Source organism: Ancylobacter tetraedralis, from assembly GCF_014195655.1.
Taxonomy (GTDB): Bacteria; Pseudomonadota; Alphaproteobacteria; order Rhizobiales; family Xanthobacteraceae; genus Ancylobacter; species Ancylobacter tetraedralis.
Genome location: NZ_JACICD010000010.1, coordinates 1 through 57,671, shown reverse-complemented (window position 1 = coordinate 57,671; position 57,671 = coordinate 1). Strand labels below are relative to the sequence as shown.

Below are 57,671 nucleotides of genomic sequence, written 5' to 3'. Positions count from 1 at the left end.
CAGCTATCTCTCATCCCGGATCGTACGGGATCGCGTCTTCCGACGCATCGTGCTGCGCGCCTATGACGAGCGCTGCGCCATCAGCGGCTTGAAGCTCATCAATGGCGGCGGGCGGGCCGAGGTCGCGGCGGTGCATATTCAGCCCGTTCAGGCGAACGGTCCGGATATCGTCGGCAATGGATTGGCTTTGTCAGGTACGGCGCACTGGATGTTTGACCGCGGGCTGATCAGCCTGTCGGATGATCTCGACGTGCTGATCTCCCGGCACGCCAACGATCCCGATGGCGTGCGCGCCTTCATCAATCGGAGCGGACGCGCCATTGCCCCGCAACGGGCGTTCGAGCGTCCGCATCCGCACTTCCTGCGTTGGCATCGGGAGCACGGCTTCAAGCAGTGAGGCCGATAGCATCGGGCCGCTGCGACTGCATGAAGCGTGCAACATCCCGTCGCATGCGCCGCAGTTCGGGCCATGGGAAATGCCGCCCCTCGGCGCCGTCGGCCCCGACGGCGATCAGCACGTCGAGTTTCGCTGAAAGACCACGCAGAGACGCGGCGTCTGCCGCGAAGAGTATCGCGATCAGCCGCTCTTCCTCGCTGGATGCCGCCGCCTCTTGCTGTCGGGTGGCGGAATAGTGATCTCGGGAACGACCGACTATCGGCGCTTCCAGGCCGCTGCCATGAAGCAGCGCTATTCGATCCGCTTTCCCGGCCTGCTCGATCAGTCCTCCAGGCCGCGCGGGCTGTACCGGTTTTGCCGGGAAGAGGATGATCGCTGCCCGATCCGGACCTCGCGAGTGCGGCGCTCGATGCGCCGCCTCGGCTGGCCGAGGAGATGGCCGATCTCGTCCGGTTCAAGACGGCGACGCTGACGGCCTTCGGCTATCAGCGCAATGGTGTCTGGAGCGAGGAGACGGCATCCCAGAAGGTCGAGCATCTCGGCCTGATGTTCGGTGCGCTGGCAGCTTCACCCAGCGGCGCGGTCCACGGTTTCGGCGTGCCGCTGGAAAACCTGAGCTTTGGCCTTCTGGTCTTCCCGATCGTGTGGGACTGGTACATCCAATGGCGCGAGCGTCGGCGCGGCTTCTACACCGCGTGGGAAGTCGACATGCTGCGCATCGCTGCCGCGCTCACCCGCGCCGAGACAGGCTGGCTGCGCCAAAACCCGCAGTTGGCGGAACGCATCCGTCCTATCCCCAATCTGATCACCGAGCGCGACGTTGCCGCTGCCCGTGCTGACTGGGACGCAGCCTGCGAGCAGATGCATCGCCATGGCCTCGCCCGCGCACGGGAGGTGCAGCGCGTAGCGCGCATCCACCGTGATCCCTTCGAGCCGATCATCGCGGTGCTGGAGGCGGACAGCCCCGTCGCCGAGTATCGCAAGATCACCGAGGAAATCCTGCGCTTGATGCCGGACGAGAAGCGCTACCCGCGCGCTGCGGCCGAGGCGGTGCGGGCCTTCCTCATGCTGCGGCTCGGCCTGCATCTCGGGCTTCGGCAGAAGAACCTGCGTCAGCTCCTCGTCTGTCCCCGCGGCCGGCTGCCAACCTCGGAGCGCCGCCTTGCGGAGCTCAAGCGCGGTGAGTTGCGCTGGAGCGAGCGCGACCAGGGATGGGAGGTTCTTATCCCCTCCGTCGCCTTCAAGAACGCGAACTCGTCCTTCTTCGGCAGCAAGCCATTCCGGCTGATCCTACCCGACCTCGGCGGCCTCTATCACTATCTCGAGGCCTATATCGACCGGCACCGTAGGGTGCTGCTCAAGCACGCGGCCGATCCGGGCACGCTGTTCGTCAAGACGGTGAAGCTGACCAGCAAGGATGCCGCCTACTGCCAAAACACCTTCTACGAGGCCTGGCGTCTGGCAATCCAGCGCTATGGCATCCACAACCCCTATACCGGTCGTGGTGCCATCAAGGGCCTGCTGCCCCACGGCCCGCACAATGTCCGGGACGTGCTCGCGACCCACATCCTCAAGAAGACCGGCTCCTATGAGCAGGCGAGCTACGCCATCCAGGACACCCCGGAGATGGTCGCCAAGCACTATGGGCGCTTTCTACCGCAGGACAAGGCCGCCCTCGCGGCACGGATCCTCAACAAGGTGTGGGAAGCGGCATGAGGGTAGAGGGAACGATGCGCGAGTCTCTTCGCAGCCCACGCGACGCGATGGCGCGCTGCCGCATGCGCGACCCGCTTCCGCAGCAGGACAGAGGCGGACAGCACCGTAAGGGGAGTTTGACGAGCCGCTCATTCGGGACAGGAATGGCGCATTCGACGCCCTTGCCTTGACCGGGGCGCTTGTAACGCCTCAGTCAAGGCATCCCATTTGCACGTGATGGTGTCCTTTTCGCCGCACGACCATCGTTTGGGGCTTTCCCGTGCGCTCGGGAAGGTCTTCGGTCGTTCCTGGGCCTTTCCGGCTCGGGATTTTCGGACGCAATGACGTTCAAGCGGCACAGGAACAACCCTAAGGCACTCGGACCGTTAGCCGGACCGGAGACGGCGCTGGCCCGCTCCAAACGTGCCGAAGAGGCGGTTCTGGGTCTTGCCCGGATCATCGGTCGCCAGATCGCCCGCGAGCAGTTTGATCGGCACATCGCGTTGGAGCGGAAGGTCCGGAGGAAACGTTCGACGGGCGAGGAGGTGTAATTCCAGCTTTGCTCATAAACAAATTATACGTATAATTCTGGCATGCGATCTGAAAGGATGCCCGCCATGGCGAGAGTCGGTTCCCTCGAATTCCAGCGCAAGTTCGGCGAGTTCCAGCATCAGGCCCAGCGCGAGCCGGTGGAGATCACACGGCACGGACGTCGCGAGTTCGTACTGATGTCCGCTGACCATTATGATTGGCTTCGGGCCGCCGCGCAGCGGACCCACCGCACGGCCGACGCCATCGATGTGGTGATCGACGCGGTGGAGCGTGCGGAGATGGGCGCCGAGCACGCACACCTGAACGACCTGTTGAAGTAAGGCGTTCGCCGTGGCGTTTCCCGAACCAAAGCCCGGCCTCATTCTCCGCTATGACTACCTCTGGACGCACGAGGCAGCTGCTGGCCGCGATCAAGGCAAGGATCGCCCGACGTGCCTCGTCGCCGCGACCGATTCCCCTGTGCGCCCTCGCTATGTAGTGTTGCTGCCGATCACCCATACGCCGCCGTCCGGCGATACGGTGGGGATCGAGATTCCGGCGAAGGTGAAAGAGGCTATCGGCCTCGACAGCGAGCCGAGTTGGGTGATCGTATCGGAGCACAATATCGACGAATGGCCGAATGGCGGGCTGTCGCCGGTTCCTGGCAAACCGGGTGAGTTCAGCTACGGATTCATCCCGCCAGGGCTGTTCGCGAAAATCAAGGCCAGCTTCCTCGAACTGGCACGAGCGAAGAAAAGTGGTGCCGTCCGCCGCTGACCATGGAGACACGAAAGGAAGGTCTATGACCCGCGTCGCGCTCTATGCCCGCTATTCCTCAGATCATCAGCGGGAAGCCTCAATCGAAGACCAGCTTCGCCTCTGCCGTGAGCAGGCGAGGCGCGACACGTGGAACGTGGTCGCCACTTACAAGGACGCAGGGATTTCCGGTTCCAGCATGATCCTGCGACCTGGCATCCAGATGTTGCTGCAGGACGCGCAGGCGGGACAATTCGATGTGGTGATGGCGGAGGCGCTGGACCGCATCAGCCGCGACCAGGCCGACATTGCGACGCTGTTCAAGCATCTAAAGTTCGCCGGCGTGCCGATCGTCACATTGGCCGAGGGCGAAATCAGCGAATTGCACGTCGGCCTGAAGGGCACGATGAACGCGCTTTTCCTCAAGGACCTTGCCGCCAAGACGCATCGCGGACTTCGTGGTCGGATCGAGGACGGCAAGTCGGGCGGTGGGCTTTGCTACGGCTACAAGGTGGTGAAAAGGCTCGACACATACGGCAATCCCGTTCGAGGAGACCGTGAGATCGACGAGCTCGAAGCCAACATTGTTCGACGTGTGTTTCGCGAGTTCGCGGAGGGTGTCGGTCCGCGCACAATTGCGCGCCGACTGAACGAGGAGGGCATTCCCGGCCCGAGCGGCAAACTGTGGAGCGATACAACGATCCGCGGTCACGTCAAACGCGGAACCGGTCTCGTGAACAATGAGCTCTATATCGGCCGCTTGCTCTGGAACCGGCTTCGATATGTCAAAGACCCGTCAACCGGGAAGCGGGTCTCGCGGATGAATCCGCAGTCGGAATGGATCGCCAAGGACGTCCCTGAACTGCGAATCGTCGACGACGAGCTGTGGCAAGCCGTGCGCGAGCGGCAAGGCGAGATCACCGAGAAGTACGTGAATGTCGCCGAGGCCATCCGTGATCACCATACCAAGAATCGATTGAACGGCGGCCGCCGGCCGAAGTCGCTGCTCTCGGGGCTGATATTCTGCGGCTGCTGTGGTGGCCCGTACTCCATGCGCGGATCCGACCGCTTCGCTTGCTCAAACCACATCAGCAAGGGTAGCTGCTCCAACAGCCGGACGATCCCGCGCGAGGACTTGGAGCGCCGCGTGCTGGCCGGTCTCAAGGGCCGGATGATGGCACCTGAGGTCGCGGCAGAGGCGATGCGCGCTTATGCCGATGAGACGAACCGGCTCAATCGGGAACGCCGCTCGAATGGCGACGCCTGGAAAGCCGAGCTGGTCAAGGTGGAGAAGCAGATCAGGGGCATCATCGAGGCCATCAAGGCTGGGATGTTCCATGAGAGCATGAAGGCCGAAATGGACACATTGGAGGCCCGAAAGAAGGAGCTTTCGGAGTTACTGGTCGATGTCCCCAACGACGTGCCGGACATGCTGGCAAGGGCCGCGGTCATCTATGCGAGCAAGGTCGCGACTCTGACCCACGCGCTGAACAGGCCGGAAGAAAGGCCTCAGGCGGCGGAAGCTTTGCGGATGCTGATCGAGCGGATCGTGCTCACGCCCGGCAATGAACGAGGCGAGATGTTCGCGGCATTGCACGGCGAACTGCGCACCATCCTCGAATGGACCGAGCGCCAGGCCATCGGAAAGACCGGTAAAACAACAAAACCCGCAGCCGAGGCTGCGGGTTTGTCGGTATCAGTGGTTGCGGGGGCAGGATTTGAACCTGCGGCCTTCAGGTTATGAGCCTGACGAGCTACCGGGCTGCTCCACCCCGCGTCAGAGCCGGAAGGCGTTGGGCGCCGCCGACGAGGGGTATCTAGCAATCCGGATGGCCAAAGGAAAGGGGCATGGGGTACTTTTTGTCATGGGAACGTCGCGCCTGGCCGGCAAGTTGCCTGCAAGCCGTTAAAATAACAAAGGAAATGCCGATGTCGGATCTTGTGCATGGCGGCTCCGCGTCATCGACGCCCGAGAGCGCGGCGGAGCTTGAGGCCGCGATGTCGGCGCTGGCGCGGGCGCTGGGCGACGCGGCGGGGCAGGCGCGGGGAGCGCTCGACATCACCGAGCCGGTGCAGGCGGTGCATGAAATGCGCAAGGCGTTCAAGCGGTTGCGGGCGCTGCTGCGCCTTGTCCGCCATGCCGGCGGACGCGAGGAGCGCGCCGCCGCCCGCGGGCTCGGCCGGGCGCTCGGCACCGCCGCCGGCCGGCTGTCGGTGACGCGTGATGCCGCCGCGCGGCGCGAGGCGCTCGACGATCTGGTCGAGCAGGAACTCATCGCCCCGGCGGTGCGCGGGGCCGCCAGCCGCGCGCTGGCGCCGCGTGGCGCGGACGGACAGGAGGCGGGCCTCGGCCGGCACCGCGCGGAACTGTCCGCGCTGATCGAGGCATGCGCCACCGGCGCCCGGGATCTGGCAGGCCCGCTTGGCCTGCGGCGCATGCTGGACGCGATGACGGTGGAATATGCCCGTGCCCGGCGGCTGGGCGGCAGGGTCGATGCCGCCGACCCGGAGAGCCTGCACGCGTTGCGCAAGGCCGTCGTCGCCCATCGCTACCAGATGGAGCTGGCAAGCGAGGCCTGGCCGGCGATGGGCACATTCTGGGTGAACGAGTTGCAGAAGCTGCGCGACCGGCTCGGCACGCATCACGATCACGCGGTTCTGCTGCACGATCTGCAGGCGCTGCCCCCGCGCCGTGCCTCCCGCGCCGAATCCAGCGAGTCCCAGCCGACGACCCAGCCGGCCTGGCGCGCCGCGCTCGCCGCTTCGATCGAGATTCGTCAGGCGAAGTTGGTGCGCACCGGGATGCGCCAGCACGCCCGGCTGTTCGCCGAAACGCCGAAAGCCTTCCGCCGGCGCCTCGCGGCCTATTTCGATCCTGTATAGGATCGGGAATAGATACGGCCGCCCGCGCCACCCGGCGCGCGTCACAGGAGGGGCGGATGTTCGTCCGGCAGATGAATTATCTGGTCGCGCTGGCCCGCGAGAAGCATTTCGGCCGGGCGGCGGCGGCGTGCCATGTCTCGCAGCCGACGCTTTCCGCCGGCATCCGCAAGCTGGAGGAGGAACTCGGCCTACCCATCGTGGTGCGCGGCCACCGCTTTCTCGGCTTCACCGCCGAGGGGGAGCGAGTGCTCGCCTGGGCGCGGCAGATCGCGGCGGATTACGCGAGCCTGCGGCAGGAGCGGGCGGACCCCTCGGGCCGCCTGAGCGGCACGCTCCGGGTGGGCGCCATTCCCGCCGCGACGGCCGCCGCGCCGGCCCTGCTCGCGCCCTTCCGCGACCGGCATCCGGAGGTGACGGTGCAGATGCTCACGCTGAACTCGGCGGCGATCCAGCGCGGGCTCGACGAACTCGATCTCGATGCGGGCATCACCTATCTGGACAACGAGCCGCTCAACCGGGTGCGCCGCGTGCCGCTCTATACCGAGCGCTACGTGTTCGTGACGCGGGCCGGTGACCCGCTGGCGCGCCGGCGCACGCTGCGCTGGGCGGAAGCTGCGGCGCAGCCGCTGTGCCTGCTCACCCCCGACATGCAGAACCGGCGCATCATCGATCAGGTGATGGCCGAGGCGGGGCTTGCCTCGCAGCCGGCGATCGAGACCAATTCCTTCATGGGGGTGTGGAGCTTCGTGCGGCGCGGGCCGTGGACCAGCATCGTGCCCGAGGCGAGCTTCAAGGGCCTCGGCAATGCCAGCGACCTCATCGCCATCGAACTGGTCGAGCCGGTGCGCACCCAGCCGATCGGCCTGGTTCTGTCGGAGCGCGATCCCCTGAGCCCGGTGGCCGGCGCGCTGCTGAAACTGGTGCGGGCGATGACGCGCGAGGCTCGGGACGAAGCGCGGGACGGGTCAGGTTCGATTGAGAATATCTTTTAAGTGATGGGGTGTTGATCGGTTCTGTCTATTGATTCTTCGCCCCTTTCAATTTGAGCCGGGCGCCCTAATTCCTCATTGTATGACGGTCGACGGCGAAGCGGCAGGGATCACGCCGCACGCCGGCCGATGTGGAGGACGCCCGTCGCGCTGTGCGCGGGGTATCAGGCGGCGCGCCGCAAGGGCGGCCGTTCTGAAGGATCCGGCTTTGCAAGCTGAGCCATCTGCCGCCACCCGCGGCGGAAGCGTCCCCGCTCACCCTGACGAGAGGAGATGTTCCATGGCCAAGGTTGTCTGCGTTCTCTACGACGATCCGGTTGACGGCTACCCCACGACCTATGCCCGCGACGACCTGCCGAAGATCGATCATTATCCCGGCGGCCAGACCCTGCCGACTCCGAAGGCGATCGATTTCGTGCCCGGCACGCTGCTCGGCTCGGTGTCGGGCGAGCTCGGCCTGCGCACCTATCTCGAAGCCAACGGCCACACGCTGGTGGTGACCTCCGACAAGGATGGCCCGGATTCGGTGTTCGAGAAGGAACTGGTGGATGCCGACGTGGTGATCTCCCAGCCGTTCTGGCCGGCCTACCTGACGCCCGAGCGCATCGCCAAGGCCAGGAACCTCAAGCTCGCGCTCACCGCCGGCATCGGCTCGGACCATGTCGATCTCCAGTCGGCGATCGACCGCAACATCACGGTGGCGGAAGTCACCTACTGCAACTCGATCAGCGTCGCCGAGCATGTGGTGATGATGATCCTCGGTCTGGTGCGAAATTACCTCCCGGCGCATGACTGGGCGCGCAAGGGCGGCTGGAACATCGCCGATTGCGTAAAGCACTCCTACGATCTCGAAGCCATGAGCGTGGGTACCGTCGCCGCCGGGCGCATCGGCCTCGCCGTGCTGCGCCGCCTCGCGCCGTTCGACGTGAAGCTCCACTACACCGATCGTCACCGCCTGCCCGAAGCGGTGGAGAAGGAGCTGAACCTCACCTGGCACGACACCCCGCAGGACATGTATCCGCATTGCGATGTGGTGACGCTCAACTGTCCGCTGCATCCCGAAACCGAGCATATGGTGAATGAGGAGACGCTGAAGCTGTTCAAGCGCGGCGCCTATATCGTCAACACCGCTCGCGGCAAGCTGTGCGACCGCGATGCGATCGCCCGCGCTCTCGAGAACGGCCAGCTCGCTGGCTACGCCGGCGACGTGTGGTTCCCGCAGCCCGCGCCCGCCGATCACCCCTGGCGGACCATGGCGTGGAACGGCATGACCCCGCACATGTCCGGGACGTCGCTGACCGCCCAGACCCGCTATGCCGCCGGCACGCGCGAAATCCTGGAGGCCTTCTTCGAGGGGCGGCCGATCCGCGACGAATACCTCATCGTGCAGGGCGGCGCGCTCGCCGGCACCGGCGCGCATTCCTATTCCAAGGGCAACGCGACCGGCGGCTCGGAAGAGGCGGCCAAATTCAAGAAGGCGGGCTGACCGTCATCCCCGCGGTGCGCGTCCTTCGGACGGCGCGCACCGTGCCTTCCCAACGCGCTCGGCTGCCAGTCTGGCTGGCGAGCGTCTGGCAAACTGCGCGCCGGTCCCGCGAAGGCCGGCGCGTTTTTCTTTGGCGATGACGCGGCCTCACACCGCCCGCAGATGGCGGATCGGTCGGCCGGGGGCGATGGCCTGCGCGGCGCGGGCGATGCCCTCGGCGTCGATGCCGTAATGGCGATAGAGATCCTGCAGCGTGCCGGTCTGGCCGAAATGCTCGACGCCGAGCGCGCGGGTGCGGTGGCCCCACACCGCGCCGAGCCAGCCGAGCGTGGCGGGATGGCCGTCGATCACGGTGATCAGCGTGCAATCGTGCGGCACCGCGGCGAGCAGCGTCTCGACATGGCTGTGCGCCGACGGGTCGCCCTCCTCGCGCGCCCGCTGCGCGCCGGTCCAGCCGCCATGAAGACGATCGGCCGAGGTGATGGCGAGCAGGCCGACATCGCGCCGGTCCTCGGCCATGAGCCCGACCGCCGCGATCGCCTCGGGCGCCAGCGCCCCGGTATAGGCGACCACGACCTGCGCGTTCGGGCCGGGCGGGCGCATCCAGTAGCCGCCCTTGACGATGTCGCCGGCGAGGCCGGCATTGATTGTCCGCTTGGGCTGCTCGATGGTGCGGGTGGACAGGCGCAGATAGGTGGAGCCGCCGTCCTCCTCTTGCATGTGCGCGAAGGCGAAGCGCAGGATCACCGCGAGTTCGTCGACGAAGGCCGGCTCGAAGCTGGCGAGCCCGTCCTGCGCCATGCCGATCAGCGGCGTGGCGATGGACTGGTGAGCCCCGCCTTCCGGCGCCAGCGTCACCCCGGAGGGGGTGGCGGCGAGGATGAAGCGCGCATCCTGGTAGCAGGCATAGTTCAGCGCATCGAGCCCGCGCTCGATGAACGGATCGTACAGCGTGCCCACCGGCAGCAGCCGCTCGCCGAACAGCGAATGCGACAGGCCGAGCGCCGAGAGCATGATGAACAGGTTCATCTCGGCAATGCCGAGCTCCATGTGCTGGCCCTTGGGCGAGAATTCCCAATTATAGGTCGAGGGAATGCGCTCGCGCTTGAACGTGTCGGCCAGTTCCTCACGCGCGAACAGGCCGCGCCGGTTCACGAAGGCGCCGAGATTGGTCGAGACGGTGACATCGGGCGAGGTCGTGACGATGCGGCTGGCGAACGCGGTGTCCTGCTTGGCGATCTCATGTAGCAGCAGGCCGAAGCCCTGCTGGGTCGACATCGCGGCCTGCAGCGGCACGTGCAGCGTGGCCGGCACCGCGATGGCGGGCGCCTGGTAGCGCCGTGCGCCGCGCGCGTTGAACGGGGCGGCCTTGAGGAAGGCGTCCAGCGTCTCGGGCGGTGTCGAGAGGCCCTCGAAGCGGTCCCATTCATGGCCCGTGCGCACCTGATGCTCGGCGCGCAGCTTCTCCACCTGGGTCGCGGTCATCAGCCCGGCATGGTTGTCCTTGTGCCCGGCGAGCGGCAGGCCGAAGCCCTTGATGGTGTAGGCGATGAAGCAGACCGGCCGGTCATGCGCGCGCGCCTCCTCAAAGGCGGCGAGCAGCGAGGGCAAATCGTGGCCGCCCAGATTGGCCATCAGCGCCGCGAGTTCCTCGTCCGAGCGGGCCTCGATCAGCGCCGCGACCGGACCCTGGTCGCCGATCTCGTCCATCAGGCGTTTGCGCCAGGCCTTGCCGCCCTGGAAGGTCAGCGCCGAATAGAGCTGGTTGGGGCAGGTATCGATCCACTGGCGCAGAGCCTGCCCGCCGGGCTCGGCGAAGGCGGCCTGCTGCAGCCGGCCATATTTCAGGATGACGACATCCCAGCCGAAATTGCGGAAGATCGATTCGAACCGCTCCCACAGCCCCTCGCGCACCACCGCGTCGAGGCTCTGGCGATTATAGTCGACGATCCACCAGGTGTTGCGCAGGCCGTGCTTCCAGCCCTCCAGCAGCGCCTCGAAGATGTTGCCCTCGTCCATCTCGGCATCGCCGACCAGCGCGACCATCTTGCCCTCGGGCCGAGCCGGACCGAGATCTGCCCCCAGAAGCTCCTTGGCGCGCAGATAGTCCTGCACCAGCGCGGCGAACAGCGTCTGCGCGACGCCGAGCCCCACCGAGCCGGTGGAGAAGTCGACATCATCGACGTCCTTGGTCCGGGAGGGGTAGGACTGCGCGCCCTTGTAGCCGCGGAAATTCTCCAGCTTGGCGCGGGTCTGGTTGCCGAACAGGTACTGGATGGCGTGGAACACCGGGCTCGCATGCGGCTTCACCGCCACCCGGTCCTCGGGCCGGAGCGCCGCGAAATAGAGCGCGGTCATGATCGTGGCGAGCGAGGCGGAGGAGGCCTGATGGCCGCCCACCTTCAGCCCGTCGCTGTTGGTTCGCACATGGTTGGCGTTATGGATCGTCCAGGTCGCCAGCCAGCGCACCTTGCGTTCCAGTTCCTCGAGGATTTCCACCCGTCCCGCGGACATTTATGTCTCTCCCGCTTGCAGTTGGACGAAAATACCTTGGCGGCGCGGGCGAATGCAGCTGTTATGGGCTGTCGGCACGGCCAGCATTGGCTGGAAACACCAGAATATGTGCCCAAGATGGCTCGACATGGCAGAACACACGCTGGATGCGATTGACCGCCGAATTCTCGCCGCGCTGCAGGAAAACGCGCATGCGACCATGGAGGAGATCAGCACGCGGGTCGGCCTGTCGCCCTCGCCCTGCGCACGGCGGGTGCGGCAGATGGAGGCGTCGGGCGTCATCAAGGGCTATGTCGCGGTGGTGGACCAGCAGAAGGTCGGGCTGCCGATCAGCGTGTTCGCCTCCATCCGGCTGGAGCGCCAGCGCGAGGACGAATTGGACCGCTTCTCGCGGGCGATCCTGCGCTGGCCGGAGATCGTGGAATGCTACCTGATGACCGGCCAGCGCGATTATCTCCTGCGCATCGTGGTGAAGGACCTGCCGGCCTATGAGGCCTTCCTCAAGCGCACGCTGACCCGGCTGGAAGGCGTCGCTTCCATCGAATCGAGCTTCGCGCTGAGCCAGGTGAAGCACGCGCAGGCGCTGCCGATCGAGTAGTCGGGCAGGGGGCGGGATCGGGTTGCCGGGTGGCGGAGGCGCTCCTATCCTGCCGCCCCTCACACCGGCGAGCGAGGCCGTCATGGCACAGCATGGGCAGGCACGGCACGGGCAGATCCGCATCGGCGTCGGCGGCTGGACCTTCGAGCCGTGGCGCGGCGCTTTCTACCCCGAGGGCCTCGCCCAGAAGCGCGAGCTGGAACATGCGAGCTCGAAGCTCACGGCCATCGAGATCAACGGCACCTATTACGGCTCGCAGAAGCCCGAGAGCTTCGCCAAATGGTTCGCGGAGACGCCGGACGATTTCGTCTTCACGCTCAAGGGCCCGCGCTTCACCACCAATCGCCGGGTGCTGAGCGAGGCGGGTGAATCGATCGAGCGCTTCTTCCGCAGCGGGGTGAGCGAACTGAAGCACAAGCTCGGCCCGGTGAACTGGCAGTTCATGGCCACCAAGAAGTTCGATCCCGCCGATTTCGAGGGCTTCCTGAAGCTGCTGCCGACAAGCATCGAGGGCATCGCGCTTCGCCACGCGGTGGAGGTGCGGCACGAGAGCTTCGCGTCGGCGGAGTTCGTGGCGCTGGCGCGGGCCTACGGCGTCGCCATCATATTCGCCGGCGACAGCGAGCATCCGTGCATCGCCGATGTCACGGCGCCCTTCGTCTATGCGCGGATCATGGGCACGCGCGAGGAGGAGGCGCTCGGCTATGGCCCGCAGGCGCTGGACGGCTGGGCGGCCGCGGCGAAGGCCTGGGCCACGGGCGAAACGCCGGCCGCGCTCGCCGACCGGCTCCTCGCGCCGCCGGCACCGGTGACGCCGCGCGACGTGTTCCTGTTCGTCATCAGCGGGCACAAAGTCCGCAATCCCGCCGCCGCCATGGCGCTTATCGAGCGGGTGTGAGCGGGTCGGCCGGCGGCAGCGCGATGCGCACGCGTGCGCCGTGCGGGGCATTGCCCGATATCGCGACGCTGCCGCCATGCAGCAGGGCGATGCGGCGGACGATCTCCAGCCCGATGCCGAGCCCGCCGGCCCGCTTGTAGTGTCCCGGCGCGTCGCCGCCGGCGGCCGGATCGGCGGGCGTGAAGCCGATGCCGTCATCGCTGACGGTGAGGCCCGGCCCCGCATCGGTGGACACGACGATGGCGATTCCGGCCCCGCCCCCGCCCGTGCTTGGCCCGCCGGCTCCCGCCGCCCCATGGCGCACCGCGTTCTCGATCAGGTTGCGCACGGCGTCCTTCAGCAGGGCTGGCTGGCCAAGCACGGGCGGGGCCGGGACAACCTCCAGCGCGATGCTGGCGCCGTGGGCATAGACGAAGGGCGCCAGCGTTGAGACGGTCTCCTCCGCCAGCGTGGCGAGGTCGATGGGCACGAAGCCCGAGCGGTCGGAGGCTTCCAGCCGTGCAAGCGTTACCAGCTGCTCTACGAAATGGGTGAGCTCGTCGAGCTCGGCGGTGGCGCGCCGGGCGGCCGGGTGGTCCAGCCTTTCCAGCTCCAGCCGGATCACCGCGAGCGGGGTGCGGATCTCGTGGGCGATGGCGGAGGTGAAAAGCTTCTGCGCCGCCATCAATTCGCGCGTGCGGGCATAGGAGCGGTTCACCGCGCCGGCGAGCTGGGCGATCTCGCGCGGCATGCCCTCCGCGTCGAGCCGGGCATCGGTGCCGAGCGGGTCGAGCCGCTCCGCCTGCCGCGCGGCCGCGGCGACCGGGCGGAGCGCGGCGCGCAGCGACAGCAGCGTGGCGCCGAGCACGAAGAGCAGAGTCAGGCTCATCGGCACCAGCATGTGGTCGAGCACTTCCTCCACCAGCACGCCCCACATGGCGCCCTGCGGGTCGCCCGTCACCGCGATCTCGATGAAGACGACATGGTCGCCGGGGTTGAAGGTGTGGCCGCCGGCGAAGGTCAGCGGATAGCCCGGCACCAGCGTGCGGATCCAGAAGGTCGGCGGGTGCAGGTCGAGCGGGAGGAAATGCTCGGCGCAGTCCGCGTCGCAATGGGAGAACAGCACTACCCCGCTGGCGGTGCGCACGCGCGCCATGTAGCCGGAATTCGCCGTGCCGTAGCGCGCCGCCAGCGCCTCGGGCAGCTGGAAGCCGAGGCGGGTGTCGTCATGCGTCAACCCTTGCGCGAGTTCGGCGCTTTCGCGCTCCAGCACGAGGCGGGCGAGGTTCTCGGGATCCCGCGCATATTCCACGAGCACGGCGACGAGCTGGGCGAGCATCGCCAGCATCGCGAAGGCGATGATGCGGCCGGCGAGAATGCGGCCGAGCGGGCGTGCCCGTCGCTCGCTCCGGCTCGGCACGTCAGGCCTCCCCCGTATCGGCGCGGGTCTCGCGCAGCATGTAGCCGACGCCGCGCACGGTTTCGATCGCCGCGCTGGTCTCATAGGGCGCCAGCTTGCGGCGCAGCCGCGAGAGTACCAGCTCGATGGCATTGGGGCTGGTCTCGCCGTCGAATTCCGACAGCATCGCCTCCAGCCCCCGCTTGGGCGTGACCCGGCCGGCATGGCGCAGCAGGATTTCCAGCGCGGCCCGCTCGCGTGGGGCAAGGGCGATGACCTCGCCGGCGCAGCTTGCCTCCTGGGTGGCGGGGTCGAAGCGCAGCGCGCCGGTCTCCAGCACCGGATCGGCGACAAGCGGCGCGCGGCGCAGCAGGGCGCGCGCCCGGGCCAGCAATTCGCCATTGTTGAACGGCTTGCCGAGATAGTCGTCGGCCCCCGCGTCGAGGCCGGCAATGCGCTCGTCCACCGCCGTGCGGGCGGTGAGCGCCAGCACGGGGGTCGGATCCCGGGCACGGCGCAGGTCGCGGATCACCGCCAGCCCGTCGCCGTCCGGCAGGCCGAGATCGAGCAGAACGAGGTCGTAGCGCGTGGTGGCCAGCGCCTCCTGCGCCTCCGCCACGCTGCCGACGGCATCGAGCCGCCAGCCGGCGCCGCGAATGGTCTCGCCCACCAGATCGCGCAGCCGCGCGCTGTCCTCAACGAGGAGAAGTCTCACGGCCCCTCACATGCGCGTTGTTACGGCCGCTTGCGGCCTGTGACCATGGACCATACGAGGTTCTCGCGGTGGCGCCAGCTCTCCACCAGCGCGGCAGCCGCGTGAAGGAGGGCGAGCACGAGTATGCCATTGGCGAGCGTGCCGTGCAGGTCCTCCAGCCACTCCTCGCCCCAGAAGGCGTCGAGCGTCGTCATCCAGCCGGTGACGGCGACGCTGGCCAGCAGTGCCATGAGCGTCAGCATCATCACCGCTGCCGCCGGGTTGTGCCCGAGCATGCGCGGCTCTCGGCCCTTGGCGAGCGCCGCCAGATAGGAGCGCAGGCGCGCGGGGGTGGGCACGAAATCCGAGAAGCGGGCATATCGCGTGCCGATGAAACCCCAGATCAGCCGCACGACGAGCGCGCCCGCCACGGCATAGCCGACATAGCGGTGCGCCAGCTTGCCCTCCGGCAGGATGAAAAGATTGAGGACGCAGCCGGTGACGACGGTCCAGTGGAACAGGCGCACGACCGGATCCCAGACCCGGACGTCCATGCCCGCGGCCGGGGCGGCAACCGCCCCGGCCTCAGCCGCGTTTCGCGTCATCAGTCGATTTCGGACTTCACGACCGCGCCGGTGACCGGGTTGAAATAGACCTCGGCCTTCTTGTCGTCCTTGGTGTAGCCGTAGATTTCGTAGCAGCTGCCAGAGACCTTGAAGGTCTTGATCTTCTGGTAGCCCATTTCGCTGATCTTGGCCTTCATGGCCTCCTCGGTCAGCCACTTGTCCTTGGCTTCGGTGGTGCAGACCGGGCCGGCGAACGCGGCGACGGGGGCGAGAACGGAGACGGCGACGAGGCCGGCGACGAGTTTGCGCATGAGTGGTTCCTTAGGTCCAGGCGATCGGCGGTGTGCATCGATCGACCGGAACCTAGAGGAGCCAAGCTGTCGCCCGCCTGTCCGCCGGCACAGATTGTGCCGGCGGACAGGCGGGTGGCGGGGAGGGGATCACTCCCCGCCCGGCCAGCGCCAGTCGCGCACCTCCGGCAGGTCGAGGCCATGGGCGCGGATATAGCGCGCGTGTTCGGTCAGCTTGTCGCGGATCGCCTGCCGCGCATGGACCTGGCCGGCGAGCTTGGGCACGCGGTCCAGCACGTCGGCGACGAGGTGGAAGCGGTCCAGCCGGTTGCGCACCACCATGTCGAAGGGCGTCGTGGTGGATCCCTCCTCGACATAGCCGCGCACATGCATGTTGTTGTGATTGTTGCGGCGGTAGGCGAGACGATGGATCAGCCAGGGATAGCCGTGATAAGCGAAGATCACCGGCTTGTCCTTGGTGAACAGCGCGTCGAAATCGGCGTCCGAGAGCCCGTGCGGGTGCTCGGATTTCGGCTGCAGCGTCATCAGGTCGACCACGTTGACGACGCGCACCTTGAGGTCGGGGAAGAATTCGCGCAGCAGGCTGGTGGCGGCCAGCGTCTCCAGCGTCGGCACGTCGCCGGCGCAGGCCAGCACCACGTCGGGATCGCCGCCATGGTCGTTGCTGGCCCATTCCCACAGGCCGATGCCCTGCGTGCAGTGCTTGATGGCGGCGTCCATGTCGAGCCATTGCGGCGCCGGCTGCTTGCCCGCGACGATGACGTTCACCCGGTTCCATGAGCGCAGGCAGTGGTCGGTGACGTAGAGCAGCGTGTTGGCGTCCGGCGGCAGGTAGACCCGCACGATGTCCGCCTTCTTGTTCACCACATGGTCGATGAAGCCGGGGTCCTGGTGGCTGAAGCCATTATGGTCCTGCCGCCAGACATGCGAGGTGAGGAGATAGTTGAGCGAGGCGATGGGCCGGCGCCATTCCACCTCGCCCGCCGTCTTCAGCCATTTCGCATGCTGGTTGAACATCGAATCGATGATGTGGATGAACGCCTCGTAGCAGGAGAACAGCCCATGCCGGCCGGTGAGGAGATAGCCCTCCAGCCAGCCCTGGCACATGTGCTCGGAGAGGATCTCCGTCACCCGCCCGTTCAGCGCGAGGTGGTCGTCATAGGAGAAGGTCTGCGCATTCCACGCGCGGTCCGTCACCTCGAACAGCGCCTGCAGCCGGTTCGAGGCGGTCTCGTCGGGGCCGAACACGCGGAAGTTGCGGGAGGCGAGGTTCTCCTTCATCACGTCGCGCAGGAAGACGCCCATGACATGGGTCGATTCCGCCTCCACCGCGCCGGGATGGGGAATGTCCAGCGCATAATCGGTGAAGTCCGGCAGGCGCAACGGCCGGCGCAGCGCGCCGCCATTGGCGTGCGGGTTGGCGCTCATGCGCCGCTCGCCCTCGGGTGCCAGCGCGGCGATCTCCGGCCGCAGCCGGCCGTCGTCGTCGAATAGCTCCTCGGGCCGGTAGCTCTTCATCCAGTCTTCGAGCAGGGTGAGGTGCTCGGGCTTCGACATGTCGGAGAAGGGCACCTGGTGCGAGCGCCAGAAGCCTTCCGTCTTCTTGCCGTCGACCGTCTTCGGGCCGGTCCAGCCCTTGGGGCTGCGCAGCACGATCATCGGCCAGCGCGGGCGCTCGGTCTCGCCCTCTTCGCGCGCGGCCTTCTGGATGGCGGCGATCCTGGCGAAGGCCTCGTCCAGCGCGCCCGCCATGGCGTGGTGCATGGGATCGGGATCCTCGCCCTCGACGAAGATCGGGTCGTAGCCATAGCCCTGCAGCAGGCTCTTGAGTTCCTCGGGGCTGATGCGCGCCAGCACCGTCGGATTGGCGATCTTGTAGCCGTTGAGGTGCAGGATCGGCAGCACCGCGCCGTCGCCGACCGGGTTGAGGAACTTGTTGCCGTGCCAGGAGGTGGCGAGCGGGCCGGTCTCGGCCTCGCCATCGCCCACCACGCAGGCGACGATCAGGTCCGGATTGTCCAGCACCGCGCCATAGGCGTGGCTCAGCGAATAGCCGAGCTCGCCGCCCTCATGGATCGAGCCGGGCGTTTCCGGCGCGGCATGGCTGGGAATGCCGCCGGGGAACGAGAACTGGCGGAACAGCCGCCGCAGTCCTTCCTCGTCCCGGGATATGTCGGGGTAAAGCTCGCTATAGGTACCCTCGAGATAGGTCGCTGCCACCACGCCCGGCGCGCCGTGGCCGGGGCCGGCGATGAACAGCACCTTGGAATCGGTATCGCGGATGACCCGGTTGAGATGGACATAGATGAAGTTCAGCCCCGGCGTCGTGCCCCAGTGGCCGAGCAGGCGCGGCTTGACGTGGTCGAGCGTCAGCTTTTCGCGTAGCAGCGGGTTGTCGAGCAGGTAGATCTGCCCGACCGAGAGATAATTCGCCGCTCGCCACCAGGCGTTCATGCGGGTGAGCAGTTCGGGCGTCAGCGTGTCCGTCGTGGTCGGTTCGGCGGCCATCGGTCTCTCCTGTTACGGCTCAGTCGCAAAAGCGGGTTGAAGACTAGATAGGGCGCATGACGCGCACGTCACGGCACGCGCAGGTCACGGTGCGCGCAGGTCACGGCACCAGCACCGCCGCGCCCTGGAAACGGCCGGCGCGCAGGTCGGCCAGCGCCTCGTTGGCGCGCTCCAGCCTGTAGGTCGTGGTGGTCGCCCGGATGCCGGCCTGCGGCGCGAGGGTGAGGAATTCGCGCGCGTCCTCGCGGGTGAGGTTGGCGACCGAGACGACCTGCCGCTCCTCCCACAGGATGGAATAGGGAAATTGCGGGATGTCGCTCATGTGGATGCCCCCGCACACCACCCGCCCGCCCTTGGCGAGCGCCCGCAGCGCGACCGGCACCAGCGCGCCGACCGGCGCGAAGATCAGCGCGGCGTCGAGCTTCGCAGGCGGGGCGTCTTCCGAGGCGCCGGCCCAGTGCGCGCCGAGCGACAGCGCCAGCTGCTGCGCCTGTCGGTCGCCGGCGCGGGTGAAGGCATAGACCTCGCGGCCCTGCCAGCGGCAGACCTGCGCGATGAGATGGGCGGCGGCGCCGAAGCCGTAGATGCCGATGCGCTGCGCGTCCCCGGCCATTTTCAGCGTGCGCCAGCCGATCAGCCCCGCGCACATCAGCGGCGCGGCAGCGACAGGGTCGTCGAACCCGTCCAGCGGGAAGCAATAGGCGGCGTCGGCCACCACATGGGTGGCGAAGCCGCCGTCGCGCGTGTAGCCGGTGAAGAGCGGGTCGTCGCACAGGTTCTCGCGATGGCCGGCGCAATAGGGGCATACCCCGCAGGTATGGCCGAGCCAGGGAATGCCGACCCGCGTGCCCACCATCGGCGCGGCGACGCCGTCGCCCAGCGCCTCGACGATGCCGACGATCTCATGGCCGGGAATGACGGGCAGCTTGCCCGGCGGCAATTCGCCGTCGACCACGTGCAGGTCCGTGCGGCAGACCGCGCAGGCCTCCACGCGCACGCGGATCTCGCCGGCGCCGGGTTGCGGCAGCGCGCGCTCCTCGGGGCGCAGCGCCTCTCCATAGGCATGGAGGACCATGGCTCTCATCGTGACATCCTCGGCGGCAGCGTTGGCGACAGGCTGGGCACACACGACATCGGCTCATTATCCGGGCAAGTGCTGCGAAGACCAAACGCCGAGACGCTCGGGGGCGCGGCGCCGCGGGAAATCGCTAGCCGGCGAATGAAGCCAAGCGACGGCGGGGAACCTATCGCATGCTGCGGTGCGGCCGCCGTTGATCATGGTCAATGCCGGCCCCCGCCGACGACCTAGGATCGCGGCCCGATCCCAACAGCCAGGGTGGAGGGCGGCACGGCGCGGCCTTGGCCCGATTGCTGTCTGGCTATGCGCTCCTGCGCATGGTTCAATCCTGTCGCGGCGAAGCTGCGGGGGCGGGATCGGCTGTGAAGATGCGATGCGGTTCCGCATCGCAGGCTCTATCGTTCCTGGGAGGCCTGATGAGCGCGTGGCTCGGTCGAGGCGAAAAGACGGCTGCTTTCGCAGTGCGTGCCGCCGTCATTGTCATTCTGGGGCTCGGCCTCGCGCCTCCCGCATCGGCGCAGGAGACGGGAGGCCTGGGGGCCCGGTTGCAGGCGCTGGTGGACAAGCTGACCGGGCACAAGCTCCCGGCCGACATCTTCATGACCAACGGGCGCATCGAATCCGAGCAGGTGCTCGTCGCCTCCAAGCTCGCCGGCCGCGTGGCGCAGGTGTTGGTGGAGGAAGGCCAGACGGTGGACGAGGGCGAGACGGTCGCCCGCATGGACACGGTGGAACTCGCGGCCCAGCTCGCCGGCACCGAGGCGCAGGTACGCGCCGCCGAGAAATCGGTCGCCGAGGCCGAGGCGGCGATCGCCCAGCGCGAGAGCCAGCGCCTGCTCGCCCAGCAGGAATTCGAGCGTGCCTCCAAGCTCAAGCAGAGCGGTTACGGCACCATCCAGTCCGCCGATACACGCCAGAGCGAGCTAAACGTCGCCGAGGCCGGGCTCAAGGCCTCGCAGGCCGCGCTCGAGGCGGCGCTGGCCACCGCCGATGCCGCCCGCGCCGATGTCGCGCGGATTCAGTCGCAGATCGACGATTCGACCCTGAAGGCACCCCGCCGCGGCCGCGTCGAATACAAGCTGGTGCGCTCGGGCGAGGTGGTGGCGGCCGGCGCGCCCATCGTCACGCTGCTCGATCTCTCCGACGTCTACATGACCGTCTTCGTGCCCGCCCGCGTCGCCGGGCGCCTCGCGATGGGCGACGAGGCGCGCATCGTGCTCGACCCCGCGCCGGAATATGTGATCCCCGCCACGGTGAGCTTCGTCGCCTCCGGCGCGCAGTTCACACCGAAATCGGTCGAGACCGATGACGAGCGCGAGAAGCTGATGTTCCGGGTGAAGCTGCGCATCGCCTCCGATCTGCTCAAGCAATATGAGGATCGGGTGAAGACCGGCGTGCGCGGCGTCGCCTATGTGCGCACCGCGACCACGGCCACCTGGCCCGAGGCGCTGGCGGTGAAGCTGCCGCAATGAGCGGGCCGGTCATCGCGCTCAAGGGCGTGGCGCATCGCTACGGCCGCGCCATCGCGCTGGACGGTATCGACCTGTCCGTTCCGGCCGGTTGCATGGCGGGGCTGATCGGTCCCGATGGCGTGGGCAAGTCCACCCTCCTCTCGCTGGCGGCCGGCGTGACGCGCATCCAGGCCGGCACGGTCGAGGTGCTGGGTGGCGACATGGCCCGCGCGGGCTGGCGCCGCGAGGCCGGCGGGCGCATCGCCTACATGCCGCAGGGACTGGGGCGCAACCTCTACCCCACGCTCAGCGTCGCGGAGAATCTCGATTTCTTCGCCCGCCTGTTCGGCCAGGACGCGGGCGAGCGCGCCGAGCGTATCGCCGAGCTGATCGGCGCCACCGGACTCGCCCCCTTCGCCGACCGGCCGGCGGGCAAGCTCTCCGGCGGCATGAAGCAGAAGCTCGGCATCTGCGCCGCGCTGATCCACGATCCCGACCTCGTCATTCTCGACGAGCCGACCACCGGCGTCGATCCGCTGTCGCGTCGCCAGTTCTGGGAGCTGATGGAACGGCTGCGCGCCCGCCGGCCGAGCATGAGCGTCATCGTCGCCACCGCCTATATGGAGGAGGCCGAGCGCTTCGACTGGCTGGCGGCGATGAATGCCGGGCGCGTTCTGGCCACCGGCTCGCCCGACGACATTCGCCGGCAGGCCGGCGCTCCGACGCTGGAGGCGGCCTTCGTCGCGCTGCTGCCGGAAGCCGAGCGCGCCGATGCCGCGCCGATTCCCGATCTGCCGCGCCAGATGCATGATGGCGCGCCGGCCATCGAGGCGACCGGGCTCACCTGCCGGTTCGGCGATTTCGTCGCTGTCGACCATGTCGATTTCCGCATCGAGAAGGGCGAGATCTTCGGCTTCCTCGGCTCCAACGGCTCGGGCAAGTCGACCACGATGAAGATGCTCACCGGCCTGTTGCCGGCGAGCGAGGGCGAGGCAAGGCTGTTCGGGGCGCCGCTGCTGGGCGGCGACATGGCGACCCGCAAGCGGGTCGGCTACATGTCGCAGGCCTTCTCGCTCTATGGCGAACTGACCGTGCGGCAGAACCTCGTGCTGCATGCCCGGCTGTTCGAAATCGCCGACGTGGAGGGCCGCGTCGGGCAGATGCTGGCGCGGTTTGACCTCGCGGACGTGGCGGACATGCGCCCCGAGAGCCTGCCGCTCGGCATCCGCCAGCGCCTCCAGCTTGCCGTGGCGGTGATCCACAAGCCGGAGATCCTCATTCTCGACGAGCCGACCTCCGGCGTCGACCCGGTGGCGCGCGACAATTTCTGGCGCACCCTCATCGAACTCTCGCGTCAGGATGGGGTGACGATCTTTCTCTCCACCCATTTCATGAACGAAGCCGAGCGCTGCGACCGCATCTCGCTGATGCATGCGGGCAAGGTGCTCGCCATCGGCACGCCGGAAGAGCTGAAGGCCGCGCGCGGCATGGCGACGCTGGAGGAAGTGTTCATTGCCGCCCTCGAGGAGGCCGGCATGGGCCGCACCGAGGGCGCGGTGGAACTGCGCCAGCGGCCGGCGGCAGCGCCCATGCCGGTGCGGCGCTTCGATGCCGGCCGGCTCTGGGCCTATGCGCGGCGGGAATCGCTGGAGATCCTGCGCGACCGGGCGCGGCTCGCCTTCGCCTTCCTCGGGCCGATCCTGCTCATGCTCACCTTCGGCTATGGCATTTCCTTCGACGTCGAGAACCTGCCCTATGCGGTGTTCGACCAGGACGGCAGCGCGCAGAGCCGGCAAGTGCTGGAGGCCTTCGAGGGCTCGCGCTATTTCCAGCTTCACGCGCCGATCACCTCGCCCGATGAGCTCGACCGTCGTATGAAGGACGGCGAACTCACGCTCGCCATCGAGGTGCCGCCCGGCTTCGGCCGCGACCTCCTGCGCGGGCGCCAGCCCGAGCTGGGCGTCTATGTCGACGGCGCCATGCCCTTCCGCGCCGAGACGACGCGTGGCTATGTGCAGGGCATCGCCCAAAGCTACCTGGCCGATGCGCGGCTGCGCACCACCGGCCGCGACACGTCGGTCTATCCCATCACCATCGAGCCGCGTTACCGCTACAATCAGGCGTTCAAGAGCGTGAACGCCATGGTGCCGAGCGTCATCGTGCTGATGCTGGTGCTGATCCCGGCGATCATGACCGCGCTGGGGGTGGTGAAGGAGAAGGAAAGCGGCTCCATCACCAATTTCCAGTCGACGCCGGTGACCCGCGTCGAATTCCTGCTCGGCAAGCAGCTGCCCTATGCCGTCATCGCCTTTGTCAGCTTCGTCTCTCTGGTGCTGGTGGCGCGCTTCGTGTTCGAGGTGCCGGTGAAGGGCTCGCTGCCCACGCTGGTGCTCGGCTCGCTGGCCTATGTGCTGGCGACCACCGGCTTCGGCCTGTTCGTGTCGAGCTTCGTGCAGAGCCAGGTGGCGGCGATCTTCGCCACCGCCATCATCGCCATCATTCCCTCGGTGAACTTCTCCGGTCTTCTCGTGCCGGTGTCCTCGCTGTCGGGCGGGGCGCGGCTGATCGGCCTGGCCTTCCCGGCGGCGTGGTACCAGCCGGTCAGTGTCGGCGTCTTCGCCAAGGGGCTGGGCCTGGCCGATCTGTGGTTGGATATCGTGGTGATCTTCCTGTTCGCGCTCGGCTTCATCGGCGCGGCGATGCTCGCCCTGCGCAAGCGGAGCGCCTGAGCATGTTTGTCCGTCTCGCCCGCATCTTCCGCCTCGGCATCAAGGAACTCTACAGCCTCAAGGCCGACCCGGTGCTGGCCGCGCTCATCGTCTACACCTTCACCATCGCCATCTACACGGTCGCTTCCGGCGCCAAGTTCGAGGTCGAGAATGCCGCCGTCGCGGTGGTGGACGAGGACCAGACCGCGCTGTCCCGCCGGCTGCGCGATGCGCTGATCGCGCCCTTCTTCAAGGAGCCGGTGCTGATCGGCGCCGATCAGGTCGGCCCGGCCATGGATTCGGGCCGCTTCGTCTTCGTGGTGTCGATCCCGCCCCAGTTCGAGCATGACGTGATCGCCGGCCGCACCCCGACCATCCAGCTGGACATCGACGCCACCGCCATGTCGCAGGCGGGCAACGGCGCCTCCTACATCCAGAACATCCTCATCCAGGAGGTGCTGGCCGCCGTGCCGAGTGCGGCGACGACGGATCCGATCAACGTGGTCGTGCACGCGCGGTTCAATCCCAACCTGCAATCGGCCTGGTTCACGGCGGTGATGCAGGTGATCAACAACGTCACCATGCTGGCGGTGATCCTCGCTGGCGCGGCGTTGATCCGCGAGCGCGAGCACGGCACCATCGAACATCTCCTGGTAATGCCGGTGACGCCCATCGAGATCATGTTGGCGAAGATCTGGGCCAACGGCATGGTGATCGTCATCGCCGCGACGCTGTCGTTGGTTTTCGTGGTGGAGCGCCTGCTCGGCGTGCCGGTGCAGGGCTCGGTACCGCTCTTTGTCGCGGCGATGGTGGTCTACCAGTTCTCGGTGACGGCGCTCGGCATCCTCGTCGCCACCGTCTCGACCTCGATGGCGCAGTTCGGCCTCATCGTCATGCCGGTCCTGATCGTGATGAACCTGCTGTCGGGCTCGACGACGCCGATGGAGAGCATGCCGGTCTGGCTGCAGAACGTGATGCAGCTTTCGCCCTCCACCCATTTCGTCGCGCTGTCGCAGGCCATTCTCTATCGCGGCGCGGGACTATCGGTGATCTGGCCGCAATTGCTGGCGCTCGTCGCCATCGGCGGAGCCTTCTTCTTCCTGGCCGTGCTGCGCTTCCGCAAGGCGCTGCAGGCGGCGCAATAGCCGCCCGCGCCCGTTCCCGCAGACCTGCCGCGTCACACGCCGAAGCAGGCCCGCAGCTGCAGGCGCACATCGTCGAGGATGGCGGCGGAGAGGGCGGGATCGGCCGTGGCGATGCCGCGCGCCATGGTGAGGGCGCCGACCATGGTGGCGAGGATGGTCGTCGCCTTGCGCCGGCGGACCTCCGGCTCATTGTCGGTCAGGTGCTGCTCGATCACGCCGCGGAAGCGCTCGATCGCTTCCGCGTAGTCGTGCTGCAGTTCCGGCCCCTGCCGGGCGATATCGCCGGCGAACGCGCCGAGCGCGCAGCCACGAGCCGGATTGTCGCGATGGGCGATGGAGAGATAGCGGTCGAGGATGGTGGCGATGTCGCCGGAGTGCTTCCAGTTGTCCACGCCCTCGGCGCAGGCCTCGCGGCAGGCCGCTCCGGCAAGATCGGCCTTGGAACGGAAATGGCCATAGAAGGCGCCGTGCGTCAGCCCGCTGGCCTGCATGATCTCGGCGACGCCGACATCGTTGAATCCGCGTTCGCGAAACAGCCGGGAGGCCGATTCCAGGATGGCGCTGCGATGCTCCGCCACCTTCGCCTTCGAGACCCGCACCATGAACCTCCGCAACAGCCCCGCTGTAAGCTCCCCCCTCTTTCCTTATTCAACGGAAAGTCCCGCGAAAGCAAATGCGAATGGATGCGGGTGAATGCGGACCCGCCCGCCAATGGCGGGCGGGGAGGAGGGGGCAGCGGGGGGCGGTGATGGCTCAGGCGGCATCCCAGACGGGCGCGAGGCCGGCCGGGCTGACGATGCGCCCATCCGGGCGGGCCAGGGTGTGGATCGCCGCCATCTCGTCGCGCGACAGCTCGAAATCGAAGATGGCGAAATTCTCCGCCGCGCGCGCCTCGCCGGCGGTCTTCGACAGGGCGATGAGCCCATCCTGCTGGATCACCCAGCGCAGCACCACCTGTGCGACGCTCCTTCCCTTGGCCCCCGCGATGTCCTTCAGCACCGGGTCGGTGAACACCTTGCCGTCGGCCATGGCGAAATAGGCGGTGATGGACAGCCCCGCCGCGCGGGCGGCGGTGATGATCGGGCTCTGGTCGAGAAAGGGGTGGTATTCGACCTGGTTGGTGACGAGCGGCGCGGCGCTGAGGCCGATAGCCTCCTGCATCTGCGCGACATTGAAGTTCGATACGCCGATATGGCGCACCTTGCCGGCCTTCACCACCGCGTTGAGCGCACCGACGGGCTCGGGCAGCGCATGGCCGGCCGGCCAGTGCAGCAGCAGCAGGTCGACATAGTCGGTCTTGAGTTTTTTCAGGCTCTCCTCGACCGAGGCGATCAGCGCGTCATGGCCGAACTTGTCGACCCATACCTTGGTGGTGAGGAAGATGTCGGCGCGGTTGACGCCGGAAGCCTGGATGCCCTCGCCGACCTCGGCCTCGTTGCCATAGGCCTGCGCGGTGTCGATATGGCGGAAGCCGAGCTGGAGCACATGGGGCACCATGCGCAGCGTATCGGCACCCGACAGGCGGAAGGTGCCGTAGCCGAGGGCGGGAATGTGCGCGCCGTTGGCGCTGACATAGGGCTGCATTGGATTGTCTCCTTGGGATCAGACGGTGCGGGCGACGAGTGTCTCGCGACGGTCGAGCGCGCCACTCCAGAGGGTGAGGCCGAGCGCGCCGGCCACCAGTATGGCGCCGACCCAGGGCGTGGCACCGAGGCCGAGCGGGGAGGCGACGACGAGGCCGCCGACCCAGGCGCCGATGGCGATGCCGAGATTGAACGCGGCGATGTTCAGCGCCGAGGCGACATCCACCGCGCCGGGACGATGCTTCTTGGCGAGTTCCACCACGTAGATCTGCAGGCCCGGCACATTGGCGAAGGACAGGAAGCCGAGCGCGGCCAGCGTCGGCAGGGTCAGCCAGGGCGACACGGCGGTGAAGGTGAACAGCGCCAGCACGGCGGCCTGGGCGAGGAATAGGAAGGTCAGCGCCTTCACCGGGTCGCGATCGGCGATGCGCCCGCCGGCGATATTGCCCACCGCGATGGCGAGGCCATAGACCACCAGGATGAGGCTGACGCTGGAGGCCGCAAAACCGGTGACATGTTCGAGGATCGAGGCGAGGTAGGTGAAGGCGACGAAGGTGCCGCCATAGCCGAGCGCGGTCATGGCATAGACCAGCAGCAGCCGCCCGGAGCCGAGCACGCGCAGCTGGTCCATCAGCCGGGCCGGTTCGGCGCGGGCGAGGTTGGCAGGCAGCAGCGCGGCGATGGCGAGCAGGGCGAGCACGCCCAGCCCGGCCACCGCCCAGAAGGTGGCGCGCCAGCCGAAGGTCTGGCCGATGAAGGTGCCGAGCGGCACGCCGGTGACGATGGCGACCGTCAGCCCCATGAACATCAGCGCGATGGCGGAGGCGCGGCGGTCGGCCGGCACGAGGTCGGCGGCGATGGTGGCGCCGACCGAGAAGAACACGCCATGCGCGAAGGCGGAAATCACCCGCGCCACCAGCAGCGTCTCGTAGCTCGGGCTGAGCGCGGCGGCGCTGTTGCCGATGATGAACAGGCCCATCAGCGAGAGCAGAAGCGTCTTGCGCTCCATCCGCCCGGTGAGCGCGGTGAGGATCGGTGCGCCGAAGGTGACGCCGAGCGCGTAGACGCTGACGATGAGGCCGGCGAGCGGCAGGGTGATGTGAAGATCGGCGGCCACGGTCGGCAGCAGGCCGACAATGACGAACTCCGTGGTGCCGATCGCATAGGCGGCGATGGTGAGCGCGAACAGCGCCGGCGGCATTCGGGTTGGCGACATGAAAACAGGCCTCCGCGCGCCGTCGGCCCGCAGGGAGCCCGGCGCCAGCTGGATATGGGTTGGGTTGGCCCGAATATGCGTGCCACCGGCGTGCGTGATAAGCCGCCATGATGGACCAGGAGCTGTGAATTTCTTTCACAAGCAAACGCCGCGACGCCGCGAGCGGTCCTTTGCACGGGCGCGTGGCCGGGGCGGGTTGCGTCTCGCGTCGCGTATCGTCTCGCGGCGGGTATCGTCTTGCGCCGGGTATCGTCTTGCGCGCCATCCCCCGCGGTCACGCACGAAAATGCACAGCCGGCGCATCGTCACCGCTGCGCCGGCTGGTTGTTCCGTTCTGGTGCCAGGCCGCGGGTCCGCGTGCCGGGGGCCGAGCTCGCTCAGGCGAAGCGCGCGAGATAGGCTTGCGCGGTGGTGGACGCGTGCCCGGTCAGCGTTTCGACATCCGTCGAGGTCTGCGCATATTCGCCCGCGCCCAGCGCGGCATAGAAGCTGCCGACGCCGGTGACGACGAATTCGGGCAGCCCATAGGAGCGGAACTGCGCCTCGAAGGCCGAGACCGGCACGTCGAGCGCCGTGATCTTCTTGCCGGTGACGGTGGACAGGATGGCGGCCAGTTCGATGGCCGAATAGGCCTCATGGCCCGAAAGCTCGTAGATTCGGTTCGCATGGCCGGTGCCGGTGACGGCGGCGACGATCGCGTCGGCCACGTCCTCATGCGAGACGTAGGCGACCTTCGCCTCGATGCCGGTAAAGGGCAGCACGCCGCTCTCCTTGGCATTGGCGAAGAGCGCGTCATTATTGGCGAAATAGGAATTGTCGCGCAGGATCGTGTAGGCGATGCCCGACGCCTTCAGTTCGGCCTCGGTCGCCACATGCGCCTTGGCCCAGTCGAACAGGCTGGCGTCGGCCGGGTTGGTGGCGCCGGTGTAGACGATGCGCTGGATGCCGGCGGCCTTGGCGGCCTGAATAGCGTTGTGGTGCTGGGCGATGCGCACCTCATTCGGGCCGACGCTTGAAATGATGACGGCGACGTCCTCGCCGGCGAAGGCGGCCTGCAGGCTCGCCGGGTCGTCATAATCGGCGGCGACGATCGTGAAGCCCTGAGCCTGCTGCGCGGCGAGCTTCTCGGGCGCGCGCGCGGCGAGCTTGACGCTGCCCGCGAGGCCCTTGGCCTTGAAGGCGCTGGCGAGGGTCTGGCCCAGCTTTCCGCTGGCGGCGGTGATGACGGTCATGGCGACGGCTTCCTGTTGGACGGCCCGGCGGGTCGCGTCGGTTACCAAATGAGAGTAACATGCAGGTTGGAAGCGAGCCGGCAAGAAGGGTTTTCAAAGTGCGTCGGTATGCGGGCAGTAACCGGCGGGTCGGCAACAGGGCGGGGGGAGATCGGATAAGTGCTTGTGAAAATTGATAAAGAAGCGCTTCAGCAGCTATGTCCGACGCGCGACGTGCTGGACCGCATCGGCGATCGCTGGAGTGTTCTCATCCTCAGCGAACTGGAAGAGGGGTCGCGCCGCTTCACCGTCTTGAGACGGGCGATCCCGGATATTTCCCAGCGCATGCTGGCGCAGACCCTGCGTCATCTGGAGGCGGACGGGCTGGTGACGCGCACGGTCTATCCCACCATTCCGCCGCGCGTGGACTACGCTCTCACCGAGCTCGGCCGCTCGCTGATGGCGCCGCTGCGTGCGCTGGTCGCCTGGGCCGAGGCCAATCACCAGGCGGTGCGGGACGCCCGCCAGCGCTACGCTAGCACGGTTACGGACGGTTCGCCCTCCACCGCCCGGCCGATAATGGCGGCATCCGCATAGCCTGCCGCCCGGATCGCGCCCAGCATCCGCTCGGCCGCGTCCGGCGCGACCGCGACCAGCAGTCCGCCCGAGGTCTGCGGGTCGGTCAACAGGTGCCTTTGGTGGTCGGGTAGCCCCTCGGGAAGGCGTACGCTTTCGCCATAGCTCGCCCAGTTGCGATGCGAGGCGCCGGTGACAAAGCCCTGCCGCGCCAGTTCCTCGGCTTCCGCCAGCAGCGGCAGCGCGGCGACCTCGATTTCAAGCGCGAGCTTCGCGCCGCGCGCCACCTCCAGCCCGTGGCCGAGAATGCCGAAGCCGGTGACGTCGGTCACCGCATGCACCTTTACCTCCTTGCCCAGTTCCGTGCCGATACGGTTGAGCTTGGTCATCGAGGCGATCATCTCGGCATAGGCGGGGGTGGAGAGCGCTTGCTTCTTGAAGGCGGCGGAATAGATGCCCACCCCGAGCGGCTTGGTGAGAATGAGCACGTCGCCGGCCCGTGCCGTGCTGTTCTTGCGGATCGCCGACGGGCTGGCGGTGCCGATCACCGCGAGCCCGTAGATCGGCTCCGGACAATCGATGGAATGGCCGCCCGCCACCGGAATGCCGGCTTCCGCCGCGATGGAGGCACCGCCCTTCAGGATCTCGCGCACCATGGCCGGCTCCAGCTTGCCCAGCGGCATGCCGAGAATGGCGAGCGCGAGCAGGGGCTTGCCGCCCATCGCGTAGACATCGGAAATCGCGTTGGTGGCGGCGATGCGGCCGAACTCATAGGGATCGTCCACCATCGGCATGAAGAAGTCGGTGGTAGCGATCAGGCAGGTGTCGTCGTCCAGCTGCCAGACCGCCGCGTCGTCACCCGTCTCGGTGCCGACCAGCAGCCGCTCGAACGGGCCCGCAGCCGGCTGTTCCGAGAGCAATTCGCGCAGCACCGAGGGCGCGAGCTTGCAGCCGCAGCCCCCGCCATGGGCGAGGCTGGTGAGGCGGAACGGGGTGGTGTCGGCGGGCGTGTCGAGCATGGCTCACTCCTCGTGTTCTTTATCTCTCCCCGACGGGGAGAAGTCGCCGCGTCGCGGCGGGTGAGGGGCTTTCGGCCGCGGATCGGTCTTCTCCCTCACCCGAACCCTCTCCCCCGCGGGGGAGAGGGAGCTTCCGTGTCGCTCAGGTGGCGAGTTCGCTGGCGGTGATCGAGTATTTGAAGGCGTCGGGATCCAGGCAATCGTGGCGCAGCGACGCCACTTCCGCCTGCGGGTACATGAGGAAGCCGAGCTTGGGGCCGTTCGAGCCGGGCAGGGCGATGTCGTGGCCGTCATTATAGGCGAGCCAGTTGCCCTCCCACGCGCCGAACAGCGCCTTGCGGGCGGCGAGCACCTTGGCGTCGTCCATCGCGTTCTTGCCCGGGGGCTCCTCCAGCACGACCTTGCGCACGTCGGCGGGATCGGTCGCCACCCAGCCGAAGCCGTCCAGCCACACTTCGGCGCGGCAATGCTGGGCCTTCGAAATGGTCGGCGAATTGGCGCCCAGGCTTTTGTAGCCGAAAGCGGAGGGGGCGACGCGGATGCCGTAAATGTCGCGGGCGGGAATGCCGGCGGCGCGCACCAGCCCGACATAGAGCGCGTTGAGGTCGGCGCACTTGCCGCCGAGATTGCCGCTCTTGAGCAGCGAGGCGACATCGCCGGTGCCGCAGCCGCGGGTGGCGGCGTTGCGATAGGTGTTCTCGACCACCCACTCGTAAATCGCGCGCGCCTTCTCCAGGTCGCTCGCCTTGCCGGCGGTGATCGTGTCGGAGGTCTGCTTCACGATGCCGTCGAGCGGGATCAGGTCGGTCGGCGCGGTGAACAGCGCGCGATCGGCGCTTGAGAGCGGCGCGACGTTGCCGGGCCGGGCGAAGTCGGTGGCGCGGTCGCGGGTGGCGAAGGAGGAGGTGATCTCCACGCGCGGCGCGCTTTCGCCCTGCGCCCAGGTGAGATGCAGAAGCTCCGTGCCGTAATGGGGATCCTTCACCACCTTCGCGCTGGCGGCATTGGTCTTCCAGCTACTCTCGCCCGGCTTGAACCAGTCGGCCGCGGTATAGGACGGGAGCGGCACCCACGCTTGCGCCGGGCCGGCCTTGCCCTCGACGGGGGCGACCTCCAGCGTCGTCACCACGTCGAAGCGGCGCCATTTGTCGGGCCTGGGCGCGAAGACGGCGCCGGCGGCGGCCGTCTGCGCGAAGAGCTGGGACGGCGCCAGGGTGGCGGCGGCGAGGGCCGCGCCGGCCTTGAGGAGTTCTCGGCGACTGGTCATGTGGTTTTTCCCGCTTAGTCGTTGAGGGGTGGCAGCGTGCCATCGAGGGGCGCGCTCGCCGGGTTCTGGCTTTCGAGTTCGAGGCTTTCGAGCCGATGTGCGGCGGCCGGATCGTCCCAGTCGACCGGGCCGCCGGCGTAGAGGCGCACCCGGTGCGAGCGGTCGAGAACGAAGCTGGTCGGCAGCACGGCGACCTGCCACGCCTTCATGGTCGCGCGGTCCTCGTCGAGGAGGATGGGGAAGGGGACGGGCGCATTCTCGAAGAAGCGGCGCACCCGCAGTTCCGGCTCGCCGATGTCGATTGCCAGCACGGCGAAGGGGCGATCCTGCATCCGCGCCACCAGCCGGGCCAGACCGGCCATCTCTTCCCGGCACGGCTCGCACCAGGTCGCAAAAAAGTGAACGAGGACGATTTTGTCCCGCAGCGCATCCAGCCGCTGGAGCCCGTTCGCCAGTGTCGGCAGGGTGAGCGCCGGAGCCTCGCTCCCCGCAGGCAGAGGCGGCTCCTGGGCAAGCGCCCGCGGTGCCCCAAGCGCTATTGACGCTAGGGCAAGAAACGCGGCGACAAGGAGAGATCCGAGGGTGCCCCGGCACGCGGGAGCCTGATGCAGAAACATCGCGCGCGACCATGCCCCCGGCGCTCGGCAGCGTCAATCCACTGCCTGCCTCGCTGGCCCGGGCGTGCGGCGCAGCATTTCCAAAATGCCCGTCACTGGAGCGAGTGACTTGGAATTACACGGGTTTTTGTTGGTCCTTCACCTTTCGTTGGTTTGACATTGGAGCCGCTAAAAAATAGGCTTTCGATTGGATACGCCTATCGTGCGATGGGCTTTGCAATGAGAGTTTCGGGAGGTCCTCGATGAACATGGAACTCTCGCGCCGGTCGTTTCTGAAAACGTCGGGTGCGGGGATCGCGGGCACGACGCTGGGAGCCTTCGGGTTCGGCGAGGCGGAGGCGGCGGTTGCCGCATTCATCAAGCCGTTCCATCTGGCCAACACGACGGAAGCGCGCAACACCTGCACCTATTGCTCGGTCGCCTGCGGCATCATCATCTTTTCCAAGGGCGACCTGCGGAAGGGTGAGAAGGCCGATATCGTCCATATCGAGGGCGATGCCGACCACCCCACCAATCGCGGGACGCTCTGCCCCAAGGGCGCGGCGCTGCGCGACATCGTGAAGAGCGAGACGCGCCTCACCCAGCCGATGGTGCGCAAGCCCGGCTCCGACCGTTTCGAGCCGATCTCCTGGGACGCGGCGCTCGACAAGATCGCCCATGCCATGAAGCACGATCGCGACGCCAATTTCGTCGCGACCAACAAGGACGGCGTCACCGTCAATCGCTGGCTGACCGCCGGCTTCCTGGCGGCCTCGGCCACCACGAACGAGACCGCCTTCGCCACCTACAAGGTGGTGCGTTCCACGGGGATGCTTGGATTCGATAATCAGGCGCGCGTCTGACACGGCCCGACGGTGGCGAGTCTCGCCCCAACATTCGGCCGTGGTGCCATGACGAACTCCTGGACGGATATCAAGAATACCGACCTCGTCATCATCATGGGCGGCAATGCCGCCGAAGCGCATCCGTGCGGTTTCAAATGGGTCACCGAGGCGAAAGCCAACCGTGGCGCCAAGCTCATTGTGGTCGACCCGCGCTATAACCGCTCGGCGTCGGTGGCGGACTATTACGCGCCGATCCGGCAGGGGTCGGACATCGCCTTCCTCATGGGCCTGATCAACTGGTGCATCCAGAACGACAAGGTCCAGTGGGCCTATACCAAGGCTTTCACCAACGCCTCCTTCCTCGTGAAGGAAGGCTTCGAGTATCATGAGGGCCTGTTCACCGGCTACGACGAGGAAAAGCGCGACTATAACCGCGATACCTGGGAATATGAGATCGGGCCGGACGGCTATGCCGTGGTCGACGACACGCTCACGCATCCGCGTTGCGTGTGGAACCTCTTGAAACAGCACGTCTCCATCTACACGCCCGAGCTGGTCGAACGCATCTGCGGCACGCCGAAGGACAAGTTCCTGCACATCGCCGAGATGGTGGGCGAGTGCTCCTCGCCGACCAAGACCATGACGTCGATGTACGCGCTCGGCTGGACCCAGCATTCCAAGGGCGCGCAGAACATCCGCGGCATGGCGATGCTGCAGCTTATCCTTGGCAATATCGGCGTGCGCGGCGGTGGCATGAACGCGTTGCGCGGCCATTCCAACATCCAGGGGCTGACCGATCTCGGCCTGTTGTCCAACATGCTGCCCGGCTATCTCAACCTGCCGGTGGACAAGGAACCCGACTTCGCCACGTACATGTCGACGCGCGGCTTCAAGCCGCTGCGGCCGAACCAGATGAGCTACTGGCAGAACTACAGGAAGTTCTTCGTCAGCTTCATGAAGTCCATGTATGGCGATGCGGCCACGGCCGAGAACGACTGGGCTTATCACTACCTGCCCAAGCTCGACGTGCCGAACTACGACATCCTGCGCATGTTCGAGCGCATGAAAAAAGGCGAGATCAACCTCTATTTCTGCCAGGGCTTCAACCCGCTGCAGGCCTTCCCCAACCGGGCCAAGCTCAGCGAGGGGCTCTCCAAGCTCAAGCTGCTCGTGGTCATGGACCCGCTCCAGACCGAGACGGCCCGCTTCTGGGAGGATCACGGCGTCTATAACAAGACCGACCCGTCCTCGATCCAGACGGAAGTGATCCAGCTGCCCACCACCTGCTTCGCGGAGGACGAGGGCTCGCTGGTCAATTCCGGACGCTGGCTGCAATGGCACTGGCCGGGCGGCTCGCCTCCCGGCGAGGCGCGCACCGACACCTGGATCATGGCGCAGATCCACCTCCGCCTGAAGGCGCTCTACGCCCGCGATGGCGGCGCCTTCCCCGACCCGATCGTCAATCTTAACTGGTCCTACAAGGACCCGGACGAGCCGACGCCGGAGGAACTGGCGCGGGAGATGAACGGTTCGGCCCTGGTCGACGTGTTCGATCCCAACGACCCGACCAAGAAGATCCTGGAGGCGGGGAAGCAGCTCCCGGGCTTCGGCGTGCTGCGCGACGACGGCACCACCGCGTCGGGCTGCTGGATCTTCTCGGGCTGCTGGACCGAGGCGGGCAACATGATGGCGCGCCGGGACAATTCCGACCCGGGCGATACCGGGGCCTACCTCAAATGGTCCTTCGCCTGGCCGGCCAACCGGCGCATCATCTATAATCGCGCCTCCTGCGACCTCGAGGGCAAGCCGTGGGATCCCTCGCGCAAGCTGATCGAGTGGGACGGCGCCAAATGGACCGGCTACGACGTGCCGGACATCGCGCCCACCGCCAAGCCGGGAGATGTCGGCCCATTCATCATGAACGCGGAAGGCTCCGGCCGACTGTTCGTGCGCAAGATGATGCGCGACGGGCCGTTCCCGGTGCATTACGAGCCGTTCGAGAGCCCGGTCGCCAATGTCATTGCCCCGAAGATCGTGGGCAATCCGGTGTCGCGCGTGTTCAAGGATGACTGGAAGCAGTTCGCCCAGACCGCCTCGCCCGACTTCCCCTATGCCGCGACCACCTACCGTCTCACCGAGCATTTCCACTACTGGACCAAGAACAACCATGTGAACTCGGTCCTGCAGCCGGAACAGTTCGTCGAGATTTCGGAGGAGCTTGCCCGCGACAAGGGCATCGCGCTGGGCGGCTGGGTGCGGGTGTGGTCGATGCGCGGCTCGCTCTTCGCCAAGGCGGTCGTCACCAAGCGGATCAAGCCGATGACGATCGACGGCAAGATTGTCCACGTGGTCGGTATCCCGATCCACTGGGGTTTCGTCGGCGCCGCCCGCAAGGGCTTCCCGGCGAATGTGCTGACCCCCTTCGTCGGCGACGCCAATATCGAGACGCCGGAGTTCAAGGCGTTTCTCGTCAACATCGAAGCCTCCGCCGGTCCGGCGGTGTCATAAGAGGGAGGCGGCACGATGTTTCCACCGATTCCGAACCCGTCCGTCTCCCCCGAGGCCGCAAAGCCGCGCTTCGGCGAGAAGGACATCCTGCGCCGCTCCGCCTCCGAGGTCACGCCGCCCGCCGAGCGGCTGACCGAGGTGGCCAAGCTCATCGACGTGTCGAAATGCATCGGCTGCAAGGCCTGCCAGTCGGCCTGCCTCGAATGGAACAATCTCCATGAGGAGATCGGCTTCAACCACGGGGTCTACACCAACCCCATGGACCTGACGCCGGACACGTTCACGCTGATGCGCTTCACCGAGTGGGTGAATCCCGAGACCGACAATCTCGAATGGCTCATCCGCAAGGATGGCTGCATGCATTGCGAGGATCCCGGCTGCCTGAAGGCCTGCCCTTCGCCGGGCGCGATCGTGCAGTACTCGAACGGCATCGTCGATTTCCAGCATGAGAACTGCATCGGCTGCGGCTATTGCATCAAGGGCTGCCCGTTTAACATTCCGCGCATCTCCAAGGTCGATCACACCGCCTACAAGTGCACGCTGTGCTCGGATCGCGTGGCGGTGGGCCAGGGCCCAGCCTGCCAGAAGGCCTGCCCGACCCAGGCCATCGTCTTCGGCACCAAGCAGGAGATGAAGGACTGGGCGGATTTCCGCATCAAGGACCTCAAGTCGCGTGGCTTCGAGAATGCGGGACTCTATGATCCGCAGGGCGTGGGCGGCACGCATGTGATGTATGTGCTGCACCATGCCGACCAGCCGTCGATCTATGCCAACCTGCCGGATAATCCGCGCATTTCGCCCATCGTCGATGCCTGGAAGGGCGTGACCAAATATGTCGGTCTCGCCGCCATGGGCTTCGCCGCCGCCGCGGGCCTCCTCCACTATGTGGTGGCCGGTCCCAACCGGGTGACGGCGGAAGACGAGGAGAACGCGCAGAAGCTCACCGAGGGCAAGGGTCCGCCATCCGCTCCCCCGCCGGCGTCGCCATCGGGGCCGGCCGGCCATGAGGGGAGGGCGACATGACCTCCGTAAACCTGCCGCCCGAAGTGCCCGAGGACATCGAGCCGGGCGATGCCGTCCGGCCGGGCCGCCCGGTGCATGTGGCGCGCTACACGCTGGCCGCGCGCATCAATCACTGGATCACCGCCATCAGCCTCGTGGTGCTGGCGCTGTCCGGCATGGCGCTGTTCACCCCGCGCCTGTTCTTCCTCACCGGCCTGTTCGGCGGGGGGCAATGGACTCGCACGCTGCATCCCTGGATCGGCGTGGTGCTGTTCTGTTCCTTCGCCATCCTGTTCGTGCGGTTCTGGCGGGCCAACCTGCCGGCGCGAGTGGATGTGACCTGGCTCGCCCATGCCAACGACCTGCTGGCGGGGCGTGAGGAGAAGATGCCGGAGGTCGGCAAGTACAATGCCGGCCAGAAGGGCGTGTTCTGGGCGATGTCGGCGCTGATCATCGTGCTGATCGTCTCCGGCATCGCGATGTGGGACCAGTATTTCTATGATCTCACCACCATCCCGCAGAAGCGCGTCGCCATTCTGGTCCACGCCATGGCGGCGGTGGTGATCATCTGCGTCTGGATCATCCACGTCTATGCGGCGATCTGGGTGAAGGGCACGATCGGTGCGATGACGCGCGGCGAGGTGACGGGCGGCTGGGCCTGGCGCCACCACCGCAAATGGCTGCGCGAACTGGTGAGCCGCAAGCCGCGTGCCCCGGCCGAATAGCCCGGTCCCGCGTCGGATACCGGGCGCCCTATCGCGCGGCTCGGGATGATGTGAACAGACGGCCCGTCGCAGGATCGACGATCCGTCCTATATCAGGCGTTCCCGGGTGGCGCGGCCATTTTCGGGAATGCGCAGGGAAGTGCGTGTCCACCGTTTGCGCGTCTTGTCCGTGCGTATCCACGTGGCCCGTGCGGTTCGTGAGGGAACATGTCCGCCAATCTGCAGCCCGATCCCACCGCGATCGGCAATCTCTCGACGCCGCCCTTCGCGGTTCTGCCCGACCCCGCCACGCTGTTCGCCGCCCGCGCGGCGCGGCTGCGTGCCTATGCGGCGGTGAGCCCGATGGCGGCCTACCTCTCCTTCGTCGCCGGGCTGGTCGACGCGCAGGCCGCCATCGTTCCGTCCCTGCCGCCGGTCAATGGGCCGAATGCCGAGGCGGTCGAGCGCGCGAGCGGCTTCGGCATGCCTCCGCTCGATCGCCCCGGCCTCAAGCTGGACGATACGCTGGAGGCGACCCTTGATGCGCTGTTCGATGCCAGCGCGCGGCTGGCCATGCCGCAGGAGGCGGAAGCCGCGCTGACGCGGGTGCGGCTCGCCGACGGCACGGAACGCGCCCAGATGGTGCGCGACGTGCTCGCCCACGACCTGCCGATGGAGACACTGGCCGAGCACGTCTATGTCGCGAGCGCGCTGCAGGTGCATTTCGCCCGCCTCGCCGCCGGCCTCGATGCGAAAAAACTGGTGCCGGTGGGCGATGGCGTCTGCCCGGCCTGCGGCGGCCCGCCGGTCGCCTCGCTGATCGTGGAATGGCCGAACGCGCACGGCAACCGCTTCTGCGCCTGCTCGCTGTGCTCCACCCTGTGGAACTATGTGCGCATACGCTGCTGCTCCTGCGGCTCCACCAAGGGTATCGGCTATCAGGAGATCGAGGGCAGCCCCGGCACCATCAAGGCCGAAACCTGCGACGAGTGCCGCACCTATGTGAAGGTGATGTATCAGAACAAGGACGTCGCCATCGAGCCGATGGCCGACGATATCGGCTCGCTCGGCCTCGATCTGATGATGCGCGAGGGCCCCTACCGGCGCGCGGCGTTCAACGCCTTCCTGCTCGGCTATTGAGGCGGCACGACGATGGACGCCGATACGCCCCCCGCCGACATTCTCGCGCCGGACATGCCGGCATTCGAGCCGATCGCGCCCGAGTTGCGGCCCTCGCTGCGCGACCTGCCCTCGGTCGATCTGGTGCTGCGGACGCCGGGCGGGCAGCTCGCGGTGGACCGGTTCGGCCGGCTACCGGCGACGCTCGCCATCCGCGTCGCGCTGGACGAGGTGCGCGCCTGCGTGCTCGCCGGACAGCTCGCCAGCCTGCCGACCCCCGACCATGTGGCGCTGGCGGCGGCCGATGCACTGGAGCATGGCGCGCGCGCCAGCCTGCGCCCGGTGTTCAACCTCACCGGCACGGTGCTGCACACCAATCTGGGTCGCGCCCTGCTGGCGGAGGAGGCGGTGGAGGCGGCGGTCGCCGCGATGCGCTCGGCCGTGGCGCTGGAATACGACCTCGCGACCGGCCGGCGCGGCGAGCGCGACGACCATGTGCGCGAGCTGCTGATCGACCTCACCGGTGCGGAGGACGCGACAGTCGTCAACAACAACGCTGCCGCCGTGCTGCTGGTGCTCAACACGCTGGGGGCTGGACGGGAGGCCGTCGTCTCGCGCGGCGAACTGATCGAGATCGGCGGCGCCTTCCGCATGCCCGACATCATGGCGCGGGCGGGGGTGCGCCTCGTCGAGGTCGGCACCACCAATCGCACCCATCCGAAGGACTATGTCGGCGCGCTCACCGAGGCGACCGGGCTGGTGCTCAAGGTGCACACCTCGAACTACCGCATCGAGGGCTTTACCCGCGAGGTGCGGGCGGTCGAGCTTGCCGAGATTGCCCATGCGCGCGGCGTGCCGCTGGTCAACGATCTCGGCTCGGGCACGCTTTACGACCTCACCCGCCTCGGCCTCGCGCATGAGCCGACCGTGCGCGAGGCGGTGGCGGAGGGGGCGGACATCGTCACCTTCTCCGGCGACAAGCTGCTGGGCGGGCCGCAGACCGGCTTCATCGTCGGACGCGCCGACCTCATCGAGGCGATCAACCGCAACCCGATGAAGCGGGCGCTCCGCGTCGACAAGGTGCGCCTCGCCGCGCTGGAGGCGACGCTCAGGCTCTACCGGGATCCGGAACGGCTGGCCGCGCGGCTGCCGACATTGCGGCTGCTGGCCCGTGGGCGGGAGGCGATTGCATCGCGCGCCGCAGCGCTGGCGGGCCCGGTTGCCAATATTCTCGGCGAGGATTTCACCGTGGACGTCGCCCTGTGCGCCAGCCAGATCGGCTCCGGCGCGCTGCCGCTGGAAACGCTGCCCAGCGCCGGCCTGGCCATTCGCCCGGCGGGGGCGGCCTCCGGGGGCCTTCTGAACGCGCTGGCGGCGTCGCTGCGGGACATTCCGGTGCCGGTGGTCGGCCGCATCACGGAGGGCGCTCTGCTGCTCGACCTGCGCTGCCTGGAGGATGAGGCGGGTTTCCTCGACAGCCTGTCGCAGCTGGTCCTGCCGGCATGATCATCGGCACGGCGGGCCATATCGACCACGGCAAGACCGCGCTGGTCGGCGCGCTCACCGGTGTCGATACCGACCGGCTGAAGGAGGAGAAGGCGCGGGGCATCACCATCGACCTCGGCTTCGCCTATCTGCCCACGCCGGCCGGCACGCTCGGGTTCATCGACGTGCCGGGGCACGAGCGCCTCGTTCACACCATGCTGGCGGGGGCCAGCGGCATCGATTTCGCGTTGCTGGTTGTCGCCGCTGACGACGGGGTGATGCCGCAGACCCGCGAGCATTTCGCGCTGCTGGATCTTCTGGGTATCCGGCAGGGTCTCGTCGTGCTGACCAAGGCCGACCTTGCCGATGAAGGCCGGCGCGCCGAGGTGGAGGGGCAGATCGAGGCGCTGCTCGCCGGCACCGCGCTGGAAGGCGCGGCGGTCGTTCCGGTCTCCGTCGTGACCGGGGAGGGGATCGAGGATCTGCGGAGCCGGCTCATCGCGGCCGCGCAAGGCTTTTCCGCCCGGGCGAGCGAAGGTGGCTTTCGCCTCGCCGTCGATCGCAGCTTCACCCTGTCCGGCGCCGGCACGGTGGTGACGGGAACCGTGCTCTCCGGGCGGGTGCGGGTGGGCGACACGCTCAAGGTCAGCCCCTCCGGCCTGTCGGCGCGGGTGCGCTCCATCCATGCGCAGAACCGTAAGGCGGAGGAGGCCCGCGCGGGCGACCGCTGCGCGCTGAACCTTGCCGGCGAGGGCGTGACGCATGACGCGATCACGCGCGGCGACATGGTGCTCGATCCCGCCCTGCACGCGCCGAGCGAGCGCATCGATGCCAGCCTGCGCGTGCTGCCGGGCGAGCCGAAGCCGCTCGGTGCCTGGTTCCCGGTGCGGTTGCACCACGCCTCGGTCGAGGTGGGGGCCCGGCTGGTGCCGCTTGCGGGGGATGGCGTGGCGCCCGGCGGCGAGGGGCCGGTGCAACTGGTGCTGGAGCGCCCGATCGCGGCCGCGAGCGGCGACCGCTATGTGATCCGCGACACTTCCTCCCAGCGCACGGTGGGGGGCGGGCGGTTTCTCGACCTGCGCGCGCCGGCTCGCAAGCGCCGCACGCCCGAGCGCCTCGCCCAGCTTGACGCGTTGATGGAGACCGATCCCGCCGCTTCGGTGGCGCGGCTGCTCGCCATCGATCCCTGGCATGTCGACCTCTCCGCCTTCGCGCGCGACCATGCGCTGGGCGAGGGGGCGGCCGGGCGGCTGGCGGCGGAACTCGGCCTCGTCACCTTTTCCACCCCCGGCGCGCGGATCGGCCTGTCGCCCGCGCGCTGGGAACTCATCCGCGCCGCGATCCTCGCCGAACTGACGCGCTTTCACGATGCCAATCCCGACCTGCCCGGCATGGGCGCGGAGCGGCTGCGCCTCGCGCTCGCCCCGCGTCTCGCCCGGCCTGTCTTCACGGAGGCGGTGAAGCGGCTGGCGGGCGAGGGGCGGCTGGCGCTGGAAGGCGCCTGGGTGCGGCTGGCCGGGCACGAGGTGCGGCTGACGCGGCAGGACGAGCTGTTGTGGGAGATGATCGAGCCGCGGCTGGGCGGCGTGGAGCGCTTCCGCCCGCCGCGCGTGCGCGACCTTGCCGGCCTCACCGGGGTGGCCGAGCCGGAGATCCGCCGGCTGATGAAGCTGCTCGGCCGCATGGGGCGGGTCGACGAGGTGGCGCAGGATCATTTCTTCCGGCGCGCCACGGTGGCGCAGATGGTCGCCATGGTGCGGCAACTGGCGGAGGCCGCGCCGGACCGGCAATTCGCCGCCGCCCGCTTCCGCGACCGCATCGAGCAGGACGACCATTCGGTCGGCCGCAAGGTGGCGATCCAGATCCTCGAATTCTTCGACCGCCACGGCGTGACGCTGCGCCGTGGAGATCTCCGGCGCATCAACCCGCATCGGCTGGACCTGTTCGGCGCGATCGGAGAAGATGCGGTCAACTCTGGCGCGCGTTCGAGCCAGGCGGAAACCGTTTCGCCGGACGAGGGCGCGTCGCGACAGGTGCTTTAGTTCTGGAAGGGAAACATCACTGGTGTGATGTCCGGGCTTCAAACCCGGGAGGGGCCGCGAGACGGTCTCTGGTGGGTTCGACTCCCACTCTCTTCCGCCACCTTCCAGATGAAAAAGGCCGGCCCCACGGGAGCCGGCCTCTTTCATGCGGCGAGATGGCGGCGCTCAGTAATTGTCGCGCATCTGGCGGGTGGCCCCCAGAATGGTCATCACGCCGTTGGTCGCTTCCTTGTTGCCCTGCGCGGCGAGCGCCTTGAAGATGCGGTTCGCCGACTGGAAGTCGCGGATGTGGTAGTAGCACCACGCGCGCATCAGCATCAGGTCCTGCTGCTCCGGGCCGAGGCGGGCGCGCTCGTCCAGCGCGACCAGCGCCTCCACATAACGCCCGTCCTTGTAGAATTCGAAGGCCCGCTGGGTGAGCAGGTCGGCATTGAGCTGGAGCGCCCGGCGCGGGCTCTGCGGCGCTTCGAGCGCTGCCACGCTGGCGGCATTGGTCATGCCCTTGCGCATATAGGCGAGCGACTTGCCATAGGCGGCGTCCTCGGCGGTGCGCCCCGTGCCGTACTGGATGGCATAGTCGAAGGCCGTTACCGCCTCGATCGGCCGGTTGAGCTCCATCAGCTTCCAGCCGCGCGCCAGCGCCGCCGCCGCGCTGCCGCCGCGCGGCGATTCCGCCACCGGGCTGCCGGTGCGGGCCGTCGAGCGGGCGACGTTGCGACGCGGTGCGGGGGCTGCCTCGTAGCGCGCCGCCGGCGCCGCGGCATAGCTGCGCTCGGCCGCCACCTGCGGAGTGACGGCCTGCTGCGTGACGGCCTGCGGCATGGCTGCCTGCGGGCTGACGGGCTGAGACGTCGCGGGCAGCGCTGCCGTCGGGATCGGGGTAAAGCCGGTCGCCGGGGCGGATGCCGGCGTGTAGGCCAGCGCGCCCGATGTGGGGATGGGCTGGAACCCGGCGCCAACGCCGCGCACGGCGCTGGTGGTGGGCACGCCCAGCGGCGGGGGCTGCAGCGTCGGGGTGGGCGTCAGCCGGGCGGCCGCGGCGATCAGCGGATTGGTGGTGCGCACCGGCGCCTGCCCGTTTCGCGCCTCGAGCCGCGCACGCACATTGGGGTCGACCAGCGCGAGGATGCGCTCGGAGCGCGAGCCCCAGCTCTGCGCCATGGCGGCAAGGCGGGCCCGGTCGCCGAGCCGCCAATAGGCGAGGGACAGGCCATAGGCCGAGGGCTCGTCATTGGGATCCCAGTTCAGCGCGGTCTCGAACCACGACTGGGCGGTGACGATCTGCCCGGTATTGTAGGCATACCAGCCAAGCGCCTGCGCGCCGGGGACGTATTTGTCGCGGATCACCACCGGGCTGAACCGCGTCAGCACCAGCGCGTCGAGCACCGGCGCGGGATCGGCGGTGAGCAGGCTGATGACGACGTCGAGATAGGCCTTGTTGTTCTCGGGTGCCGAGTCGCGCCACTCATAGGCGATCGGCTCCGCTTCCAGCGCGCGCCCGAGCGCGTTGAGCGCCAGAACATAGCCTTCCGCCGCCTTCGAGCCGCCCTTGCGGTCGAGCGCGAGCTTGAACCATTCGAGTGCGCGCCGGGCGTCGTCATGGCGGAACAGGTACCAGCCGAGCAGAAGCGGGTCGCCCGCGCCGCTGCCTTGCCGCGCCAGTTCCTCCATCCGCTTGATGTCGGCGTCGGGAACGGAATATTCCGGGTTCTCGGCGGCTCGGCCCATGCGGCGGCGGATGAGGTCGTCGCGCAGCAGGGCGAATTCCGGCTTGCCCTCGGCATCCTTGCGCTCGAACTTCATCAGATTGGCGATCTGGTCGTCGCTCAGCAGCGGGATCGCCTTCTGCATGGTGGCAAGGCGCTCGCCCGCATCATTGCAGTTGGTCAGCACATAGGTATAGGCGTCGAGCGCGCGCGGGATCTGGTTGGTCTTGGCGAACGCCTCGGCGACCCGCCACAGGATGTCGACATTGGTGCAGGTCAGCACGCCCGGCGTCTCGGTGGCGAGGCGCAGCACGGTGGACCATTGCTGGGCGTCGGACGCGTTGACAAGCCGCTGGCGGGTCTCCGCCTCGTTCAGCCGGGCGATCAGGTCGGCCGGCGGGTCCCAGGACGAATCCGCTGCCTGCCGCGTGGCGATGGCGCCGCGCACGTCGCTATACTTGCCCTCGGCATAGAGCTTCCACAGCCGTTCCAGCTCGATGTCGGTCTGCGGGCCGAACAGGTCGGCGGGCGGCGACCATTCGGGATAGAGGGCGCGCAGGCGGGCGATTTCCGCATCCAGGCGGCGCGTGTCACCCTGCGAGGCGAAGTAGCGCAATGCCGTCTCGTCGACCTTCTGGCGCGAGCCGCCATTGTCCGAGGCGCTGCGGCTGCCGGAGCCGCCCGGGAGCTCGACCTGCTGCGCGATGGCGGGGAGGACGGCGCCCCCCAGCACGATCAGCAGGGCGGCTCTCTTCAAAGACATCTCGGATATCGCTCCGCGACCAAAGCCCAAGCCAGCAAGTACAACGTCGAGGGGTAGTAGAGCGTGGGCTCGAACCGACGCAGATCGTCAGGGATGCGGGTCGCGTCGAGAGCACAGGCCAGCACGGCGCCGAGCATCCGGTAGCCGGGCTCCGTCAGCCGCGTCAGCACGCGTCCCGTGGCGATTTCGACGACGGATGGCGCCCCCCCATTCTCGACCAGCCAGCTTTGCCGGAACGAATCCTGCAGTTCCGCGTCGGCGATGCCGGCCCGTAACAGGTAAAGCGATATCCTTAATGAATTGTAACCGAAGACCGGGGGGAACCCGTCCGCCACCGTCACCGGCCCCTTGCTGGGCGCGGCGATCCAGTCCGGCGGCAGCCGCGCCGGGCCCAGCTGTGCGATGCGGAGCAATTCCAGCCCGGTCTTCGAGATGCCGTCCCAGTCGGTCTCCGGCGCCAGCTGCTTCATGGCGGGGAAGGTTTCGAAGATCCAGTAGGACAGGTTCAGGATCGGGCCGTCCGGCCGGTCCGCCGCGCTGAAGCCCGAGGCGCCGGGCAGCAGGAGCAGCCGGTCGCCGCTGCGCAGCACCAGCTTGGCTCCGATGGCGCGCGCGATCTTCTGCGCGCTGTCGACATAGCCGGGGATGCCCCATGATCTTCCAGCCCTCGCCAGTGAATAGGCGATGAGCAGATCGCCGTCGCTCGCCGCATTTATATCGGTGACGTGGGGTTTCGAGTTCGGGTCCCAGCGCCATGCAGCAAGTCCGTCGTCGCGAATCAGCAACTCCGTCCGCGTGAAGCTCCATATGCGTTCAAAATTGCTTCTGTCACCAGCCAAATAGGCCAGGAGCATGCCGTAACCTTGCCCCTCGCTGTGGCTGATCCCGCCATTGGCCGTGTCGACGACGCGTCCGCTATCATCGATGAAATGCGCCATATAGGCGCTCCACGCCTCGGCGGGCAGCGCGGTGGCCGTCTGCGCTCTCAATGGAAGCACCCCGAACGCGAGCACAACGATGCCGGCTACGAGGAGCTTGATCATGTGGGGCGTCCAAGTCGTCGCAGCAGGAAGGCGGTGGCGATGCCGAGCACGGTGCCGGCAATCAGCAGCATCAGCGCATAGGGCACGATGTTGGTCGAGAGCCAGTTCGCCGCGATCATGCGGAAATTGGCGAAGGAGAGCGGCTCCGTCACGATGAAGCGGAAGCTGCCGACATCGTGGCGCTCGAGATCGCCGGTGGAGTTCTGGAAGGCCACGGCCTGGCCGCCGATGCGGTTCCACGCGCTGTCCGCGGTGAAGCGGACCATGGAGGCGGCCAGCGTTTCCGGCGTGCGCCCGGTCACCAGGGTCCAGGCCTGCGTGCCGTTGGTGCTGTTGCCCTGCGCCATCACCAGCGAGGTGCGCGGCGGCGGCTCATACAGCGCCCGGCGGCCTTCCTGGATGCGCAGCGACTCGAAGCTGATGGAGAAGGTGCTTTTCAGCCACCCCTCGAAATTGTCGACCACCGCGTAGATGCCGCCGCGTCCCTGCACGCTGTCGCGCCAGCGCTCATAGATCTGCGGCGTGTTCTGCGGATTGGCCTGTTCGCTGGCCATGGACGATCCCTCGCCCTGCTGCCGGTTGCGGAAGCGTTCCAGTACGTTGTCGTAGTTCTCGCCCGCCGGGGATTCCGACAGGCGCCCGTCATCGCCCGCCGAGACCACCCAGTTGGCGCGGGTGGAACTGGCAATGCCCACCTGCTCCAGCACGCTGCTGGCAATGTGGTCGATACCGCCCACGAAGATGGCGTTGCGCTCGCCCAGCGTGACCGAGGCGGGCGAGGCGTCGATCGGCAGCGGCGCGCCATTGGAAAGCGCCAGCCGGCTCATCAGCGTCGAGGCCGCCGACAGGGTGGAGGAATCCTGCCGGGCCAGCACGACCGCGATCGGGCTGCCGTCGAGATTATAGGGGAAGGCGGTGGCGCTGAAGGCGGCGAGGTCGGGCATGCGTCCGATACGGGCGAAATTCGCCATGGCGAATTCCGATGAATCAAACAGCACGAAGCGGTTGTCGGCCGGCAGCGTGGCGCCGGGCAGGCAGCGCGCATCCGCTTCGGTGTCCAGCACCACTTCCAGCCACAGCCGGTTGATGCCGGGCCGGAAATTGCGCAGCGGGATGAATATCGGGTCGTGCTGGAACAGCCCGCCACCGCGCGTGGTGATTGGCAGGGTGGAGGCGATCTGCTGGTTCACATAGACGTCGACATGGCTGCCGGGCCGCACCGCGGCGGTGAAGGCCGCGTCGAGGAACAGCGTGGCATTGCCATAGGCCTCGGCATAGAAGTCCGGCGGCAGCGCGATCTGGAACTCGGAACGGAAGCGGCGGCCGGAGAATTCCTGGGTGGTGACGCCCAGTTCGGAGAGGCGAAGGCTGCGCTCGCCATTGAATAGCGGCGTGTTGGGCGCGAAGCGCGTCTGGGTACTGAGGGCATCGGTCTGGGGAATGTTGACGCTGTTCAGCCGGTCGATCGCCCGGTCGACATCGGCCGGCGTCGGGCCGGAAATGACCAGCACCGGGGCGCCCAGGCGGTCATCTTCCAGGAAGGTGGTGACAGGCCGCTGGCGCGCGTCGGGCGGCACCGTTGCCATGAGGCGCGGCAGTTCGGAGGCGGTGCCGATGACGACCGTGAGTGCGCCCGGCGGGGTCGGGCCCTGCGCGCCCTCGGCCGCCACTACCGCCGGATTGGGGTATTGCCCGCGCACCGACAGGCCCTGCACGACGCGCAGCACCCGCGCCGTGCCGCCACCCTCGATAGGCCCCGGGGTAAGGACGCGGATCGTGGTGACGCCCTTGTCGTCGAAGCCGACCGACGGCAGATCGTCGAGCCCGCCGGTGAGCGGCGGCCGGCCACCGGCGAAGGCGAGCCCGGTGCCGGCATTGTTGAGTTCGGTCCACAATTCGTAGGTGGCGCTCACGGCGCAGTCGGTGCGATGGCGCTGCACAACGTCGATGCGGATCATGTTGGCGCCGGCCCGCAGCGTGCCGCGCTGGATCGGCACGGCGATGTGCGCGGGCGTCTGCGAGGAGGCGATCGGCGTCTCGATGAGGGTCTGGCCATTGAGCGCGACGCGGATGCGCGAGGTCTCCGGCATCACCACCACGGCGTTGAGATAGCTCAGCAGGAACGTCACCTGCCGTGCCGCCTCTTCCTCCGTGACATAGACGACCCAGGCGCGCGAGGCGACTTCGCCGGCAAAGATCATGCGGGGCTGGGGCACGATGAAGCGATCGGGCCGCTGCGGCAGGACCGGCGCGCTCGCGGAGGGGGTGGGCGCGACGCGCGGGGCGGGCTGACCGGGCACCATCTGGAACGGCGCGGCGCTCGGCGCCGGGGCGCCGGCCTCGCCGGGCACGCCAAGGCCGGTGCTGGGCAGGCTCTCGCCGCTGCGGGCGGAGGCTGGCGGGGCGGAAGCGGGTGGTGCGGAGGCGGGTGGGGGAAAGGCCGGGCCGGCCGCCGATGCCGGCGCCTGGGCACCGGGCACGGCAAGGCCGCCGCCCCCGCCGGTGCCGGTGGAGGGCTGCGGCAGTGTCATCGGCACCGAGGTGGGCGGCGCGACGGGCGCCTTGCCGCTGTACCCGGGCAGGGGCGGCGTCATGGAAAAGCCGGTGCCCTGGCCGGCCGAGCCGCCCTGCTGGGCAGAGGCGGCGCCGGCGAGGGCCGCGAGCAGGCCGATCGCGGCGAGCGAGGAGATGGCGCGCAACGTCTTCATCCGCGTTTGGCCGGTTCCAGAAGCGCCCGCCGGTGGCGTTCGCGCCACAGCTTGTGCAACTGCACCAGATAGGACAGGCCGCGCCCGGTCTGGAAGAGCGATACGCGAATGAAAAACACCGTTCCGCGCAGAACGCCCGGATTCTTGCGGCGCGATTCCTGGAATTTCTTCCATTGGTCGGAATTGGCGAAGATGAGGTCCGAAATCAGCCGGTAGTGCAACGGCTGGTCGGGCGCGAATTCACCGCCGATCAGCAGGCCGTCGGCGTCGCGGTCGGCGTTGCGGATCGTGAAGGGCAGCGTGTCGATCGGGATATTGGCGGCGAGCGGCTTGAAGCGCAGCAGTGCCGGCTGGCCGCGGTCCAGTTCCGGCATGGTCACGTTGGCATTGGGCCGCACCCGCGCCCCACCGAGCGAGCCGTCATCGATGGTGGCGGGATAGGACACATCGTTGATAATGAGATCGCAGCGACGCATCAGGTCGACGCGATGGGCGCGCCGGCGGTTGCGCCGCTCGGACACGACGCCGAGCGCGCAGCCGGCAATGAGAATGTTGAGCAGGTTCCACGCGCCGACCACGATGATGACATCGGCATTGAACGGCTCGGTGAGCAGCCGCCAGATCGTCACCAGAAGGGCGACGATCAGCACGGCGAAGATGATGAAGAACGGCCGGCCGATTTCCGACACATGCCCTTCGTCCAGCGTCTCGCCCTTCGCCGTCACGTTGAAGGTCGGCTTCCTCGGGTTGATCAGCACGGAAATGAGCGCCGGCAACAGGTAGATCGCCTGGATATATTCGTAGAGTTCGGAAATCCACGGCCAGCGGTAGCGGCCATAGAGGTAGTTCTGCATCAGCAGGTTCACCAGCATGTAGGTGGTGGTATAGGCGAAGAACTCGGCGCCGGAGGCGTTGAAGATTTCCAGCGAGAAGAACAGGTAGAACAGCGGCGAGATGAGGAACATGAGCCGCGGATAGGGGAACAGCCAGAACAGCGTGCTCGACATGTAGCATAGCCGCTGCTGCAGGCTCAGGCCGCGCTTGAGCGGGGGTACGTGGAAGCGCAGGATCTGCATCATGCCCTGCGCCCAGCGCGAGCGCTGCCCGATGAAGCTTGCAAAGGTTTCCGGCTGCAGGCCCGCCACCAGCGGGCGGTCGACATAGATCGAGTGCCAGCCGCGCGAATGCAGTTCGAGCGCGGTTTCCGCGTCCTCCGTGATGGTGATGCCCTGGAAGCCGTTGGTCTCGGCCAGCGCCTTGCGGTTCACCAGCGCCGCCGAGCCGCAGAAGAAGGCGGAGTCCCACTTGTCGAGGCCGCGCTGGATGATGCCGTAGAACATCTCGTTCTCGGACGGCATGAAATCGAAGGTGTTGAGGTTGCGTTCCAGCGGGTCGGGATTGATGAAGAAATGCGGCGTCTGCACCAGGAACAGGTTCTCCTGCTCCAGGAAATAGCCCACCGTCTGCTTGAGGAAATCGCGCGTCGGGGCATGATCGGCGTCGAACACGGCGACCAGGTCGCCATCCGAATGCTTCAGGCCGTTATTGAGATTGCCCGCCTTGGCGTGCTCATTGCGCGCTCGCGTGAGGTAGCGGCAGCCCAGCCCGTCGCAGATGCGCTGCAATTCGACCCGGCGCTTCTGGGCTTCCAGCGCCTTGACGCTGTCATCCTGCTCGCATTTCTGGTCGGTGCCGCCGTCATCCAGCAGCCACACGGTGAAGCGGTCGACGGGATAGTCGATGCTCAGCGCTGCCGACAGGGTGGAGGCGAGCAGATCCGGATCCTCGTTATAGGAGGGTACGAAGATGTCGACCTTGGGGACCTCGCCTTCCGGAATCGGCGGCGCCTTGCGCTCGGGCATCGGCGAGGACACCACGAACAGGCTGAGGAACAGCATGAACACGCTGTACATCTCGCCGATATACAGCATGAAGCCGATGGTGAAATTGCCCAGCTCGGTGATCGGGGGCAGGGTGCTGGTGGTGCGCCAGTAGACATAGCGCAGCACGATGGCGGTGCCGAGCGCCAGCGCGATCATGCGGAAAATGCCCACCGGCGGCCCGAACGTCTTCAGCACGATCATCGCCAGCACGACGATGCAGCCGGCTATGAGGTGCGCCTGAAGGCTGATCGGCAGCGTGATGAGGAAGACCACGATCAAGGAGGCGATCGCCCACAAGCCGGCAACCCATGCCTTGCGCATACTCTCTCCGCCTCGGTTGCGGGCACTGGCCGCGCTCTGACATGCTTTCTGAGGTGTCTTAACCCTTAGAGGTTGAGGAAATCTATCCCTCCCGTACGTGCGTCGCACATTGATCGATTCCACCGTGGTTAGCGTCAGGCTAAGGTCCGATCGCGCAAGTGATTCGCTGGGATTCACGCGACGTTTTCTTGGATTGAAGGCGGGGAGGTCGTCGGCTCGGCCACGGCACCGGTGCTTGAAGGGCTCATGACTAGGCGGAACACGCGAATACCTCTGCTCGGGTGTCTTGCCGTCTCCGTCGGATTGCTGGCGGCGGGTTGTGCGCCCGTGGCGTGGCGAGGCAGTCCGCAGGTCGCGACGGCCACAGTACAGGTTCCGGTCACGGAGGCGCTCGTGCTGCCGGAGCCGGGCGCCGCGCCGCGCGTGCTCGCCGTTCTGGAGACCGATTATCTCAACGCGGTGCAGCAGGAGATCGTCTTCGAGACCCATTCCCGTACGGTCGGGCAGAATGCCATCTATGCGGTGTTCTTCGGCCCGGTGAAGGGGCGCACCGGTTCGGAAAACCTGCGCAAGGACGACTGGCTCAACGACGAAGTGCTCGATGACGAGATGCTCGAGCGCATGCCGGGCGTCACCATGCATGTCTCGAACTATTTCGTGCAGAACCGCTATGGGCCGTTCAACTACGCCATCGGCAATGCCGGCAACGGCGAGTTGTGCATCTATGGCTGGCAGCGCATCAATTCGCAGACGCCCATGTATGCGTTCATACGCTCGGGCGCGGTGCTCGCGCTGCGCCTGCGCATGTGCCAGATCGGCGCCAGCGAGCAGGACCTGCTGCGGCTCATGTATCGCTTCTCGATCAATGGCTATTTCCTGCCGCAGTCCTGGCAGCCCTATGGCCGGCCGGTGGGGGAGCCCGAGGGCCTGGGGCAGGTCGGCGGTCCGCTGGCCTATCCCTCTGGCCTGACGGGTGATGGCACGGTGCTCGATGGCTGGCTCGGCCCCGATCGCTCGCAGGCCGCGCCCGCCCGCGCCCGGCCGGCCCGCCGCTACGGCAGTTCCGTTCCGCCGGCGGAGCCGGTCTATTCGGGGGGGGAGCCCATGGGTTATCCCCAGGGCAATCTCGTCGACCCCGCGGATGGCTATCCGCAGGTGCCGGGCCCGGCGGCTTCGGGCCAGATGGCCCCGAGTTCGCGCGCCACGGTGACACCCGGCGTGGTGCAGCCGGGCGCGGTGGTCACTCCTGCGCCCTCGCGCGCGGTGCAGTCGGAGGGCGAGGCCTCGCCCTTCAGCCGGCCGCCGGTCCTGCCGGGCACCACCAATTACGCGCCGGCCGCGACCGGTGGCGCGGTGGGCGACCCCATCCGGCTGGTGCCGGGCGCTTCCGCCTATCCGGTGCCGAGCCAGTAGAACGCGTCAGGGCGCGGCAAGCCGGGCGCGCACCCGCCGACGCAGCGCCTTCAGCCCGGCCAGCACCGGCCGCTCCACCGCTATGAGGAAGACGACCGCCAGCGCCAGCGCCGCCGCGCAGGTGCCGGCGAACAGCGCGGCAAGGCCCAGTGGCGACATCGGGCTCAGCGCCACGAAGATCGCCGAGGCCGGCGCCACGATCAGCGGCACGTGCACGAGATAGATCGGGAAGGACAGTTCGCCGATCTTCTGCAGCGGCGCGCTCTCGAACAGTGCGCGCAGCGGCGCCGTCATCAGCACCGCCGCGACGAGGAACATGGCGCCGATCTCGCGGACGCCGTCCGCGCCAAGCCGGGCGAAGATCTGCGCGGCAAGGTCCGGTCCCGCCGCGGGGGCGGGAAAGGTGGCGCCGAGCACGAGGCCGGCCACGGCGAGCAGGGCGCCGGCGAGGCGCCGCTCGCCCAGTTGCCCGCGCCGTTCATAGATCAGCGCGCCGCCGCAGAAGGCCATGAGAAAATAGAGTTCGGCCACGCCGAAGCCGACGAGCCCGGCCGCCATCGCCCATGGCCGCACCCGGCCCCGGAGCAGCGCGTAGGAGCCGTAGATCAGCAGCGAGCCGAAGAATTCCGCCTGCATGGTCCAGAGCGGGTTGTTGAAGCGCGTGGTGCCTTGCAGGAAAACGCCGATGCCGCCTTCCCACATCGCCTGCGAGAGCGGAGGAATAGGGGGCTGATAGGTCCAGCGGAACCAGCGGCTGCCGCTGATCGCCTGCGCGCCGCTCGCGGCATGGGGAAAGCCGGTGAGCCAGGCCCAGGCGAGGATCGAGGAGATCAGGGCCGGCACGCCGAGCCGCAGGTAGCGCAGGCCGATCATGATCGGCGCCTCGGCGAGGCTGCGCGGCGCTGAGGCCGCCAGCACGAAGCCGGACAGCACGAAGAACACCGCCACCGCGAAATCGCCATTCCAGAAAAAGGCGAGCGGCGTGCGGAACAGGCCGAACGGCGGGCGCTCGGCATAGAGGAAGGGCGTGGGCGCGAAGGCGTAGAAGAAGTGGAAGGCCACCACCGCGCAGGCGGCGACGCCGCGCAGCCCGTCCAGCGAGGTGACGCGTGCATGAGCGGGCAGGGCGGCGGGAGCGGGCATGGCGCGGGCGTTCCGGTGGTCGCGAGGCGGGCGGGTTGCGGGCACGCGCCCGGCAACCGGGGGAAGCTAATACCCTCGCACGCGCGGCAGCAACGGGTTCGCGCCGCCACCGGCGGCCGTCCACAGGCCGGGGGAGGCGTCCTCTTCGTGAATTGACGGGGTGGCTCCCGCTAGGTCACTTCCCGGCGGGGCCATGATCGGTGCGGGAGAATGAGTGTGAGACGGCTGCGTTGGATCCTGTGGGGGCTGGTTCTGGTGGCCGGTGCCGCGTTCGCCCTGCTGTTGGCCGAGCGCGGCCGGCCGGTTCCGCCGGCGGCGGCCATTCAGCCGCTGGTCGACGTGGCCGAACTGGGCGGGCCCTTCGCGCTGACCGACCAGGACGGGCGCGCGGTGAGCGAGCGCGACCTCGCGGGCCGGCCCTATGCGCTGTTCTTCGGCTTCACCCATTGCCCGGATGTCTGCCCGACCACGCTTTACGGGCTCACCCAGCTGATGGCCGCGCTCGGCCCCGATGCCGAGCGCCTGCGCGTATTGTTCGTCACCGTCGACCCCGCGCGCGACACGGTTGGCCAGCTCAAGCTCTACCTCTCGTCCTTCGACCCCCGCATCACCGCGCTGACCGGCACGCCGGACGCGGTGGCGGGCATGCTCGGCAATTTCCGCGCCTATGCCCGCAAGGTGCCGACCGGCGACAGCTACACGATGGACCACACCGCTCTGGTCTATCTCATGGGAGCCGACGGCCGCTTCGTCTCGACGCTCGACATGCATGAGCCGCAGGACATCCAGCTCGGCAAGCTGAAGCGCCTTGTGGCGCGCGAGGTCACGACCCCGTGAGCCGGCTCCCCGGCCGGCGCGCCCTCGCGCAACGGCAGCTGGTGATTTGGCGAGGCCCGCCGTGATGGCGTCACTTTCTTCATAAATTCAGGGGCATCATCACGCGCGATGCCGGTCCGGGACGCGGGCTGGCGGCGTATCCGGGCTTTCGCCCGGCTGTGTGGGGATCTGTCGGGAGCGCGGCATTGGTAGTGAAGCTGCTGGCCAGATGGGGTCTGCTCGCCGCCCTCGTGCTGTCCGCCGGTCTGGCGGGCTGCGTGGGCGATCGCGGCGACGATCGCGGCTCGGTGCCGCTCAACGACAAGATCGTGTCGGAGATGACCGCCAAGGGCATGACCCCGGCCGATCCGATCCTGATCCGCATCTACAAGCAGGAGAGCGAGCTGGAGGTGTGGAAGCGCACCAATCGCGGCACCTATGCGCTCCTCAAGACCTATCCGATGTGCCGCTGGTCGGGAAAGCTCGGGCCGAAGACGCAGGAGGGCGACCGGCAGGCGCCGGAAGGCTTCTACACGATCACCCCCGCGCAGCTGAACCCGCGCTCGCAATTCTACCTCTCCTTCAATCTCGGCTATCCCAATCCGCTGGAAAGCGCGCTCGGCTATACCGGCAGCGCGCTGATGGTGCATGGCGCCTGCACCTCGGCCGGCTGCTACGCCATGACCAATAACGGTGTCGCCGAGATCTACGCGCTGGGGCGCGAGGCATTGAAGGGCGGCCAGCAGAGCTTCCCGGTGCAGGCGCTGCCCTTCCGCATGACGCCGGCCAATTTCGCGGCGCACCGCAACGACCCCAATGTGGCGTTCTGGCGCAATCTCAAGGAGGGGGTGGATTACTTCAATCTCACCCGCCAGCCGCCCGTCGTGTCGGCCTGCGGCGGGCGCTATCGCTTCACCCCCGCCGGCAGCCCGGCCGAGCCGGGGCTCGATCCGCTGGGCCCATGCCCGGCCGAGCCGGTGGTGGAGCCCACCAGCGTGGAGATCGTCCAGCGCGTGCAGCAGCGCGAGGTCGCCGATTTCGCCGAGGCCGCCGCCATCGCCTCCGTCAATCCCGAGCTGGCCGGCCCCTATGTGGATGGTGGCATGCACCCGATGTTCCGCGACGTGCTGCGTCGGGGAGGCCCGGAGAAGCTCGCCTCGCTGACCTCGGGCCAGGTGCCGGTCAGCCAGCCCGATGCGGCGCTGGCCGACCCCTATCGCGGCGCGGAGACCGCCTCGGCGGAGCAATAGGCGCGGGCGCGCGATACGATACGGCGGCGCCCGACAGCTCGAAATGGCACGGCGCCTTTCGCCTCCCCAACACGGTCCTTCCCATGCCTGCCCCCGATGACCGCGCCGCCGACAGCCGCCTCCATCTGCGCGATGCGCGCGCAGCGGACATGGCGGCCGTGGCGACGATCTACGCCCACCATGTGCTCAATGGCCTCGCCTCTTTCGAGGAGGTGCCGCCGAGCCTCGACGAGATGGGTGCGCGGCGGGGCGCGGTGCTGGCCGCCGGCCTGCCCTATCTCGTGGCGGAGATCGACGGGGAGGTGGTCGGCTATGCCTACGCCACCGCCTACCGGCCTCGGCCCGCCTATCGCTTCACGCTGGAGGATTCCGTCTATGTCGCGCCGGGGCGCGGCGGGCAGGGCATTGGCAGTCGGTTGCTGGGCGGTCTCATCGCCCGCTGCGAGGCCGGCCCCTGGCGGCAGATGATCGCGGTGATCGGCAATAGCGGCAATGCCGGTTCGATCGCGCTGCACCGCCGTCACGGTTTCACGGAGGCCGGCCTGCTGCGCGATGTCGGCTTCAAGTTCGGGCGATGGGTGGATTCGGTGCTGATGCAGCGTCCGCTCGGGGAGGGCGCGGCGAACCTGCCGGAGCGCCAGCCCCCGACATGAAAAGGCCCTCCGCGGGGAGGGCCTTTCCGTTCTCGCCGGGAAGGCGGCTTATTCCGCCGTGGTCTTCACCGGCCTGGAGCGCACCGTCCCGCCGCTGCGGGCCTTGCTGGCGGCGGCGCGCGGGGTCTGCGCATCGGCCTTGCCCGCGCCCGGCGGCTTGCGCGACAGCATCGCCTTGTCGATGGTCACGAGCCGCATGACATTGGTGGTGCCGGGCGTCGCGAAGGGCACGCCCGCGGTGATGGCGATGAGGTCGCCCTTCTTGGCGAAGCCGTGCTCGACCGTCGTGTGGGTCGCCTTGGTCGCCATCTCGCCGAACGTGTGGATCTCCTCCGGCGCATGCACCACGTGCACGCCATAGGAGAGCACCAGCCGGCGGGCGGTGGTGAGCTGGCTGGCAATGCCGATGATCGGGATGCGCGGGCGCTCGCGCGCGGCGTGCAGCGTGGTTGTGCCCGACAGCGTGTAGGTGACGATGGCGGCGGCATCGACCGAGAGCGCTGCCTGATAGGCCGCCTGCGTCACCGCGTCCGCCACCGAATGGCCGCCCGAGGGGCGCTGCGATTCCATGATGGCGCGGTAGCCCGGATCGCGCTCCACCTGCTTGATGATCTGGTCCATCATCGCCACCGCCTCGACCGGGTACTGGCCGGCGGCGCTCTCGGCCGAGAGCATCACCGCGTCGGCGCCGTCATAGACGGCGGTGGCGACGTCGGAGACCTCGGCGCGGGTGGGGACGGGCGCGCTGATCATCGATTCCAGCATCTGCGTCGCCACGATGACCGGCTTGCCGAGACGGCGGGATTCGCGGATCACCCGCTTCTGCAGGGCCGGAATCTCGGGCAGCGAGAGTTCGACGCCCAGATCGCCGCGCGCCACCATGATGCTGTCGGACAATTCGGTGAGGCGGGTGAGGTGCTCGACCGCCTTCGGCTTTTCCAGCTTCAGGTTGATCTGGGCGCGGCCCTGGATCAGTTCCTTCGCCTCGATCACGTCCTCGGGGCGCTGCACGAAGGACAGCGCGATCCACTCGACGCCGAGGTCGAGCGCGAAGAACAGATCGGAGCGGTCCTTGTCGGTGAGCGCCGAGACCGGCAGCAGCACGTCGGGGACGTTGAAGCCCTTGTTGTTGGAGAGCTTGTTGCCGGCGACCACCTCGGCGTCGATATAGCCCGGGCCGGTCTTGACCACGCGCACGCGCACCTTGCCGTCGTCGAGCAGCACGGTGGAGCCCTCGTGCAGCGCCTCGAGGATTTCCGGGTGCGGGATCGACACGCGCCGGTCATCGCCCGGAGCCGGGTCGGCGTCGAAGCGGATGGTGGTGCCGGCGGTCAGGTTGATGAAGCCGTCGACGAACTTGCCGAGGCGCAGCTTCGGGCCCTGCAGGTCGGCGAGCACGCCGATCGGCCGGCCGACCTCGCTCTCCAGCGCCCGCACGATGCCAAGCACGCGGCCGTGGTTTTCCTGCGTTCCGTGGCTGAAATTGAGCCGGAACACGTCGACTCCGGCCTCGTACAGGGCCTTGATCTTGTCCGGGCTCGAAGATGCCGGACCGAGAGTCGCCACGATCTTCGTCGCGCGTTCCCGCCTGCTAACCATGGTTTCCTCCGTGATGACGCGCGCCGGCGCACCGGTCAGCGTGTTCTCATATGAACCGAAAACCCCGTTTCTGTCTCATGCGAGATATACTGCACCGCAGCGTCAGGATCTGGCGGTGCAGCGTATTCACTTCAACGCGGAGCGAGGTCTCGAATATGTTGTTATCTTGTGCAACTCTTGCGCGGCGAGCTTAACCCGCGCGCATGGCCGCATGTTGACAACCGCCGACGACACAAGCGCCTGACGGTGGCTGTTTCATATAGCTTCCGGCCACGGAATCAACTTGCTGGCATTCGGAATTCTGTATACCAATAGAGACAGACTGCGGAAGCTCTCTGTACTCAGGCTGGACTATCGGCGTCGACGACGCGCGGATGGCATGGATTTGTGGTGGGGAACGCGCATGCGGGCGCCTTCCGGGCGGGCCGATGCGCCGCAAAATTGAAGAACAGCCGGCTAACGGCCTTTGATGGGAGGAAGCTAATGCGTCTGTCCGTGTTGCGTGAGACGGCTGCCGTCGAGCCACGGGTGTCTGCGTCTGCGGACACGGTTAAGCGTTATGTCGGCCTAGGGGCTGAGGTTTTTGTGGCTTCGGGTGCTGGGTTGGCGTCGGG

The 57,671-nt window shown here is 67.7% G+C and carries 44 protein-coding genes, 2 tRNA genes and 1 pseudogene (1 of these 47 running past the window's edge); 26 read left to right on the top strand and 21 right to left on the bottom strand.

Annotation, left to right across the window (positions count from 1 at the left end; translation table 11 throughout):
- The 6 genes and pseudogenes from FHS55_RS19845 to FHS55_RS19820 form a co-directional block, all read left to right on the top strand.
- Positions 1-397: the 3' end of an HNH endonuclease gene (locus FHS55_RS19845; RefSeq protein WP_183191527.1), read on the top strand. Its footprint begins 503 nt before the window's first position; only the last 397 of its 900 coding nucleotides appear in the window; the start codon falls outside the window, past its left edge; its stop codon occupies positions 395-397.
- 232 nt (positions 398-629) lie between these two features.
- A pseudogene (locus FHS55_RS19840) lies at positions 630-2,113 on the top strand (hypothetical protein); the annotation flags it as partial.
- 320 nt (positions 2,114-2,433) lie between these two features.
- Entirely contained in the window at positions 2,434-2,643 is a 210-nt protein-coding gene (locus FHS55_RS19835; RefSeq protein ID WP_183191583.1) for a hypothetical protein, read from the top strand.
- 66 nt (positions 2,644-2,709) lie between these two features.
- Positions 2,710-2,964, top strand: a complete 255-nt coding sequence (locus FHS55_RS19830; RefSeq protein WP_183191526.1) for a type II toxin-antitoxin system prevent-host-death family antitoxin — start codon at positions 2,710-2,712, stop codon at positions 2,962-2,964.
- A gap of 10 nt (positions 2,965-2,974) precedes the next feature.
- Positions 2,975-3,400: a hypothetical protein gene (locus FHS55_RS19825; RefSeq protein ID WP_183191525.1), complete on the top strand. Its 426-nt coding sequence runs from the start codon at positions 2,975-2,977 to the stop codon at positions 3,398-3,400.
- Between the two features lie 25 nt (positions 3,401-3,425).
- Positions 3,426-5,123 (top strand): recombinase family protein, encoded by a 1,698-nt coding sequence (locus tag FHS55_RS19820; RefSeq protein ID WP_183191579.1) that lies wholly within the window; start codon positions 3,426-3,428, stop codon positions 5,121-5,123.
- Here FHS55_RS19820 and FHS55_RS19815 read toward each other — a convergent pair.
- Positions 5,080-5,156, bottom strand: a tRNA-Met gene (locus tag FHS55_RS19815). The two genes, FHS55_RS19820 and FHS55_RS19815, sit on opposite strands and share 44 nt — an antisense overlap.
- 152 nt (positions 5,157-5,308) lie before the next feature.
- On the opposite strand from FHS55_RS19815, the gene FHS55_RS19810 reads away from it, so the two are divergent.
- The 3 genes from FHS55_RS19810 to FHS55_RS19800 all read left to right on the top strand — a co-directional run bounded on the left by FHS55_RS19810 (position 5,309) and on the right by FHS55_RS19800 (position 8,737).
- Positions 5,309-6,262 (top strand): CHAD domain-containing protein, encoded by a 954-nt coding sequence (locus tag FHS55_RS19810; RefSeq protein ID WP_183191524.1) that lies wholly within the window; start codon positions 5,309-5,311, stop codon positions 6,260-6,262.
- Between the two features lie 56 nt (positions 6,263-6,318).
- Entirely contained in the window at positions 6,319-7,254 is a 936-nt protein-coding gene (locus FHS55_RS19805; protein ID WP_183191523.1) for a LysR family transcriptional regulator, read from the top strand.
- A 277-nt stretch (positions 7,255-7,531) separates the two neighbouring features.
- Entirely contained in the window at positions 7,532-8,737 is a 1,206-nt protein-coding gene (locus tag FHS55_RS19800) for an NAD-dependent formate dehydrogenase (protein WP_183191522.1), read from the top strand.
- 147 nt (positions 8,738-8,884) lie between these two features.
- Here FHS55_RS19800 and FHS55_RS19795 read toward each other — a convergent pair whose 3' ends face one another.
- Positions 8,885-11,251: a transketolase gene (locus tag FHS55_RS19795; RefSeq protein ID WP_183191521.1), complete on the bottom strand. Its 2,367-nt coding sequence runs from the start codon at positions 11,249-11,251 to the stop codon at positions 8,885-8,887.
- Positions 11,252-11,378: 127 nt separating this feature from the next.
- On the opposite strand from FHS55_RS19795, the gene FHS55_RS19790 reads away from it, so the two are divergent.
- Both FHS55_RS19790 and FHS55_RS19785 read left to right on the top strand, forming a co-directional pair.
- Complete coding sequence (locus tag FHS55_RS19790; protein WP_183191520.1) at positions 11,379-11,849, top strand: Lrp/AsnC family transcriptional regulator; 471 nt, start codon at positions 11,379-11,381, stop codon at positions 11,847-11,849.
- 82 nt (positions 11,850-11,931) lie between these two features.
- Positions 11,932-12,747, top strand: a complete 816-nt coding sequence (locus FHS55_RS19785) for a DUF72 domain-containing protein (protein WP_183191519.1) — start codon at positions 11,932-11,934, stop codon at positions 12,745-12,747.
- Here FHS55_RS19785 and FHS55_RS23870 read toward each other — a convergent pair.
- From FHS55_RS23870 to FHS55_RS19755, 6 genes are all read right to left on the bottom strand, one after another.
- On the bottom strand, positions 12,731-14,146 hold the full coding sequence (locus FHS55_RS23870) for an ATP-binding protein (protein ID WP_343056293.1): 1,416 nt from the start codon (positions 14,144-14,146) through the stop codon (positions 12,731-12,733). The two genes, FHS55_RS19785 and FHS55_RS23870, sit on opposite strands and share 17 nt — an antisense overlap.
- A gap of 1 nt (position 14,147) precedes the next feature.
- A complete protein-coding gene (locus FHS55_RS19775) occupies positions 14,148-14,840 on the bottom strand; it encodes a response regulator (RefSeq protein WP_183191517.1) in 693 nt (230 codons plus the stop codon).
- Between the two features lie 20 nt (positions 14,841-14,860).
- A complete protein-coding gene (locus FHS55_RS19770) occupies positions 14,861-15,424 on the bottom strand; it encodes a cytochrome b/b6 domain-containing protein (protein WP_183191516.1) in 564 nt (187 codons plus the stop codon).
- Positions 15,424-15,696: a PepSY domain-containing protein gene (locus tag FHS55_RS19765; RefSeq protein ID WP_183191515.1), complete on the bottom strand. Its 273-nt coding sequence runs from the start codon at positions 15,694-15,696 to the stop codon at positions 15,424-15,426. Before FHS55_RS19765 ends, FHS55_RS19770 begins: the two co-directional genes overlap by 1 nt.
- 129 nt (positions 15,697-15,825) lie before the next feature.
- Positions 15,826-18,204 (bottom strand): phosphoketolase family protein, encoded by a 2,379-nt coding sequence (locus FHS55_RS19760; protein ID WP_183191514.1) that lies wholly within the window; start codon positions 18,202-18,204, stop codon positions 15,826-15,828.
- A 100-nt stretch (positions 18,205-18,304) separates the two neighbouring features.
- A complete protein-coding gene (locus tag FHS55_RS19755) occupies positions 18,305-19,288 on the bottom strand; it encodes a zinc-dependent alcohol dehydrogenase family protein (protein ID WP_183191513.1) in 984 nt (327 codons plus the stop codon).
- 410 nt (positions 19,289-19,698) lie between these two features.
- Here FHS55_RS19755 and FHS55_RS19750 point away from each other — a divergent pair, with 410 nt between their 5' ends.
- The 3 genes from FHS55_RS19750 to FHS55_RS19740 are packed head-to-tail and all read left to right on the top strand — an operon-like array spanning position 19,699 to position 24,586.
- A complete protein-coding gene (locus FHS55_RS19750) occupies positions 19,699-20,754 on the top strand; it encodes an HlyD family secretion protein (protein WP_183191512.1) in 1,056 nt (351 codons plus the stop codon).
- Positions 20,751-23,462 carry a ribosome-associated ATPase/putative transporter RbbA gene (rbbA, locus tag FHS55_RS19745; RefSeq protein WP_183191511.1) on the top strand — a complete coding sequence of 904 codons (2,712 nt, stop codon included), beginning with the start codon at positions 20,751-20,753 and terminating at the stop codon, positions 23,460-23,462. Before FHS55_RS19750 ends, rbbA begins: the two co-directional genes overlap by 4 nt.
- 2 nt (positions 23,463-23,464) lie before the next feature.
- A complete protein-coding gene (locus FHS55_RS19740; protein WP_183191510.1) occupies positions 23,465-24,586 on the top strand; it encodes an ABC transporter permease in 1,122 nt (373 codons plus the stop codon).
- Between the two features lie 32 nt (positions 24,587-24,618).
- Here the strand turns inward: FHS55_RS19740 and FHS55_RS19735 are convergent, their stop codons facing one another.
- From FHS55_RS19735 to FHS55_RS19720, 4 genes are all read right to left on the bottom strand, one after another.
- Positions 24,619-25,188: a TetR/AcrR family transcriptional regulator gene (locus FHS55_RS19735; protein WP_210287085.1), complete on the bottom strand. Its 570-nt coding sequence runs from the start codon at positions 25,186-25,188 to the stop codon at positions 24,619-24,621.
- A gap of 151 nt (positions 25,189-25,339) precedes the next feature.
- Positions 25,340-26,170: an aldo/keto reductase gene (locus tag FHS55_RS19730; protein WP_183191509.1), complete on the bottom strand. Its 831-nt coding sequence runs from the start codon at positions 26,168-26,170 to the stop codon at positions 25,340-25,342.
- Positions 26,171-26,188: 18 nt separating this feature from the next.
- A complete protein-coding gene (locus FHS55_RS19725; RefSeq protein WP_183191577.1) occupies positions 26,189-27,370 on the bottom strand; it encodes an MFS transporter in 1,182 nt (393 codons plus the stop codon).
- A 392-nt stretch (positions 27,371-27,762) separates the two neighbouring features.
- A complete protein-coding gene (locus FHS55_RS19720) occupies positions 27,763-28,617 on the bottom strand; it encodes an SDR family oxidoreductase (RefSeq protein WP_183191508.1) in 855 nt (284 codons plus the stop codon).
- A gap of 165 nt (positions 28,618-28,782) precedes the next feature.
- On the opposite strand from FHS55_RS19720, the gene FHS55_RS19715 reads away from it, so the two are divergent.
- Positions 28,783-29,193, top strand: a complete 411-nt coding sequence (locus tag FHS55_RS19715; RefSeq protein ID WP_343056292.1) for a winged helix-turn-helix transcriptional regulator — start codon at positions 28,783-28,785, stop codon at positions 29,191-29,193.
- Here the strand turns inward: FHS55_RS19715 and selD are convergent.
- The 3 genes from selD to FHS55_RS19700 form a co-directional block, all read right to left on the bottom strand.
- On the bottom strand, positions 29,127-30,191 hold the full coding sequence (selD, locus tag FHS55_RS19710) for a selenide, water dikinase SelD (protein ID WP_183191506.1): 1,065 nt from the start codon (positions 30,189-30,191) through the stop codon (positions 29,127-29,129). The genes FHS55_RS19715 and selD overlap by 67 nt on opposite strands.
- A 142-nt stretch (positions 30,192-30,333) precedes the next feature.
- Positions 30,334-31,458 carry a transglutaminase-like domain-containing protein gene (locus tag FHS55_RS19705; RefSeq protein WP_183191505.1) on the bottom strand — a complete coding sequence of 375 codons (1,125 nt, stop codon included), beginning with the start codon at positions 31,456-31,458 and terminating at the stop codon, positions 30,334-30,336.
- 14 nt (positions 31,459-31,472) lie between these two features.
- A complete protein-coding gene (locus tag FHS55_RS19700) occupies positions 31,473-32,075 on the bottom strand; it encodes a TlpA disulfide reductase family protein (protein ID WP_183191504.1) in 603 nt (200 codons plus the stop codon).
- 242 nt (positions 32,076-32,317) lie between these two features.
- Here FHS55_RS19700 and fdnG point away from each other — a divergent pair, with 242 nt between their 5' ends.
- The 7 genes from fdnG to FHS55_RS19665 all read left to right on the top strand — a co-directional run bounded on the left by fdnG (position 32,318) and on the right by FHS55_RS19665 (position 41,859).
- On the top strand, positions 32,318-35,407 hold the full coding sequence (gene fdnG / locus FHS55_RS19695) for a formate dehydrogenase-N subunit alpha (protein ID WP_183191503.1): 3,090 nt from the start codon (positions 32,318-32,320) through the stop codon (positions 35,405-35,407).
- A gap of 15 nt (positions 35,408-35,422) precedes the next feature.
- A complete protein-coding gene (fdxH, locus tag FHS55_RS19690) occupies positions 35,423-36,430 on the top strand; it encodes a formate dehydrogenase subunit beta (RefSeq protein WP_183191502.1) in 1,008 nt (335 codons plus the stop codon).
- Positions 36,427-37,134, top strand: a complete 708-nt coding sequence (locus tag FHS55_RS19685; RefSeq protein WP_183191501.1) for a formate dehydrogenase subunit gamma — start codon at positions 36,427-36,429, stop codon at positions 37,132-37,134. Before fdxH ends, FHS55_RS19685 begins: the two co-directional genes overlap by 4 nt.
- 207 nt (positions 37,135-37,341) lie before the next feature.
- Positions 37,342-38,253: a formate dehydrogenase accessory protein FdhE gene (fdhE, locus tag FHS55_RS19680; RefSeq protein ID WP_183191500.1), complete on the top strand. Its 912-nt coding sequence runs from the start codon at positions 37,342-37,344 to the stop codon at positions 38,251-38,253.
- A gap of 54 nt (positions 38,254-38,307) precedes the next feature.
- A complete protein-coding gene (gene selA, locus FHS55_RS19675) occupies positions 38,308-39,738 on the top strand; it encodes an L-seryl-tRNA(Sec) selenium transferase (RefSeq protein ID WP_183191576.1) in 1,431 nt (476 codons plus the stop codon).
- A complete protein-coding gene (gene selB / locus FHS55_RS19670) occupies positions 39,735-41,759 on the top strand; it encodes a selenocysteine-specific translation elongation factor (RefSeq protein WP_183191499.1) in 2,025 nt (674 codons plus the stop codon). The genes selA and selB overlap by 4 nt, the downstream gene beginning before the upstream one ends.
- Positions 41,760-41,763: 4 nt before the next feature.
- Positions 41,764-41,859: transfer RNA gene (locus FHS55_RS19665), tRNA-Sec, on the top strand.
- A gap of 65 nt (positions 41,860-41,924) precedes the next feature.
- Here FHS55_RS19665 and FHS55_RS19660 read toward each other — a convergent pair.
- Genes FHS55_RS19660 through bcsA form a run of 4 tightly spaced genes read right to left on the bottom strand, consistent with a single transcriptional unit; the run spans position 41,925 to position 50,183 of the window.
- Positions 41,925-44,228, bottom strand: a complete 2,304-nt coding sequence (locus FHS55_RS19660) for a hypothetical protein (protein WP_183191498.1) — start codon at positions 44,226-44,228, stop codon at positions 41,925-41,927.
- Positions 44,219-45,271 (bottom strand): family 8 glycosyl hydrolase, encoded by a 1,053-nt coding sequence (locus FHS55_RS19655; protein ID WP_183191497.1) that lies wholly within the window; start codon positions 45,269-45,271, stop codon positions 44,219-44,221. Before FHS55_RS19655 ends, FHS55_RS19660 begins: the two co-directional genes overlap by 10 nt.
- A complete protein-coding gene (locus FHS55_RS19650) occupies positions 45,268-47,979 on the bottom strand; it encodes a cellulose biosynthesis cyclic di-GMP-binding regulatory protein BcsB (protein ID WP_183191496.1) in 2,712 nt (903 codons plus the stop codon). Before FHS55_RS19650 ends, FHS55_RS19655 begins: the two co-directional genes overlap by 4 nt.
- Complete coding sequence (gene bcsA, locus FHS55_RS19645) at positions 47,976-50,183, bottom strand: UDP-forming cellulose synthase catalytic subunit (RefSeq protein ID WP_183191495.1); 2,208 nt, start codon at positions 50,181-50,183, stop codon at positions 47,976-47,978. Before bcsA ends, FHS55_RS19650 begins: the two co-directional genes overlap by 4 nt.
- A 393-nt stretch (positions 50,184-50,576) precedes the next feature.
- Between bcsA and bcsN the strand changes: the two genes are divergently transcribed.
- Positions 50,577-51,596, top strand: coding sequence for a cellulose biosynthesis protein BcsN (gene bcsN / locus FHS55_RS19640; RefSeq protein ID WP_183191494.1), 1,020 nt, complete (start codon positions 50,577-50,579; stop codon positions 51,594-51,596).
- Positions 51,597-51,602: 6 nt separating this feature from the next.
- Here bcsN and FHS55_RS19635 read toward each other — a convergent pair whose 3' ends face one another.
- Positions 51,603-52,739 (bottom strand): acyltransferase family protein, encoded by a 1,137-nt coding sequence (locus FHS55_RS19635; RefSeq protein ID WP_183191493.1) that lies wholly within the window; start codon positions 52,737-52,739, stop codon positions 51,603-51,605.
- Positions 52,740-52,949: 210 nt separating this feature from the next.
- Here FHS55_RS19635 and FHS55_RS19630 point away from each other — a divergent pair, with 210 nt between their 5' ends.
- From FHS55_RS19630 to FHS55_RS19620, 3 genes are all read left to right on the top strand, one after another.
- A complete protein-coding gene (locus FHS55_RS19630) occupies positions 52,950-53,576 on the top strand; it encodes an SCO family protein (RefSeq protein WP_183191492.1) in 627 nt (208 codons plus the stop codon).
- Between the two features lie 185 nt (positions 53,577-53,761).
- Complete coding sequence (locus FHS55_RS19625) at positions 53,762-54,805, top strand: L,D-transpeptidase family protein (protein WP_246340308.1); 1,044 nt, start codon at positions 53,762-53,764, stop codon at positions 54,803-54,805.
- 83 nt (positions 54,806-54,888) lie between these two features.
- Positions 54,889-55,458: a GNAT family N-acetyltransferase gene (locus tag FHS55_RS19620; RefSeq protein ID WP_183191491.1), complete on the top strand. Its 570-nt coding sequence runs from the start codon at positions 54,889-54,891 to the stop codon at positions 55,456-55,458.
- Positions 55,459-55,506: 48 nt separating this feature from the next.
- On the opposite strand, the gene pyk is transcribed toward FHS55_RS19620, so the two are convergent.
- The gene (gene pyk, locus FHS55_RS19615; protein ID WP_183191490.1) at positions 55,507-57,057 is read right to left on the bottom strand and encodes a pyruvate kinase; all 1,551 of its coding nucleotides are present in this window, start codon (positions 57,055-57,057) and stop codon (positions 55,507-55,509) included.
- Between the last annotated feature and the right edge of the window lie 614 nt (positions 57,058-57,671).

Coding starts and splice junctions, on each gene's coding strand:
- FHS55_RS19740 (WP_183191510.1), top strand. CDS start 23,465: ATGTTTGTCCGTCTCGCCCGCATCTTCCGCCTCGGCATCAAGGAACTC.
- FHS55_RS19795 (WP_183191521.1), bottom strand. CDS start 11,251: ATGTCCGCGGGACGGGTGGAAATCCTCGAGGAACTGGAACGCAAGGTG.
- pyk (WP_183191490.1), bottom strand. CDS start 57,057: ATGGTTAGCAGGCGGGAACGCGCGACGAAGATCGTGGCGACTCTCGGT.
- FHS55_RS19620 (WP_183191491.1), top strand. CDS start 54,889: ATGCCTGCCCCCGATGACCGCGCCGCCGACAGCCGCCTCCATCTGCGC.
- FHS55_RS19805 (WP_183191523.1), top strand. CDS start 6,319: ATGTTCGTCCGGCAGATGAATTATCTGGTCGCGCTGGCCCGCGAGAAG.
- FHS55_RS19765 (WP_183191515.1), bottom strand. CDS start 15,696: ATGCGCAAACTCGTCGCCGGCCTCGTCGCCGTCTCCGTTCTCGCCCCC.
- selA (WP_183191576.1), top strand. CDS start 38,308: ATGCCGGCATTCGAGCCGATCGCGCCCGAGTTGCGGCCCTCGCTGCGC.
- bcsA (WP_183191495.1), bottom strand. CDS start 50,183: ATGCGCAAGGCATGGGTTGCCGGCTTGTGGGCGATCGCCTCCTTGATC.
- FHS55_RS19720 (WP_183191508.1), bottom strand. CDS start 28,617: ATGACCGTCATCACCGCCGCCAGCGGAAAGCTGGGCCAGACCCTCGCC.
- FHS55_RS19770 (WP_183191516.1), bottom strand. CDS start 15,424: ATGACGCGAAACGCGGCTGAGGCCGGGGCGGTTGCCGCCCCGGCCGCG.
- FHS55_RS19650 (WP_183191496.1), bottom strand. CDS start 47,979: ATGAAGACGTTGCGCGCCATCTCCTCGCTCGCCGCGATCGGCCTGCTC.
- fdxH (WP_183191502.1), top strand. CDS start 35,423: ATGTTTCCACCGATTCCGAACCCGTCCGTCTCCCCCGAGGCCGCAAAG.
- FHS55_RS19630 (WP_183191492.1), top strand. CDS start 52,950: ATGAGTGTGAGACGGCTGCGTTGGATCCTGTGGGGGCTGGTTCTGGTG.
- FHS55_RS19705 (WP_183191505.1), bottom strand. CDS start 31,458: ATGACCAGTCGCCGAGAACTCCTCAAGGCCGGCGCGGCCCTCGCCGCC.
- rbbA (WP_183191511.1), top strand. CDS start 20,751: ATGAGCGGGCCGGTCATCGCGCTCAAGGGCGTGGCGCATCGCTACGGC.
- FHS55_RS19760 (WP_183191514.1), bottom strand. CDS start 18,204: ATGGCCGCCGAACCGACCACGACGGACACGCTGACGCCCGAACTGCTC.
- FHS55_RS19820 (WP_183191579.1), top strand. CDS start 3,426: ATGACCCGCGTCGCGCTCTATGCCCGCTATTCCTCAGATCATCAGCGG.
- FHS55_RS19655 (WP_183191497.1), bottom strand. CDS start 45,271: ATGATCAAGCTCCTCGTAGCCGGCATCGTTGTGCTCGCGTTCGGGGTG.
- FHS55_RS19685 (WP_183191501.1), top strand. CDS start 36,427: ATGACCTCCGTAAACCTGCCGCCCGAAGTGCCCGAGGACATCGAGCCG.
- FHS55_RS19635 (WP_183191493.1), bottom strand. CDS start 52,739: ATGCCCGCTCCCGCCGCCCTGCCCGCTCATGCACGCGTCACCTCGCTG.
- FHS55_RS19700 (WP_183191504.1), bottom strand. CDS start 32,075: ATGTTTCTGCATCAGGCTCCCGCGTGCCGGGGCACCCTCGGATCTCTC.
- FHS55_RS19660 (WP_183191498.1), bottom strand. CDS start 44,228: ATGTCTTTGAAGAGAGCCGCCCTGCTGATCGTGCTGGGGGGCGCCGTC.
- FHS55_RS19755 (WP_183191513.1), bottom strand. CDS start 19,288: ATGAGAGCCATGGTCCTCCATGCCTATGGAGAGGCGCTGCGCCCCGAG.
- FHS55_RS19810 (WP_183191524.1), top strand. CDS start 5,309: ATGTCGGATCTTGTGCATGGCGGCTCCGCGTCATCGACGCCCGAGAGC.
- FHS55_RS19725 (WP_183191577.1), bottom strand. CDS start 27,370: ATGCCGCCGGCGCTGTTCGCGCTCACCATCGCCGCCTATGCGATCGGC.
- FHS55_RS19835 (WP_183191583.1), top strand. CDS start 2,434: ATGACGTTCAAGCGGCACAGGAACAACCCTAAGGCACTCGGACCGTTA.
- selD (WP_183191506.1), bottom strand. CDS start 30,191: ATGCTCGACACGCCCGCCGACACCACCCCGTTCCGCCTCACCAGCCTC.
- selB (WP_183191499.1), top strand. CDS start 39,735: ATGATCATCGGCACGGCGGGCCATATCGACCACGGCAAGACCGCGCTG.
- FHS55_RS19830 (WP_183191526.1), top strand. CDS start 2,710: ATGGCGAGAGTCGGTTCCCTCGAATTCCAGCGCAAGTTCGGCGAGTTC.
- FHS55_RS19730 (WP_183191509.1), bottom strand. CDS start 26,170: ATGCAGCCCTATGTCAGCGCCAACGGCGCGCACATTCCCGCCCTCGGC.
- FHS55_RS19750 (WP_183191512.1), top strand. CDS start 19,699: ATGAGCGCGTGGCTCGGTCGAGGCGAAAAGACGGCTGCTTTCGCAGTG.
- FHS55_RS19790 (WP_183191520.1), top strand. CDS start 11,379: ATGGCAGAACACACGCTGGATGCGATTGACCGCCGAATTCTCGCCGCG.
- FHS55_RS19800 (WP_183191522.1), top strand. CDS start 7,532: ATGGCCAAGGTTGTCTGCGTTCTCTACGACGATCCGGTTGACGGCTAC.
- FHS55_RS19735 (WP_210287085.1), bottom strand. CDS start 25,188: ATGGTGCGGGTCTCGAAGGCGAAGGTGGCGGAGCATCGCAGCGCCATC.
- FHS55_RS19785 (WP_183191519.1), top strand. CDS start 11,932: ATGGCACAGCATGGGCAGGCACGGCACGGGCAGATCCGCATCGGCGTC.
- fdhE (WP_183191500.1), top strand. CDS start 37,342: ATGTCCGCCAATCTGCAGCCCGATCCCACCGCGATCGGCAATCTCTCG.